This is a genomic window from Microbacterium invictum (assembly GCF_014197265.1).
Classification (GTDB): Bacteria; Actinomycetota; Actinomycetes; order Actinomycetales; family Microbacteriaceae; genus Microbacterium; species Microbacterium invictum.
The window spans coordinates 336,406-392,770 of the sequence record NZ_JACIFH010000001.1; the positions used below are offsets into that span (position 1 = coordinate 336,406).

Sequence of the window (56,365 nt, forward strand, 5' to 3'; positions counted from 1 at the left end):
TTCACGCCGATCGCGGTGTACGAGCCATACGTGGCGACGATGCCGGACTCGCTCTGCTTCGCTCTCGCGCTCTGAGCACGGTTCCTCTGGACGCTGCGGGATCGTTGCCGGGCAATGGTGAAGCTGACATCGGCGCCCGGCGGCCCTCGCTGGTCCGGCGCGGAGTTATGTTGTTCGCATGAGTGGCGCGGTGCAAGTGAGCGTGACTCTGGGAAGCCAGTTCGCTCGGGACCTTCCGGAGTTGGCCGTCGCGTGGCAGGCGCAAGAGTCTCTCGAGCCGCGCCTGATGATTCTGAACGAGCCTTTGGCGGCGGAGCTGGGGTGGAGCCCGGCCTACTTGCGAACCGGCGACGGTGTGCGGCTTCTCATCGGCAACCTGATTCCTGACGGAGCGGCACCGGTGGCGCAGGCATATGCCGGGCATCAGTTCGGCGGCTACTCGCCGCTGCTGGGCGACGGGCGGGCCCTCCTTCTCGGCGAGGTCGTCGACGCGCACGGCCGGCTTCGCGACATCCACCTCAAGGGGTCAGGGCGCACGCCGTTCGCTCGCGCGGGCGACGGACTGGCGGTGCTCGGTCCGATGCTTCGGGAGTATGTCGTGAGCGAGGCGATGGATGCGCTCGGTGTGCCGACGACGCGTTCGCTGGCGGTCACCGCGACCGGCCGTACCGTGCCTCGCGAGACGATGCTGCCGGGCGCAGTGCTCACACGCGTGGCATCCAGTCATCTGCGCGTGGGCAGCTTCCAGTACGCCGCCTCTACCGGCGATGTGGGTCTTCTGCGCCGCCTCACTTCGCACGCCCTCGACCGTCACTACCCTCAGCTGTCCGGCATGGACAACCCTGCGCTGGCGCTCCTCGAAGCGGTGGTCGCCGCTCAGGCGTCGTTGGTTGCCCAATGGATGCTGGTCGGCTTCGTCCACGGGGTGATGAACACCGACAACATGACCATCTCGGGGGAGACGATCGATTACGGGCCGTGTGCGTTCATGGACGCCTTCGACCCCGCCGCCGTCTACAGTTCCATCGACACCGGCGGACGCTATGCATTCGGCAACCAGCCCCCGGTCGCCGAGTGGAACCTGGTGCGCCTTGCGGAAGCTCTCCTCCCCGTGCTGCACGACGAACCCGACGAAGCGGTCACTCTCGCCGGGAAGGCGCTCGGAGCCTTCCGTCCGCAATACAACGCCGCCTGGTCGGCGGGGATGCTCGCCAAGCTGGGCCTCGGCGACACGCTTGCCGAAACGGTGACCGCCCCGCTGATCGCAGACCTGGTCGCCCTGATGGCGCCAAGCCGAGTCGACTACACATCGTTCTTCCGTGCGCTGAGCACGGCGGTCGACGGCGATGGAGAACGTGCGCGTGGTCTGTTCCTCGACCTGGCAGCCTTCGACGCCTGGGCGCAGCGGTGGAGAGCGCTCGACCCTGACCCCCAGGCGATGGATGCCGCGAACCCGGTCTACATCCCCCGCAATCACCTTGTCGAAGAGGCACTGGATGCCGCCACCGCGGGGGACATGGGCCCGTTCGAACGCCTCCTCGACGCCGTCACCGCTCCCTACGACGAACGCCCCGGCCTGGAGCGCTACGCCGCAGCCGCCCCCGATTCCTTCGGCGCGTACCGGACCTACTGCGGAACCTGAGCCCGCGAGGTCGAGGACGGGTTCTGGCACCGGTCGGCGGGCGACACGCACGAGTACGTCGCGACAAGTGAGGGGTGCTCGTTCGCGTGAGCGGCAGGGGGGCTCGGGGTTCGCGACACCCCGAGCCCCCGGATCTCGACGAAATGCCCTGGGACTTCACTCGCCTCGCAACTCGCATCCGCGAGGAGGGTGTGACCGTCTACGGATTCGGAGAGCGCAAAACTCCCGAGTCGTTTCGCAACGCGTGCGACACCTTCACCTACCTCGAGGTGCTTGTCGAGGCAGAGGACGAGCCTGTCACGGCGCCGCTGGCGCGTGCGGCGAGTCCGACGCTTCGTCAGGACACGAAGCTTGTCGCGGGGCTCCGTGCGGCTGTTGCGTCGGCGTCGGGCGAGGACGGCTGGGCGAACCTCGCCGTTGTGGGGTCGCTGATGCGAAAACAGCAACCTGACTTCGACCCTCGTAACTGGGGGTATGCGAAACTTTCCGATCTGGTGCGGACGATCGGGCTGTTCGGCATCGAGCCGCGGCCTTCTGGCGGCCTCCAGATACAGAACAAGGCAAAATAGCGAGACCGCCAGCGCCGCCGTATGCGCGTCGCCAGCGCTCGGCCGGAAGGACTCAGCCCTTGCGCGGCTTGATGAACGATCCGTCGTCAGTGGCACGCTTCTGAGCGCGCTTCTCCTTCAGGGTCATCTGCGGCGCCTTCTTCGCGCTCTTCTTCGCTCCGGTGTCTCTGGCCATGGTGATACTCGCTTCCCTTCGTCAGCTGGCGGGTATCCGAGTGACCATATCCCAACGCCATACGAAAGCAAGTCGACGGCCCCCTGGTCGGTACGATCGCCTGGCTCGTCGGGGGTCACCCGCGCACGTGGAAGTGGGCGGCGGAGGACCCCTCCGCGTAGCGGGCAGCCGACGCGACTTGGCGTCGAGCGCTTCGCCTGCCACGATGAGAATCGTCGCGCAGGAAGAGGTCCGGATGTCGAATAAGCAGGCTGTCTCGGCGGAGGTGTCGGCGGAGGCGCTGGCCGCGGTGAGCACCCCGGCGAAGGTCGAGACGCCACTGGGTGCGTTCGAGTTCTTCGATGGGATGCCGCTGCCCGACACCGTCACCAAGGCGTGGGACTCGCTGGATCTCATCCGTGCGGTCGACGTGTTCCTGAATGCGATGCCGGGTGCATCGATGGTGGCGATGCGCAACGGATTCCGCAGCATCGGCGGTGATGCCAACCACAAGCTCATCTACACCGATCCCAAGGCCGACTCGGCCCAGATCGTGCTGACCGCCAACACGGTCACCGCGTACGGCACCAACTTCATCGATCTCAGCGCCGGTCCGGTCGTGGTCGAGGTGCCGCCGAACTCGCTGTCGTTCGTCGACGACATCTGGCAGCGGTACGTGAGCGACATGGGCAACGCAGGCGAAGACCGCGGTGCCGGCGGCAAATACCTCTTCCTGCCGCCCGGCTACGACGGCGACGTGCCCGACGGGTACTACGTGCGGCAGTCGACGACGTACTCGAACTGGCTCGTCATCCGCGCACTCGGCGGCGTCGACGACCTGCTCACCACGCGCATCTACGCGCTCGCCGATGCCGAGCACCCGCCCGAGATGGAGTTCATCGACATGGCGGGGGCGAGCTTTCTCGGCGTGCATGCGAATGACCGCTCGTTCTACGCCGAGATCGACACGATCGTGCAGGAAGAGCCGATCGGATGCCTCGACCCCGAGCGGGCGGGACAGATCGCCGCGCTGGGGATCGTGAAGGGAACCCCGTTCTCACCCGACGAGCGGATGCAGGGGAATCTGGATGCCGGTGCTCACATCGGCGGCGCGATCGCCCGCAGCCTGACCTACAAGCCGCGCGACCGCAGCGTCTACTACTACCCGGACGGGTCGTGGAAGTCCCCGCTGCTCGGGGGCAGCTACGACTTCCTCCGCGACGGCGTGCGACTGCTCGACTCGCGCGCGCTCATGCAGTACGTCGCCACGGGCATCACGCCCGCAATGGCCATCGCCCGTGTCGGCGTCGGCTCGCAGTACGCGTACACGGCGGAGGACTCGACCGGCGCGTGGCTCGACGGTGGCAACCACTACACGCTGCGGCTGCCGGCGGGCATCCCGGCGAAGACGTTCTGGTCGATCGACATCTACGATCCGCAGACCCGTTCGCTGCTGCAGACCTCGAACCCGTGGCCGTCCATCAACAGCTTCTCGGGCGAGATTCCTGCCGAGCCGGGCGGCGACACCGTCATCCACTTCTCGCCTGAGCGCGGTGAGGGCGAGCAGAACTGGCTGGAGACCGTGCCGGGCAAGGGGTGGTTCGTCATGCTCCGGCTCTACGGGCCTCTCGAGCCCTGGTTCGACCAGACCTGGCGCCCCGGCGAGATCGAGCGGATCGCCTCATGACGACGGGGAGACGGCACATGGCAGAGCCGATCGTGAACGTGGACAACTTCGTGCGGGCTGAGACGGATGCCATGATGTCGGGCCTCCTGAAGCTCACGGGCGAGGTGAATGCGATCTACCATGACCGCACTCTGGGGCCGCTCGACAACCAGACGGTGATACGGCAGAACCGTGACACCCTCTACTCCGTGGCGATCGTCGACATCTCGGACGGCGCTACGTTCGTGGTGCCCGATGCCGGCGACCGCTACGTCTCGGTCATGCTCATCAACCAGGATCATTACATCAACCGGGTGCTCCACGATCCGGGCACCTACGAGCTGACCGTCGATGAACTCGGCTCGGACTACATCGTGCTCGCCGCGCGCACCCTCTTCAACCCGGACGATGCCGACGACATCGCCGAGGCACACAAAGTCCAGGACGGGATGATCCTGACCGCACGCTCCTCGCGGCCGTTCCAGCCGCGGACGTTCGACGGACCGAGCCACAAGACGACCCGCGACGCCCTGCTCACCCTCGCCGCCGGGCTGCCCGGCTATTCGCGCAGCTTCGGCAGCCGCGACGAAGTCGATTCCGTCCATCACCTGCTCGGCACGGCCTCCGGCTGGGGCGGCCTGCCCGACGACGAGGCACAGTACGTCTCGATCTTCCCCAAAGCTGCGCCCGGCCGGTACCGGATCACGTTCCGCGATGTGCCCGCCGACGCGTTCTACTCGGTGAGCGTCTACAACGCCGACGGGTACTTCGAACCCGGGCCGTCCGGGGTGACGAACGTCAACAACGTGTTCGGCGTCCGCAACGACGACGGTTCGATGACCGTCCGGTTCGGCGACTTCGATGACGACGAGCCCAACACCATCGCGACCCCGGAGGGCTGGAATCTGCTCATCCGGCTCTACCGTCCGCGGCTCGAAGAGCTCACGTCCTGGCCTGTCCCCGAAATCGAATCGATCGGAGCCGTCGATGCCTGACACCACGCTGACGGAACTGGCCACCGAGGCGTACCTGTACGGGTTCCCGCTCGTCTTCAACCTCGATCAGGTGCAGCGCTATGTGAACGACGGCGTCGGCGCCAACGCGGCGGCCCCGTTCAACTCCTTCAGTCATGCCCGCACCATGGCCGGGCCGGCCGACACGTTCGTCACCATCAACAACGACACGGTCTACTCGATGGCGCAGCTCGACCTCAGCGTGGGTCCCGTGCTGCTGCGCGTGCCCGACACGGCCGGGCGCTACTACGTGCTGCAGTTCGTCGACGCGTGGACGAACAACTTCGCCTATGTCGGCCACCGCGCCACCGGCACGGCCGCCGGCGACTTCCTGCTCGTCCCGGCCGGGTGGGCAGGCGATGCGCCGGCCGGCGCGACCGTCATCGAGTTCCCCACGCGTGTGGCGTCGATCGTCGGACGCTGGGCCTGCAGCGGCGCCGATGATCTGGCGGCGGTCGCTGCGCTCCAGGATGCGACCACCCTGACGCCGCTCGACCCGCAGGCCCTGCCCGCCGGCATCCCGCAGCCCGACGACTCCGGCTCGGAGGCGCTCGTCTTCTTCGACAAGCTGCGACTGTGGAGCCAGGCGTTCCCCGGCCCCGAGCGCGACCGCGCGCTGCAGGAGAGCCTCACGCCGCTGGGCCTCAACGACCCCGCCCGGTCGGTGGGCTCGGCCGATGCCCCGGTGACCGAAGCTGTGACCGAGGCGCACGCCCGCGGCCAGGCGATCCTGCAGAAGGTTCTCCATTCGGGCGGCACCAGCCCGGTCGTCAACGGCTGGAAACTGACGTTCCACGCGTTCGACTACAACCTCGACTATTTCCAGGTCGGTGCCCTGGACGATCCCGGCTTCCAGATCACCGACCCGAAGATGCGGATCGTCGAGCGGGCCGCTGCCGCCGCCGGCGGCCTCTGGGGCAACCACGCGTACGAGGCGGCGTACATCATGACGTACGTCGACGACCAGGGGGAGCAGCTCACCGGCTCGCGCACCTACACCCTGCACCTGAAGCCCACGCCGCCTGTCGGCGCGTTCTGGTCGCTCACGATGTACGACGTGCCGAACTTCTTCATGGTCGACAACCCCATCGACCGCTACTCGATCGGCGATCGGACGGCCGGCATCGTGCACGAGGACGACGGATCGCTCGTGATCACGATCAGCCACACCGAGCCGGCGGATGCCACGGCACGCGCGAACTGGCTCCCGGCACCGGCCGGCGACTTCCGCCCGGTCCTGCGCATGTACGAACCCGGCCCCGAAGTGCTCGACGGAACGTACGAGACGCCGGCCATCACGCGCGTGGCGCGGCAGCGGATCGAGCACTAAAGCGGGAACAGCACGGGCACGAGCAGCACGCTCACGATCAGCACGACGACGGTGAACGGCACACCCACTTTGACGAAGTCGCCGAAGCTGTACCGGCCGGGCTCGACCACCAGCGTGTTCACCGGTGAGGAGACCGGTGTCATGAAGGCCGCCGAGGCGGCGAGGATCACCATCATCACGAACGGATACGGCGACATCTCGAGCTGCGCCGCCGTGCTGATCGCGATCGGCGCCATGAGCACCGCTGTCGCGGTGTTCGAGACGAACAGCCCGATGACGGCGGTGATCACGAAGATGCCGGCCAGCATCACGGACGGTCCGGCGCCGCCGAGCACGGCGAACAGCCCATCGACGACCAGGTCGATGCCGCCGGTCTGCTGGAGCGCCGTCGCAAACGGCAGCATGCCCACGATCAGCAGGATCGTCGGCCAGTGGATGGCCCGATAGGCGCTGGCCATGTCGACGCACCGGAAGATGCCCAGCAGCAGGCAGGCGATGAGCGCCGCGATCACGTTCGGCACGATGCCGGTGACCATGAGCACCACCATGACCGCGACGCTCGCGAGCGCGAACGGCGCCTGGTTGGCGGCCGGGGCGACCTCGCTGACCTCGGCCGGCAGGTCGAGCACGATGAACCCGTGGTCGCGGGTACTGAGCTTCTCGAACGCGTCCCACGCCCCCGACGCCAGCAGCGTGTCGCCGATCGCGAGCGGCGCGGTCACGTACTCGCCGGTGACGTTGTGCCCGGAGTGCCGCACGCCGAGGACGACGAGGTCATACGTCGCATGGAACCGCATCTCGCGCAGCGTCTTGCCTGCGGCGATCGAATCGGGCCCGATCAGGATTTCCGCCAGCCCCAGCTGCCGGGAGTACGAGTCAAAGAACTCCTCGGTCGGCTCCAGCCGGGTGAGGTCGAACTTCTCGAGCTGGGCGTCGGGGATCGCGGCGTCGATGTACAGCACGTCGCCGCGCTTGACCTGTGTGGCGTCGGCGGATGTGCGGACGGTCGGCCGGAAGAGCCGGTTGCGCGCGATCATCAGCACCCGGGCACGCCAGCTGCCCATGTCGATGTCGGCGGTCGTCTCGCCGGACAGCGGCGAACGCGACCCCACCCGATAGCGGTGGGTGCGCACGTCGACGTCGTAGTCGACCAGCAGCGAGTCGAACGTGCGCCGTGGGGGCCGCTTGGTACCACCGTCGCCGAGCAGTCGCCGGGCGAACAGCATGTAGCCGATGCCGAGTGCGAGGATCACGAGACCGATCGGGGTGAAGCTGAAGAACCCGAGCCCATCGAACCCGCTGCGCGTCAGCTCGGCATCCGCTATCAGGTTCGGGGTCGTCGCGATGAGGGTGAGCATGCCGCTGATGAGCCCCGCGAGGCTGATCGGCATCATCAGCTGTCGTGGCGAGATGCCGGTGCGCGTGGCGATGCTCAGCGCCACCGGGATGAAGATCGCCACCACCCCGGTCGAGCTCATGATCGCGCCCAGCAGCGCGACCGACAGCATGAGCAGCACAATGAGCCGCGCCTGGTTCGTGCCGGCGGTGCGGGCCAGCCAGTCGCCCATGCGATAGGTGACCCCGGTGCGCGAGAGCCCCTCACCCACGACGAACAGCGCGGCGATGAGCACCACGTTCGGGTCGGCGAACCCCGCGAACGTCTCGCTGAGGCTCAGGATGCCGGTGAGCGGCAGCGCCACGATCATCACGACAGCCACCACGTCCATGCGGGGCTTGCCGATCGCGAACATGACGATCGCGGCGACCAGCAGCACGAGTACGATCGCCAGATCCAGTGTCATCCGATCGCCCCTCACCCGTCCGATCCGAGCGTAGCGACCCCGGTTCGGTCGTGCACGCGGGGAGCCCAGCGCGAGCGCGACCCGCATGGTAGCCTGCTCCGCAAGAGCGGGTGGCACGCGGCAACGACGCCGCATCTGGCGACAGACTGGGGCAGCTGTGACCATGCAAGACGACGCGTACATCGATGAAGAGCCGTCCGATCTGGACTTGGTCACGCGATGGGCGCGGACGCCGTCAGCCGTAACGGCGGACGAAGGATCGCTTCCCACGGCGCTCGCGGTCGCCGTACAGGAGCTTCGGGCCCAGACCCCCGGAGCCACGTTCCGGCTGGTTGCCTTCCACACCCTCGTCGACGGTGCTGAGACGGCTCGGCAGGGCTCGGTCGCGTCGAGCACGCTGGACGCGCTCGAGGTGCTGTCGATCGTCACCAGCCGGATCAGCTCCACGGGTGTGCACGTCGTCGCGCACACTGCCGTACTGCACCGGGCAGCCTGACATGGCCGATGTCGCCATCGACTGGGTCCTCGACGGTGCGCCCATGCAGACTGTCGTCCACCTGGACGTTCCCGAAGGGGCCGGGCGCGACACTCCGCTGATCGTGCTTCTGCACGGCACCGACGGCGACGTCAATCACATGTCGGATCCCGGCGTGAGCCCCGGATTCAACTTCGAGCACGTGCGCGAGGGGACCGTTCGCAACCGGGGCTGGCGGGCGTATCCCAACGTGGGGTACTGGTCCATCGGGCTCGACCCCGAGGTGCCGGTCGAGGGCTGGGCGTCGTTCCTCACCTCTCGCGGCTTCCCTGTCCTCAACTACAGCCAGATCGATCCGAGAGGCCGACTCACCAGGGCCGCGCCCGAGCTCATCGCCGTGCTCGATGCGCTCGACGCGGCGCGTACCGGATCACCGCCGCCGAGCGGTCTGGAGGCGGTTCAGGAGCGCCCCGTCGTGCTCATCGGTCACAGTCGCGGCGGAATCCTGGCGCGGCTCGCCCTCGTTCAGCTCGCCGCTCGCGGCGCACCCCTCCTGGAGCGGATCACGAGCTGTGTGACCCTGCATGCGCCGAACCAGGGATCGACGCTGGCCAACGTCGCCCAATCCGTCGCGAGACTCGCGGACGGGTGGCGCCGGCTCATCGATGACCATGTCCCCGGGGACCAGCGGCCGTGGGCCGCCGAGGCGATCGACGACCTGCTGGAGATGATCCAGACGCAGGCCGGAGTTCCCGCCTTCGCCGACTTCACGATCGGGTCTGGGACCCTTGCCGCCATCGCATCGCGCGAGCCGGTGCAAGGGGTCGAGTACTACACGTTCGGCGGCACCAGCCCGATCGTCGTGAGACTGCGCGGGTGGGCCTTCACTCCGACGTCGGTCATCCCGCAGTTCCACGATCCGCCGTTCTTCTGGAGCACGTTCTATCAGACGCTTCTCGCGCTGCCGCCACGGGACATCCCCATCCCCGAGCTGGCATGGGGCGTGGGCGACATCCTCACGGCGGCCTCTCGCACGAGACTGCCGTTCTCGGTGCACACCGACAACCCCATCAATCACGCGCAGGCGCTGTGGGACCAGCGGCTGAAGATCCAGGTGCACGCGATCCTGCTTCGCGCACCGCTGCCCCAGCCCCTCGTCGTCACCTGCGTCACCCCGGACGGAACCGACAGCGGGCGCGCCATCGACGCGTTCGGCGGGCCGAGCCCCGACGGGCGGATGTGGCACCTGTCGCTGCAGGACGCACTGGTCCTCGCCGAGGTGGACGACGGGTTGTGGGTCCGCCATCCCGAGCGCGGCCTGTCGAAGCTCGAGCTGGTGCGGATGAAGAGCGGCACGACCTACCTCCGGGCACGGCGGGGCAGTCCGCGCCTGTCCGACATGCCCCGCTGCGAGCTCGCGCGCTGATCCTCGGCCGAGCAACCGAACGCCGGGATGCCAGGATGGGACCTGATGGACGATTCCGACGTTCAGGAGCTGGGGCTCCTGCGTGCACGCGCCTTCGGGCGGCACCCCGACATCGACGCGGCCGGTCTGGAAAGGCTGCGCGAACTAGAAGCACGCGTGGGGGGAGGGGCCGCCGGTGACGTGCCACCGCGCCCGCCCGCCCGCCTCGCAGCGGATGTGGTCGCCGCCACTCCCGCGGACCTGAGGACACCCATGCGGCCTGCGCCGCCGCTGCCGACGACGCCATCGGGGGCCGATCCGGGCGCCTCCGGCGTCACCGCCGAACCCGCCGGCCGCGCGGCGCGGATGCTGTCGCTGCTGAGCTCGCGCCGCACACTCGTGCTCCTCGCCGCGGTGGCGGTCGTGGTCGCGCTCGTGGCCATGGTCGTCTCCATCACCACCGCGGTGAACCGGCCCGGCCAGGTCGCGACGCTGAACCTGGACCCGGCCGGCGAGTGGCCGATGCAGTTCGGCGAGGCGCAGGCCGACTCCCTGCTGTTCGAGGAGTTCTACGGACTCACGGTCGTGCTCGTTCCGCAGTCGTGGGGCGTCGGCACGGCGTCGCCCTGCTTGTTCATCGCGCGGACCGACCCGCAGGGCATGATGCTCTCGGCCGGCTGCGGCGCCGAGCAGTTCCCGCCCACGGCTGCCATCGAGGTCGTCGACGGGATGCCGCAGGAGCTGCGCGACCGGTACCCGGTCGGCTCCGAGCTGCAGTTCGTGCTGGGCGACGACACGGTGCTCGTCTACGCGACCGCCGGCTGAGGGCCCCGGCATCCATCACCACCCTCCCTGTCAAGGGGTGGGCAACGCCCGGCCACGTGGGTAGCGTGAGCGCCATGGCCAACGTCGCTGAGTACTTCGTGGACACGCTGTCCGCCGCCGGCATCGACCGCATCTGGGGCCTGGCCGGCGATTCGCTCAACGCGTTCACCGACGCGCTGCGGCGCGACGGGCGCATCGAATGGCTGCACATGCGGCACGAAGAGGCGGCGGCGTTCGCGGCCGGTGCCGACGCCGAGCTCACCGGAGACCTGGCGGTGGTCGCCGGCTCGTGCGGCCCCGGCAACCTGCACTTCATCAACGGGCTGTTCGACGCGCACCGCAACCGCGTGCCGGTGCTCGCGATCGCCTCGCACATCCCGTCGTCCGAGATCGGCGGCGGGTATTTCCAGGAGACCCACCCGCAGGAGCTGTTCCGCGAGTGCAGCGTCTACTGCGAGATGGTCGGCGACCCGTCGCAGCTGCCCTGGGTGCTCGAGATCGCGATGCGCTCCGCGGTCGAGAAGCGCGGCGTCGCGGTCGTCGTCGTGCCGGGCGATGTCTTCTTCCAGGACGGCCCCGAGCGCCGGGCGTCCGCGCCGATCCGCCGCGCGCTCAGTCGCGTCGTGCCGATCGAGACCGAGCTGCGCGCCGCGGCCGACCTGCTCAACGAGGCGAAGAGGGTGACGATCCTCGCCGGTGCCGGCGTCGAAGGGGCCCACGACCAGGTGATCGCTCTCGCCGAAGCGCTGCAGGCGCCGATCGTGCACGCCCTGCGCGGCAAGGAGCACATCGAATGGGACAACCCGTACGACGTCGGCATGACCGGTCTGCTCGGCTTCGCCTCCGGGTACCGGGCGATGGACCGGTGCGACGCGCTGCTCATGCTCGGCACCGACTTCCCCTACCGGCAGTTCTACCCGACGAAGGCGAGGATCGTGCAGGTCGACATCCGCGGCGAGCAGCTCGGCCGTCGCACGCCCATCGACATCGGCCTCGTCGGCGGCGTGCGCGAGACCGCGACCGCGCTGCAGCCGCTGATCGACGCCGACCGCAACAGCAAGCACCTGACCGACAGCGTCGACGACTACCGCAAGACGCGGAAGCAGCTCGACGAGCTCGCCGTCGACGACGGCAAGACCCCGCTGCACCCGCAGTATGTCGCACGCCTCATCGACGAACTCGCCGCACCCGGCGCGGTGTTCACCGCCGACGTCGGCAGCCCGGTGATCTGGGCGGCGCGCTACCTCACCATGAACGGCCACCGGCGGCTGCTCGGCTCGTTCATCCACGGGTCGATGGCGAACGCGATGCCGCAGGCGCTCGGCGCGCAGGCGGCCGACCGCTCTCGCCAGGTGATCGCGCTCGCCGGCGACGGGGGACTGTCGATGCTCCTCGGCGACCTGCTGTCGATCCGGCAGAACAACCTGCCGGTGAAGATCATCGTGTTCAACAACTCGTCACTGAACTTCGTCGAACTCGAGATGAAGGCCGTCGGCATCCTCACCTTCGGCACCGAGCTCGACAACCCCAGCTTCGCCGACATCGCCGAGGCGGTGGGCATCACCGGCATCCGGGTCGAGAAGGGCGCCGACCTGCACGATGCGCTCGCGACCGCCTTCGCGATCGACGGACCGGCGTTGGTCGACGTCGTCACCGCGCGCGACGAGCTGTCCATCCCGCCGGCGGTCACGCTCGCGCAGGCGAAGGGCTTCACGCTGTGGGCGCTGCGCACGGTGATGTCGGGGCGCGGCGACGAGCTGCTCGACCTCGCCGACACGAACGTGTGGCGGCGGCTGTTCGGTTAGCCGTCAGTGGGCGGCGTCGTACGCCTCGAGCACGCTCGCGGGCACGCGGCCCCGCTCCGAGACGGTGTAGCCGTTCTCCGCCGCCCACTTCCGGATCGGACCGTAGTCGCGCTGCCCGCTGCGCTTCTGCACGCGCCGGCCACTCGACGCCTGGGCCGCGCGCGCCGACACCGAACGCCCGGCGGCGGTGAAGGGAGCGAGCGCCGCGCGCAGGGCGGAGGCGTTCTCGTCGGTGAGGTCGATCTCGTAGGCGGTGCCGTCGAGCGAGAACAACACCGTCTCGCCCTCACCCACCTCGAGCACGGTGCCATCCAGGTCGTCTACGAGCTGGTGAACGATTCGTCGGGCCATAGACCGAGGATAGTCAGCGCGGATGCCGCGGCGACAGTGCCGCGCGCCGATCAGGGCAGCAGGCCCGCCCGGCGGGCTTTCGCGACGGCGGCGTGCCGTGTGGACGCGTCGAGCTTCGACATCGCCGACTGCAGGTACGACTTCACGGTGCCCTCGCGCAGGGTGAGGGATGCCGCGATCTCGGCGTTGGTCGCACCGAGAGCCGCGCACGCGATGACGTCGAGCTCGCGCGGCGAGAGCGATACTTCCACCGCCGGCGGGTCGGGCTCGTCGCGCGAGATGGCGGCGAGCCGTTGCTGGACGGCGGCGATGCGCTGCCGGAGGCCGTCGTCGGTGAGGGATGCCGCGATGCTGCGCAGCTCGGCGAAGCTCTCGCGCAGATCCTCTTGCGCCGCGGCGGGGAGCGTGGGGATCGGCTCGGCGGGCGTCAGCGTCGCGATCCGGCGCTGCACCTCTTCGCGCACCCGGAGCTCGGTGGAGATGGTGTCGGCCGCACGGAACGCGGGCCGTGCGACGAGGTCGCCGACCGGCGCCGGCGCCCACGACCCGCAGTAGACGACGCCCCGCGGGCGGCCGCTGACGACCACCGGCACGGCCAGCAGTGTGGCGATGCCCTCGCCGAGGATCGCGCGGTCGTAGTCGTGGGTGATGGAGCGGGCGGTGCGGTACTCCAGGGCCAGCCGCGGGCGCTTCTCGAGCAGCGCCGCGCCGCCGAGTCCGCGCCCCTGCTGGACGACCAGACCGTCGAGGCTGTGCGTGCGGGCCCCGGCGATCGAGGTCACATGGATCGCGCCGCCGTGCTCGAGGCCGGCGAACACGACGGGGAACCGGGTGTCGCGGGCGAGATCGCTCACGGCTCGGGAGACGAGCTGGGTGTCACTGTCGATGTCGACGGGTGATCCCACTGACGACCTACTTCCGGGGGTGACGGCCGCGTCGCCGCCTTTCGTAGCGTCGACGATACCCCATGAGGCAAGTGCACTCTCACGCAGAACGCGGCCCCGGGGCGAGTGGGGACCCCCGGGGCCGCGTCGTGTGCGCGGGGCGGCCTACACGCCCGGCACGCTCTGGGCCGGCGCGTTCAGGACGGCGACCCGGTCTTCGAGGTCGAGCAGGAACCGCTTGCGCTCGGGATGCCCGCCGTACTCGCCGATCGACCCGTCGCTGCGCACCACCCGGTGCGCCGGCACCACGATCGACATCGGCGTGCGCGCGCATGCGGTGCCTACGGCCCGGTTCGCGCCGGGCGAGCCGGCCATGATCGCGATCTCGGCGTACGACGCGGTCTCGCCGTAGGGGATCTCGCAGACCGCCTCGAGCGCCGTGCGCACGAAGCCGCTCGCCAGCTGCCAGTCGAGCGCGAGCTCGAAGTCGCGGCGGGTGCCGGCGAAGTACTCGTCGAGCTGGGTGGCGACCGGTGCCGTGGCGTCGACGTCTTCACGGGGGACGGCGCCGAGCCGGACGCCGAGCTGGGCCAGCGCGCCGTCGTGGGCGCCGTCCTTGATGTGAAGGGCGGCGAGGCCCTCATCGGTGACGACGATGAGAGCCTCGCCTATCGGTGTCGGGTGCACCGAGAACGCTGTGGTGGTCATGGGTCCATCCTGACGGCCGGGCACGACGCGACTATGCCCCGCGCGCCGATCTGTGGACGGAGCCGGCACATCGGCATCCTGTGGAGGAAGCTCTGAAGACACCGGCACGTCGCCCAATCGCACGAAACTCGCGCGACTTGCGGCCCACGCTCATCCCGCGCGCTTAGGGTGTGTCGTGTGTGGCGAGCAGAGGGCGGAGCCGTGCGCGGCGACATCGAGGCCGGGCACGCGAATGCGGTGACCCCTTCCGACCTCGACCTGTCGGAACCGGGAGTGGTCGTGTCGCATGTCGCAGAGCCTGAGCGGAACAGACTCCGTGAAGAGGCGGCGCAGCTGGGCGGCCGGTCGACGCTTCTGCACTTCGCCGACGACAGCGACGCGGGCATCGACATCACCAAGGCACACCCCGGCAGCCTGCCCCAGTTCATCACCGGCCGCTCGACGCTGCTGTCCAACCTGTTCCGCGACGAAGTGGGCATGCACAGCGCGCGCCTCGCGGCCGAGCGCATCGCCGCGAAAGACGTCGAGCTGCGCACCTCGCGGGGCCTGGACACCGTGCATCTCGCGGTCGGCATGGCGACCTGGCGCATCGGCGGCATCGTCTGCACCGCGCCGGTGCTGCTGCGGCCACTCGCGATCCGCCGTCATCACAACGACTTCGACCTGAAGCTGCACGGCTCGTTCGGCATCAACCCCGAGCTGGTCGAAGCCGCGCGCACCCACTTCGGCATCGCGCTCGACGGACGCGCCCTGTCGTCCCTCGCCTACGACGACGGGGTCTTCAAGCCGCAGCCGGTCATCGACCACCTCCGTGCCCTGACCGCGCACGTCGCGACCTTCACGGTCCGCCCGCGCCTGATCGTCTCCACCTTCGCCGACGTCGCCGCCGACATGGAGCGCGACGCCGTGAACCTCGATCACCCGCTGCTGAACGCGCTCGCCGGCCACGACGCCGACCGCGAAGAGCTGACCGGCCCCCGCCCCGTGCCGGCCGCGATCGGCGCGGACGACCGGCCCCCGGCATCCGATCGCCTCCTGCTCGACGCCGACGCCGAACAGGAAGCGGTCCTCGCACGCATCGTCGCGGGACAGTCGCTCGCCGTGCACACCCTGCCCGGCACCGGCGGCACCCAAACCGTCATCAACGCCGTCGGCGAGCTCGTCCGCGCCGGCAAGCGCGTGCTCGTGGTCAGCGCCCGCCGCTCCACCCTCGACGGCGTCGGCCACCGGCTCGCCGGCATCGGACTGCCCGGCCTCGCCATCTCGCCGCGCCGCCTGCACCGCGACCTGATCCGCGCGATCGGCCGCAACGAGAAGGCCACCCAGCCCAAGGTCGCCGAGGTCGACGACGCGCTCGTGCGGCTGCGCACCGTGCTGCGCGACTATCGCGCGGCGCTGACCGGACGGCATCCGCAGATCGGTGTCTCACCGCTGGAAGCACTGCGGACGCTGTCGACCCTCACGGGCGCGGCCACCCCGATGGTCGAGACCCGCTTCGACATGCGGACCCTGCAGACCCTCTCGACCCGGCGCACCGAAGCGGCCACGACGCTGGCGACCGCCGCGCGGCTGGGCGAGTTCCGGTTCGGGCCGGACGACTCGCCGTGGTACGGCGTCACCTTCGCCTCGAACGAGCAGGCGACCTCGGCGCACGCCCTCGCGTCGCGCCTGCACCGCACCGAGGTGCCCGGCATCCTCGAGCGCGGCTACGAGCTCATCGGGCAGACACGCATGCGGCCGTTCACGACGATCGCCGAGATGGGCGCGTACGTCCGGCTGCTGCAGGGCATCCGCGCCTCGCTCGACCGGTTCAGCATCACCGTGTTCGAACGCCCGCTGGGTGAGCTCATCGAGGCGCACGGATCACGCGGCGACACCGAGATGTCCGGCGCGAACCGCCGCCGCCTGCGCCGCCTGTCGCGCGAGTACGTGCGGCCCGGCATGCACATCACCGACATGCACGAGGCGCTCGTGCGCGTGCAGCAGCAGCGCACCCAGTGGCAGGGGCTGGTGGATGCCGGAGTCACACCCGAGATCCCGCTCGGCCTCGACGACGTCGTCACCGCGTGGCAGCGCGTCGATGCGCACCTGACCGACCTCGACACGGCGCTCGGCCGGCAGACGCCGCTGGCGTCGCTGCCGATCCCGCAGCTGCTGCGCACCCTCGCGGGCCTGGCCGCCGAGTCGGACGTGTTCGACAACCTCGTCGAGCGCGCCACGCTGCGCGGTGAACTGGCCGCGCTCGGCCTCGAGCCGCTGCTGACCGAGCTGTCGGTCAAGCACGTGCCCGAAGACCGCGTCGCCGCCGAGTTCGAGTTCGCGTGGTGGCAGTCGGCCCTCGAGGCCATGCTGCGCACCGACCGAGCCCTGCTCGGCGCGAACACCTCGGTCGTCGAGCGTCTCGAGCGCGACTACCGCCTGGTGGACGAGTCGCACGCCGGCTCGGCCGGCCCGCTGCTGGCCGCCGAGCTGGCCACCCGCTGGAAGATCGCGATCGTCGACGAAGCCCACGAAGCCGCGGCGCTCAAGGCCGCGCTGCGGACCGGGACCGCCACGGCGGGTGAGCTGGTCGCCGCCGCGCCCACGCTCATGCGCACGCTCGCGCCGGTGTGGCTCGCGTCGCCCTACGAAGTGCCCGCGATCCCCGATGCGCCCGAGTTCGACGTCGTCGTGATCGCCGACGCCGCCGCCCTGTGTCTCGCCGAGGCCGCGCCGGCACTGCGGCGCGCACGGCAGGTCGTGCTGTTCGGCGACCCGGTCACGCAGAAGCCCACGCCCTTCCAGCTCGCGGCCGGCTTCGGCCACGAGACCGCGGAAGAGCCCGAGGTCGACTTCGACGAGCAGAGCCTGTTCGCGCGCATCGCCGAGCTGCTGCCCGTCGAGAAGCTCACGCACAGCTATCGCGCCGGCGGCGAGGATCTCGCCGAGCTGGTCAACGACGCGTTCTACGACGGCGAGATCGTCTCGCTGCCGTGGGCAGGCTCCTACCTCGGCCGCGGCAGCCTCAGCGTCGACTACGTCGAGGGCGGCACCGGCGCGCCCGACCCCGTCACCGGCGCCGTCGAGAGCCCCGATGCCGAGGTCGCCCGCGTCGTGACGCTCGTCGTCGAGCACGCCGTGAACCGTCCCGCCGAGTCGCTCATGGTCGTGACCGCCTCCACCCGGCACGCCGAGCGCGTGCGGGCCGCGGTCGCCGCCGCGTTCGCGGGACGCTCGGACGTCGCCGACTTCGTCGGGCGCGACACCGCCGAGCCGTTCGCCGTGCTCGGCCTCGAGGAGTCGGTCGCCGAGAGCCGCGACCGCGTCATCTTCTCGCTCGGCTTCGGCCTGACCAAGCACGGCCGCGTGCTCACCGACTTCGGCGACCTGTCCGGCGCCGACGGGGAGCGCCTGCTCACCGTCGGCATGACCCGGGCCCGGCGCTCGATGGTCATCGTGTCGTCGATCCGCCCGTCGGCGTTCGACGAGGGCCGGCTCGAGTACGGCGCCGCGACCCTCATGTCGATCCTCGGGGGCATCGCCGCCCGTGCCCGCGAGTCGCGCCTCGAAGACCTCGCCGACCCGCTCACGCTCATGCTCGCCGAGAAGCTGCGCAGCCTCGGCATCTCGGTCGACGTGCATTACCGCGGACTGCTGCCGCTGGTGGCCCAGTACCGCGGCAAGGCAGTCGTGGCCGAGTGCGACCCCGAGACGGTGGGGGAGTCCCTGCGCGAGGCGCTGCGCCTGCGCCCGCAGATCCTGAGGCGCCTGGGCTGGCACTACGTGCGCGTGCACGCGTTCGACCTGTACAGCGACCCGGCCGGCGTCGCGTCGCGCGTCGCCGCGATCCTCGGCGTCGAGCCGCAGACGCCGTCGGCCGACACCACGACCCAGCCGATCGATGTCTCCGAATGAGCGTCAGCGCATCGTGCGGGTCGCCGGCTCCCGCCGTGTGCGCCTGACCCCTGCCCCCGGTACGAGCGCCGAGCCGGTTCCCGGCGATGCGTCGACGATGGATGCCGGAGCAGACGCGAACGGCGCCGCCCCGGCATCCGGAATCTCAGCGGGCCCCAACGACGACCGCCTGCGACGGGACGTCCCCCCGCACTACTGATCGGCGCCCCGGCCGACCGGTCAGACGCGGGGCGTCTGGTCCTTCTCGAGCAGGTCGCGGATCTGCACGAGCAGCTCCTGCTCGGTGGGGAGCGCGGGCTCTTCCTCGGTGACGCCGGCCTTGCGGGCGGCGCGCTCCTTGGCCCTGTTCATCGGCATGACGAACGCGAAGTACACCACGACGGCCACTGCGAGGAAGTTGATGACGGCGCCGATGATCGCACCGATGGCGAACGTCGCCGTTCCGCCGAACAGCGTCGGGACCTCCCACATGAGCGCCGTGTCGAGGCTGTCGGCCGCGAAGAACAGACTGATGAGCGGATTCACCAGCGCGTCGACCACAACGTTGACGATCGCGGTGAACGCGGCGCCGATGACGACGGCGACGGCGAGGTCGATGACGTTGCCGCGCAGGATGAACTCTTTGAATCCCTGGATCATTGCGTGCCTTCCGTGTCCGGCCCGCGGCCGGCGATTACGATCCCGACGGAGCGGGCGAGGCTTTTGCCTCGGACTTCGATGATGTCGAAGACGCCGCGGCGGCGCCACTCGACGAATCGGAAGACGTCGAATCGGACGACTTCGAATCGGACGAGGACCTCGTGGACGAGCTCGACGCGGCGCGCGAGTCGGTGCGGTAGAAGCCCGAGCCGTTGAAGGTCACGCCGATCGAGCCGTACTGCTTGCGCAGCACCCCCTGGCACTGCGGGCACTCGGTGAGCGAGGGCTCGGAGAACGACTGGACGGCGTCGAAGCGGTGACCGCACTGCGTGCAGGCGTAGGCGTAAGTGGGCATGGGTCCTCGAGGTTCAGCAGGGTTCAGCGCGTCAGGGTGACGGTGCGAGTGGGGGTGACGACGCCGGTCACCGGCTGGTCGTGCAGGTCGCGGGGGACGTCGTCGAGCAACTCGGAGTCGAAGATGACAGCGTAGACCGGCGGGCGGTGTTCCATCGAACCGAGAGTCTTGTCGAAGTAGCCCCGGCCCCAGCCCAGACGCGTGCCGTGCCGGTCGACGGCGGCCGCAGGGATCACCATCACGTCGACCTCATCGACGGCCAGCGGGCTCAGCACGTCCGAGATCGGCTCGGGCACGCCGAAGACGCCCTCCACGACCTCCGCGTCGGGATCGGCGACCGTCCAGTCCAGCAGGCCGTCGGTACGGGTGAGGGGGAGGAGGACCCGGATGCCGCGCTCCAGCGCCCCGGCGATGAACTCACGCGTGCCGGGTTCGATGGTGGTCGACAGGTAGCACGACATCGTCTGGACGCCGAGCTGGGTCACAAGCGCATCGAGCTGCTCCCGGATGCCACTGGCGGCGGCCTCATTGGCCTGCTCGGATCGCTGCTGGCGACGCTCGCGCAGGTCGGCACGCAGCGCCCGTTTCGCGTCATCGATGCCGTCGCCCATCCTCCGATCATAAATGGGTGTCATGGATGCCGGGCGGTGTCACCGCGGATCGCTAGAGTGTGGGGCATGTCTGCTACGCGCATAAAAGCCGTCATTCCCGCCGCCGGCCTCGGCACCCGGTTCCTGCCGGCGACCAAGGCCATGCCCAAGGAGATGCTGCCGGTGGTGGACAAGCCGGCCATCCAGTACGTGGTCGAAGAGGCGGCGGCCGCCGGGATCGAGGACGTGCTGATCATCCTCGGCCGCAACAAGAACAACATCTCCAACCACTTCGACTCGGTGCCCGAACTCGAAACCGTCCTCGAGAACAAGGGCGATCACGAAAAGCTCGGCCGGGTGCGCCGGTCCACCGAACTCGCCGACATCCACTTCGTCCGGCAGGGCGAGCCCAAGGGGCTGGGTCACGCCGTGTGGCGCGCACGCGCCCACGTGGGTGACTCCTCATTCGCGGTCCTGCTCGGCGACGACCTGATCGACGAGCGCGACGAACTGCTGACCACGATGCTCGAGGCGCACGAGCGTACCGGGCTCACGGTGGTCGCCCTCATGGAAGTCGACCCCGAGTCCATCCACATGTACGGCGCCGCCGCCATCGAGCCGACCGAGGACGCCGGAATCGTCAAGGTCACCGGCCTGGTCGAGAAGCCGAAGAAAGAAGACGCGCCGTCGAACTACGCCATCATCGGGCGTTACGTACTGCCGCCGAAGGTGTTCGACATCCTCGAGCGCACCCCGCCCGGGAAGGGCGGCGAGATCCAGCTCACCGACGCACTGCAGGAGCTCGCCGTCACCGACGGTGTTCTCGGCGTCGTCTTCCGCGGGCGCCGCTACGACACCGGCGATAGGGTGGACTACATCAAGGCCATCGTGCAGATCGCCGCGGACCGGGACGACCTCGGACCCGACGTGAGGCCGTGGCTGAAGGAATTCGCGGCGCAGCTCTGACGCCGCCTCGCCGAGGAGTACGCGGGTGGATCTGACGGCACCCCGCCAGCACGGACCGATCTCGATCCGCCTTGCTCGCCCGCGCGATGCGCGCCCCCTGCAGGACGAGCTTCTCAGCAACCGGTCTTGGCTGCGGCCGTGGGAGGCGACCAGCCCCGACGGCCCGGTGTCCTTCGACATGCGCGTCGGCATCCGCCGGCTGCTGCAGCAGTACCGCGACGGCGGCGGCGTGCCCCTGGTCATGGAGTACAACGGCGAGATCACCGGCCAGCTGAACGTCTGGGGCATCGCGCGCGGGTCGCTCGCATCGGCGACGATCGGGTACTGGGTCAGCAAGCGGTTCGCCGGCCGCGGCATCACCCCGACGTGTGTCGCGATGGCCACCGACATGTGCTTCACCGACCTCAATCTGCACCGGATGGAGATCTGCATCCGGCCCGAGAACCGGGCGAGCCTGCGCGTGGTCGAGAAGCTCGGATTCCGGTACGAGGGGCTGCGGCGACGGTTCATCCACATCGACGGCGACTGGCGCGATCACTACGCCTTCGCGCTCGTGCGCGAGGAGGTTCCGGAGGGTGTGCTGCAGCGCTGGGTGTCGGGCCGGGCGCCGTCCGAGCGGGCCACGGTGCCGCCGGTGGACCGCCTGCCGTCCTGAGCAACCTTCGAGTTGAACTCGAACTTCAGACACGCGGGCCGGTGCCGGGCCGCGAGGGCCCCGCGCGCTTACCTTTGACCACATGGGTGGGCAGGTTCTCGGCGGTGGTGTGATCGTTCTGGTGGCGGTCGTGCTGTGGCTCGTGTACCTGCTGCCGTCGTGGCACGGCCGGCACCAGTTCAACGCCGCCGAGCGCAACGCCCTCCGCCTCAACCGGGCGCTGCGCGTGCTGGCCGAGACCAGCGAGGCACCCGAAGAGGTCCGGCTCGAACTCAACGCCCGCACCGCCGCTGCGCAGCAGAAGCTCGCCAAGCAGGCGCAGACCGAGCGTGAGCAGGCCGAGCTCGAGATCGCACGCGCCGAGCTCAAGATCGCCCGCGCCGACGCCGCCGCCGCACGCGAGCGTGCGCGCGCGGACACGGTCGTCTCACGCGAGCGGTCGCGCGCCGAAGTGCAGGCGTCGCGCGAACAGGCCCGCGTGGAGGCGCTGGCCGCCCGTGAGCAGGCTCGCGTGGATGCCCTCGCAGCCCGCGACCAGGCTCGCGCTGACGCGGCCGTCTCGCGAGCCGATGCCGCCGCCGCGCGCGAGCGCGCACACGTCGACCTCGCGGCCGCGCTGGCCGCACCCGCCGCACGCCGTGCCCGTGCCCGCCGCCGTGCGCGCCTGGTCACCACGGTCATGGCCGCCGCTTCGCTCGGGCTGATCGGATGGGGTGCCGTGCAGATCATCGCCGGAGCCGGACAGCTGATGCTGTGGGCCGGAGTGGCGGTCTTCGCCGGGTGCGCGGTCACGCTGAACCGCATGTCGGTCGTCCAGCGTCGCGCCGCCGCGCGGGCGGTGCCCATTGCGGTCGTGCAGACCGTGGCATCCGCCCCCGGCACGATCATGGACCCCGACCGTCCGTCGTGGACCCCCCGGGAGCTGCCTCGCCCCCTCACCGCCTCGGCCGGCTCACGGGCCGCCGCCGTGCTCGATGGTGCGGCCGCCCACGACGCCCTGCGCCGTGCCGCTCTGGACGACGCGATCCGCGAGCGTGCCGCGCAGGCGGCGCCGCCGTCGATCGACACCGCGCGGCGTGCACGACCGGCCGCGGGGGACACCTTCGCCGGCCCTGCCGACGACGAGCGGATCGAGGCGCACGTGCGCTCGCTGCTCGAGCGGCGGGCGTCCGGTCAGTAGCCACCGGCGGTCGGGAGTGGCCCCCGGCGCGTGATAATCTATTCAGGTTCTTGGGCCTGTGGCGCAGTTGGTAGCGCGCTTCGTTCGCAATGAAGAGGTCAGGGGTTCGAATCCCCTCAGGTCCACCAAGGTGATCAATCGCGCAGCGGGTGCACGCCCATGCAGCCGAGTCTCGAACGCCCCCTGTCGTCGTCGACATTCCCGGCGTACAGTCGCGGCATGGTCACTGACGATCCGACGCTCACGAATCCCGACCGCTACCGCACGCTGTGGGAGAACGAGTTCGTTCGTGTCCTCGAATACGTCGACCAGCCTGGAGATCGAACCACTCCCCATGACCATCCGAACAGTGTGATGGTCACGCTGAGCGCGTTCTCGCGCACGCTTTCAGCCGGCGACCGGGTGTTCGAGACCGAGCTTCCCTCCGGGCACGCGGTGTGGATACCCGCGCAACGCCATTCCGGCGAGAACACCGGCGATACGCCGACACACACGATCCTGATCGAGCTGAAAGGCGCAGCCGCCGGGGAGATGATCAGCGGCGCACTCGGCCCCGTCACGTAGCCCGGGTCGGGGTCGAAGCCCCAGTGCGCACGGCTCGTGCGATGGTCACGGACGTGGGAGTGTGCCCAGCGGCGAGGATCATCGCGGCTGGGGGTCTCACGGTCGACGCCACGCTGAATCGCTGACAGAGTGAGGGATCGGGCGAACCAGGCCCGAACAGGGGAGTCAGCATGGTCATCGCAGGGCTCGTGCTCGCCGGCATCGCCGCGCTCGTCCACGTCTACATCTTCTGGATGGAGTCCGTCACCTGGACCAGCCGGAGAACTCGCCACACCTTCGGCACGTCCGAGGCCGAAGCCGAGGCGACCAAGGCGATGGCCTTCAACCAGGGCTTCTACAACCTGTTCCTCGCGATCGCGGTCATCCTGGGCCTCGTGTTCTTCGTGGTCGGCATGACTGCCGTCGGCGCCACTCTGGTCTTCGCCGGGGCGGGATCGATGGCCGCGGCGGCACTGGTACTCGTGGCCTCCGACCGGAAGTACGCGTCCGCGGCTCTCAAGCAGGGTGCCATCCCGGCGCTCGGGGTCATCGCGTTGGCCATCGGGCTCTTGATCTGATCCGTACCGCTCGCGGCACCGGCATCCCTTCGCCACAAGTATGAAAGAAAGCTTGCGCAAGAAGTCTTTCATAAACTAGTCTCGTCGACATGGCAGAGCAGGTCTCACGGCAGGTATCCGATCCGGCGCGATTGCGGGCGCTGGCGCACCCGCTGCGCATCCGGCTGTTCGACCTGCTCAACGACCACGATGAGCTCACCGCCAGCGAATGCGCAGAGCTGGTGGGCCAGTCGCCGGCCAGCTGCTCGTTCCACCTTCGGATGCTCGAGAAGTACGGGTTCATCGAGCGGGCGCAGGCACGGGGCCGCGAGAAGCCCTGGCGACTGAGCGCACCCTCGTGGGACATGCGCCCCGAGCCCGGCCAACGGGCGTCGCTGACCACCGTCGCCGAGATCGCCCTCCTGGGGCTCGACTTGGACGTCTCCCGCATCCGCTCCTACTTCGAGCACGTCGGCACCGAACCCGACGAGTGGGTGCAGGCGAGCACCTTCACCCGGTCGACGTTCTGGGCGACCGCCGACGAACTCGCCGGGCTGAGCCGCGACCTGCAGCGCATCACCGACCGGTTCGCCGGCCGCCAGAAGGATCCCTCGCTTCGGCCCGAAGGGGCCCGCTACGCACGCATGACCGCGATCACCCACCCCGACCCGGTGGGGTACGTCGATCACACGACCACGGAGCCCGAGGACCTGACATGACCGTCTCCACCAAGGCCTGGACAGCCCCGGGCTTCCGACGCCTCTCCACCGCGTGGGTGTTCACCAACCTCGGCGACAGCGCGCTGTATCTCATGGTCGCGGTCTGGGTGAAGGAGTTCACCGGGTCGGACGTCGCGGCCGCCTTCGTCTTCGTCGCGCTGGGCCTGCCGGCGCTGCTCGCCCCCTTCATCGGCATGCTCGCCGACCGGATGTCGCGCAAGGCGCTGCTGGTCGCCAACAACATCGTGCTCGTCCCGCTCGTACTGTCGCTGCTGCTGGTGAACGGGCCCGCCCAGCTGTGGCTCGTGTACAGCGTGATCTTCCTCTACAGCGCTGCCGGATACGTCACCGCATCGGCGCAGTCGGGCATCATCCGCGGCATGCTGCGCGATGAGCAGCTCGCCAGCGGCAACGGCATCCTCTCGACGATCGACAACGGCCTCCGGCTGATCTCGCCGCTCATCGGCACCGCGCTGTATGTGGGCATCGGGGCGCACGCGGTCGTGATGCTGACGGCCGCGTGCTTCGCGCTGGCGGCGGTCGTGCTGGCGTGGCTGCCCGCCTCCGCCGCTCCGGCGCCGAGTGCCGAGGACCGCGGCTACCTGCGCGAACTGGTCGCGGGGTTCGAGCACCTGTTCCGCGTCGTCGCGCTGCGCCGGCTCACCCTCGCGATCGCGATCGCGTTCGGCGCCACGGGGCTGCTGAACATCATCATCTTCCCGGCCCTCGACGCGATGAACGTCGACGCCGCCACCATCGGATGGCTCGTGCCGCTGCAAGGAGCCGGGGCGCTCGTGGGGGGCATCCTGTCGGCGATGCTCGTCACCAAGCTGGGCGAGGGTCGCGCCGCGGCGCTGGGCCTCGTGCTGCTCGCCGCGGGATCGGCGCTGCTGACCTTCGGGTCGCTGTCGCTGGCCGCGGTGGGCATGGTCATCGCCGGCCTCGGCATCCCGGTCACCGTCGTCGGCTTCGCGACCATGCGGCAGCGGCTGACACCCGACGCCCTGCAGGGGCGCACCGCCGCCGCGGGCAACGTCAGCATCAACCTGCCCCAGACGATCGTCTCGATCATCGGCGCCGGCTTCCTGGCGATCACCGACTATCGCATCCTCATCTGGCTGACCGTCGCCGCGGTGCTGCTGGGGGCCGTGCTCGCCGCCGGCGCACGGTCGCGGACGGCCGAGCCCCACGCAGTTGAGGTCGACGCAGCCGAGGCGTGACCGGGGGCGCCGTCACGCCGGCGGCTCCCACGATTGCAGTCCGTCCAGCTGACGGCGCAGAACGGATGCCGGGGTGGCGGCGACGGCGGCATCGCGCGCCCGCGACAGCACCCTGCCCCGGACGTGGGCGAGCCGGCCGATCATGCGGGAGCGCCGCGCGATGCGCTGGCTGCGTGGCCGCCGGAGCGCGTCGTAGCGACCCAGGGTGGCCCGGACAGCCACGGGGTCGGGCGTGGCATCCTCAGCCAGGGGAGCGAGCAGCGCCGCGAGCGTGGCCGCGTCTTCCATCGCCTGCCCGCCACCCTGCCCGAGGTTGGGCGTCATGGCGTGCGCGGCGTCGCCGAGCAGCGCGATGCGCCCGTGGACGAACGAACCCAGCGTGCCGGCCAGCTCCTCGATCGGCAGGTAGTGGATGGCCTCGGGCCGGGTGGACTCGATCAGCTCGGGGATCGGGTCGTGCCAGGCGCCGAACAGCGTGCGCAGCGCGGCCAGGTCGTCGTCGACCGGTACGCCCGGCACCGCGGTGACCACCGCGAACCAGTACACCCGGCCGTCGGCGAGCGGTGCGATTCCGAACCGGCGGCCGACGCCCCACGTCTCCCCGGCCTCGCCGTGCAGATCGACGGGGCGGTCGGTGATCGCCCGCCACGTCGAGTAGCCCGCGTACCGAACGCCCGGATCGTCGCCGAATGTCGGCCGCACTGTACTGCGCAGGCCGTCGGCGGCGACGACGACGTCGAACCGATCGGTCTTGTGGGCACCGTCCGGTCCGACCCGGGTGACCTCGCCGTCCGGCGAGACCGCGGTGACCTCATGCCCGCCGCGGACGACTCCCACCGGCACGGCCGCCCGGAGCACTGCGTGCAGATCGGCACGGTCGACGATGCGCAGCTGCGCGAGCGCGTCACCCGGGTAGGTCGACAGCCACGATCCGTCGGGCCGTCGCTGGCCGCCGCGCATCATCGCCGCCTCGGGTGAGGTGACGCCCATCAGCTCCACGCCCAGCGATGCCAGCGCCCGGATGCCGTTGCCGAACAGTGACAGGCCCGATCCGCCGGGTCGCAGGTCGGCCGCACGCTCGAACACCACGACCTCGGCGCCAGCCCGTCGCAGCCCGATCGCCGCGCACAGGCCCCCGATGCCCGAGCCGATGACCGCCGCCCTCATACGCCACCCCCAGAAAGTGCCCCCAACATAGCGCGAACGGCGGGCGATGCCATCGCACCACCCGCCGTTCGGACGCCCCGGTCAGACGCCGGCGGCCTCGCGCTCGCGCAGGTCCTTGCGCAGGATCTTGCCCGCCGAGGACTTCGGGATCGCCTCGATGAACTCCACCCGGCGCACCTTCTTGTGCGGGGCGACGTTCTCGGCCACGAACGCCATGACCTCGTCCGAGGTCAGCCCCGAATCGGGAGCCGGCACGATGAACGCCTTCGGGATCTCCTGCTTGTCCTCGTCCAGGACGCCGATGACCGCGGCATCCAGCACCTTCGGATGGCCGAGCAGCAGCGCCTCGAGCTCGGCGGGAGCGATCTGGTAGCCCTTGTACTTGATGAGCTCCTTGACCCGGTCGACGATCGAGAAGTAGTCGCCGCGGTGGGCCACCGCGATGTCGCCGGTGTGGAGGAACCCGTCGGCGTCGAGCGTCTCGGCGGTCGCCTCGGGCTGGTTCAGATAGCCGAGCATCACGTTCGGGCCCTTGACCCACAGCTCGCCCGGCCGGGTCTGACCGTCGTCGCCGTACTCGGTGATCTCCTCACCGGTGGCGGTGTCGATCAGCTTGCACACCACGTTCGGCAGCGAGCAGCCGACCGAGCTGACCGGGATGTCGTCACGCGTGTACGGCATGGCGTGCGAGACGGGGCTGAGCTCGCTCATGCCGTATCCCTGCATCATGCGGGTGTGCAGCCGGCGTCCGGCGAGCTCGGCGGTCTCGCCGTCGAGCGGCGCTGCACCCGAGAACACGGTGTGCACGGTGGAGATGTCGAACTGGTCGACGACCGGGTGCTTGGCCAGTGCCACGGCGATCGGCGGGGCGATGTAGAGGTAGGTGCAGCCGAACTTCTGGATGATCGTGAGGAACTCGACGAGGTCGAACTTCGGCATCGTCACCAGACTCGCGCGCTGCTTGAGCGCGAGGTTCAGCAGCACCGTCATGCCGTAGATATGGAAGAACGGCAGCACCGCCAGCACCCTGTCGGTGTCGCGCAGATCGATGTTGACACGGCACTGGGCCACGTTCGCGACGAGGTTGCGGTGGCTGAGCATGACGCCCTTCGGGATGCCGGTGGTGCCCGACGAGTAGGGCAGCACGGCCACGTGCGTGGCGGGGTCGAAGGCCACCTCGGGCGGGGTCCGCTGCTCCATGAGCAGCTCGCGCAGGTTCGGGTGGCCCGCCTCGGAATGCTCTGGGGCGCCGTCGAGCACGATCAGGTGGTCGTCGGCGATGCCGACCGCAGCGGCCGCGGCCTTCGCCTGGGGGAGCAGGGGGCTCACGGTGATGAGCCAGGAGGCACCGGCATCCCTCAGCTGCTTCTCGATCTCACCGGGCGTGTAGAGCGAGTTGATGGTGGTGACCGTCGCCCCGGCGCGGAGGATGCCGTGGAACACCGTCGCGAACGCGGGCACGTTCGGGCACAGGAGCCCCAGTACCGTGTCGATGCCGACCTCGCGGGCCGCCAGCGCTCCGGCGAACGCGTCGACCTGAGCCTTCAGCGCCCCGTAGGTGGTCTCGGCACCGGTGGCCGGATCGATCAGCGCCACGCGGGCGGCGTCTTGGGCGGTCAGTGAGCCGAACAGGTCATCGTAGATGCTGACTTCTGGAATCTCGATGTCCGGAAAGGGGCTGTGGAACACGAGGCGCTTCTCCCTTGAATCGCTGAACACGCGGCATCGTCGCCGGATGCCACCATCATGACATACCGGTTGGTCGGAACCCGGTGCCGCATCGAGAGGGACCGGGTGCCGCGTCAGGCGGGGATGCGGCGGCCGACGTCGAGTCGCTCGGCGGCGAGGGCCTCGGCGGCGGCGAGCGGGGTGATCACGCGGGTGGATGCCGTGTCGAAGACGTTCCGGACGGTGTCGCCGATCGCGGCGACACGCGCCATGATCTCGTCGCGGGCGCCCAGCTGCTTCGCCACCAGGTCGAGGTAGACGACGCCGCCGGCATTGACGACGAAGTCGGGGGCGTACAGGATGCCGCGGGCTGCGAGCCGATCGGCTCCGGAGCGGTCGGCGAGCGGGTTGTTGGCCGGTCCGCACACGGCGGCCGCGTCGAGCGTGTCGATGACCTCGTCGGTGAGTACGCCGCCGATGCCGGCCGGGACGAACACGTCGGCGGGAACCAGGTGCTCGGTCCCGGGCTCGACCCAGCGCGCACCGAGGTCGGTGGCGAGGCTTCGCTTGGCCGGGTTCACGTCGGTCACGGTGAGGACGGCGCCCTCGGCGGAGAGGCGGACCGCGAGCCGGCTGCCGACCTGGCCGAGACCGGAGATCGTGATGCGACGGCCGGCGACGTCGGCCGACCCGGTCACGCGTTCGAGGGTGGCGCACAGCGACGCGTAGACGCCGAGGCTCGTGGGGCCGGCGGGCTCGCCCGAGCCTCCGACGGTGTCGGGCAGCCCGACCACGTGCGCGGTGCGCTCGCTGACGGTGAGCATGTCGTCGGTGGTCGAGCCGACGTCCTCGGCCGTGCGGTACAGCCCGCCCAGCGACTCGACGGCGTCGCCGAGGTCGAGGAAGGCGGCGCGTCGCCGTTCGGCGTCGAGGGTCTGGCCCGGTTCGAGCCGGATGACCGCTTTGCCGCCGCCGGCGTCGAGGCCGGCCGCGGCGTTCTTGAGGGTCATGGCGGCCGACAGCCGCAGGGCGTCGCCGAGCGCGTCGCTCCAGTGCGGGTAGGTCCACAGGCGCGCGCCGCCGAGGGCGGAGCCGAGCACCGAGGAATGGAGCGCGACGGTGATGAACAGGCCGCTGCGCCGCCCGCTGATCACCTCCACGCGCTCGTGGGTGAATTCGGGTAGGGGCAGGTGCGTCATCGCGTTCTTCCTTCGGCCGGCCTTGTGGGCGCTGCGCTGTGGACGCCGCGGCGTTGCGGCATCCTGCTCCCATTGTGCCTCAGCGGTTCGGCGAAGTCACTCGCTCCGGCCGCGGCCGGCTCACCCCTCCGCGCCGTTCACGATCGCCCGCCAATCGAGGGGGACGCGACCGCGCGGCCCGGGTGCGGGCTGCGACTGCGGGTGGCTCGTCGGGGGCGCCAGCTCGGGTCCTTCGATGCTCTCGCCGGCCACGAAGTCCCAGAACCAGTCCTCACCCGGTTCGAAGCTCTGCATCACGCGGTGTCCGGTCTGCTCGAAGTGCGCGGTGGCGTGCTTTCCGGGCGAGCTGTCGCAGCAGCCGATGTGCCCGCACGCGGCGCAGCGGCGCAGGTACATCCACCAGCCGTCGGCCGCGTCGCACTCGACGCACCCCGTCCCGGACGGCGGTGCGCTCGTGTCGGCATCCGTCATCGTCTGTCCTCCTGTCTGTCTCACCCGGCCAGCGCACGATGCACTGACGCGACGGCGCTCGATCCCTCGCCGACCGCCGCGGCGACGCGCTTCATCGACCCGCGTCGCACATCGCCGGCCGCGAAGACGCGCGGCATCGACGTCTCGAACGGCAGCGGTTCACGGCCCAGACTCTGCCACCGCTGCAGCGACTGCACCGCCACGTCGGTGCCGGTGCGGAGAAACCCCTCCTGGTCGCGGTCGAGGGCCGGTACCCAAGACGTGGCCGGGTCGGCGCCGATGAAGCAGAACAGGCCGCGAGCCTCGATGTCGCCGGCGCTGTCGATGCGGACCCGCTCGAGCGCACCGTCGCCGTCGAGGCCGGTGATGTTCGAGCTGCGGTGGACCCTCACCCGCGGTTCTTCCATGAGCCGGTCGACCAGATACGACGACATCCGCGCGCCGAGGTCGGAGCCTCGGACCACGAGGTCGACGGGGCAGCCGTTCGCCGCGAGGTACAGGGCGGCCTGCCCGGCCGAGTTCGCCCCGCCGACGACCACGACCGGCGCACCGGTCACCTGCCGCAGCTCGAGGGGAGTGGCGGCGTAATGGATGCCAGCGCGCTCGAAGTCGCTCCAGCGATCGACGGCGAGACGCCGGTAGGCCGCGCCGGAGGTGATCACAACGGCACGGGCGCGGATGATGCGGCCGTCGCCGAGCGTCACATCCAGCTCGCGGGCGTCCCTGTCCGGCGGGGGAATCCCCTCTGACGCGGGCCTCGCCTCGGGCACCGGCGCGAGCGCGACGGCTTCGCACGGTGCGTAGACGCGCACGCCGAACTTCAGCGCCTGCAGGGTCGCCTGGCCGATCAGATCGCCGCCGCTGACGCCGAACGGGAAGCCGAGGAAGTTCTCGATGCGCGACGTGGCCGCTGCCTGCCCGCCCGGGGCCACGGCATCCAGCAGCACCGTGCTCAATCCCTCGGAAGCCCCATAGATCGCGGCGGCGAGCCCCGCAGGGCCGCCGCCGACCACCACGAGGTCGACGACCTCGTCGGACCGCGCCTGATAGCTCAGCCCCAGCCGCTCGGCGATCAACTCGGGCGTGGCCTGCGGCAGCGGTTCACCCTGGATGAATGCGAGCGGAAGATCCGCGGTGGGGATGTCGTGCGCGGCCAGATATCCCGCATTGTCGGGCGTGAGGGCCACCGCCGTGTGCACCAGGTCGAGTCGTTCGGCGAAGCGGCGCAGCGCCAGGAAGTCGCTCGACGCGGGATCGCCGACGAACTTCAGGGTCATCGCGGCCGGGCCGTTGCGCAGCGACTCGCGCCGTGCCCACAGGGCATGGAGGATGAGGTCGCACAGCTCGTCGTCCTCGTTCATGAGTCGACGCAGCTCGGCGCGTGAGACCCGTCGCACCCGGCTGGACGACGAGGCCCGCGCCGACAGGAACGCGCCCTGACCGTTGAGCAGTCCCAGCTCGCCCACGAACGTGCGCGGCCCCATGCGGGTGAGCACCACCTCGTCGACCCAGCGCAGCGCATCGCGGACGACCTCGATCTGGCCCGACTCGACGAGGATCAGGTCGTAGTCGGCGTCGCCCGACCGGAAGAGGTAGGTGTCGGCGGCCACCGTCTCGGGCGTGCCCAACGCCGACAGGCGCTCCCACTGCGCGTCGGCCAGCATCGGCCACAGGAGCTGGTCGGTGGTGGATTCGGTCACGGGGCATCCTCCTCTGGGCCGTCAGCTCCGGGGCTCGGCCCGCGGCTGAAGCTGTGGCTCGGGCTGCGGTGCGGTCCGCAGGGCGCGGATCAGGGACTGCGCGTCGAACGGGCCGACGTGGCGGCGCCCGTTGACGAAGAAGGTGGGCACCGAGGTGATGCCCATCGCTTCGGCATCCAGCATGTCGTCGCGCACCCGTCCGGTCACCTCGCCCGATTCGAGGTCGCGCTCGAACTTCTCGACATCGAGCCCCAGCTGGTCGGCGATGCGTACGATGTCGGACGGCAGCTGGTGCTCCTGGTCCGCGAACAGGGCCCGCTCGAACTCGAAGAACCGTCCCTGCAGGGCGGCCGCCTCGGACGCCTCCGCCCCGGCGAGGGCGTTCGGATGCTGCGCGGTCAGCGGTGCGTGACGCCAGACGTACCGCAGGTCGTCGCCGAGCTCGCGCTGCACCTCGGGGATGGACCCCGACGCCTTCAGGCAGAACGGGCACTGGAAGTCGCCGTACTCGACGATCGTGTAGCGCGCGTCGTCCGGACCGTACGTGTGGTCGCGTGTCGAGTCGACGGGGCGTACGAGTGTCCGGCCGGTCTCGATCTCGGGGTGCACGGCGTCGGAGACGCGGAACACCACCGTCGCCACGGCGAATGCGATGACGGATGCCGCGAGCACGCCGGCCCGGGCCTCGTTCTGCGCCGTGGCGTCGTCGATCGCCAGGTCGATGATGAAGAGCGAGATGGTGAACCCGATGCCGCTGAGTGCGGCGCCGCCGGCGATGCGATCCAGCGTCAGCCCCGGACCGAACTCGCCCAGCCGCAGCGACTTCATGAGGGCGGTCGACCCGAAGATGCCGACGAACTTGCCGGTCACCAGGCCCACCACGATGCCCCACGTCAGCGACGATTGCAGCGCGCCGGCGAGGATCTCGCCGTCGACGACGACGCCCGCGTTGGCCAGGGCGAACAGCGGCAGGATGACGTAAGCGACGTACGGTGCGTACGCCGACTGCAGGCGCTCGTTGATCGAGATCGACTCGCGCAGGCTGTTGGCAGCCGCACGCGCATACTCCGTGTTGGGGGACTGGCGGAAGGTGCGCGCCAGCTCGAGCGCGTGCTCGACGTCGCGACGGTTGGGCCGATACACCGGCACGAGCAGCGCGATCGCCACTCCGGCCAGCGTCGGATGCACTCCCGAGGCGAGGAACGCGAGCCACACGATGACCGCGAGCGTCGCGTAGACCGGCCCGCGGCCGCTGCGAAGGTAGCGAGTGAAATACACCCCGGCAAGCCCCGCGGCGGCGACCAGCAGCGGCAGCGGTGAGAAGGTGTCGGTGTAGACGAGCGCGATGATGCTCAGCGCCCCGATGTCGTCGACCACCGCCAGCGCCAGCAGGAAGATGCGCAGTCGCCCGGGCACCCGGGGACCGACCAGGGCCAGCGCGCCGACGAGGAACGCGGTGTCGGTCGAGATGACGACACCCCACGCCCCGGCGTGGCCGGAGGGAGCCGCGATGGTCACGAACAACAGCGCGGGAACGACCAGCCCGGCGATCGACGCGATCACCGGCACCATGGCACGTGACCAGCTCGTCAGCTCGCCGATTGCGAACTCCCGGCGCACCTCGAGGCCGACAGTGAAGAAGAAGATCGCCATGAGGGCGTCGTTGACCAGGGCATGGAGGGTGAATTCCAGATGAAGGTCGCCGATGCCGATGCTCAGGTGCGTCTCCCAGAACGACGTGTACGAACCGTCGGCGACGTTTGCCCAGACGATCGCCGCGACCGTGGCCAGCAGCAGGATGAGCGCGCCGATGCGGTTCTGACCCATGGCGCCGATGCGGGCGGCGATGGACGGTCGGCGGCGGTCGGGCATGCGGCGGGGGATCCTGTCGGTCGGGGGAGGGGCTCGGGGCTCAGTCTTCACCTCGGGGGAGGTGACGTCCAGCCCCCGCCGACGCCGCCCGGGCGTGCACCGCGAGGTCCCCGCGGGCTCATAGGCTGGGACGTATGACTGCGCACCTCCCGACCCGAAGCCGTCTCGTCCATGACGCGCTGCGCGCCGTCGGCATCTCGGGCGACATCGTCGTGTTGCCGGATGCCGCATCGACGGCGCCGCAGGCCGCCGCCGCCCTCGGGGTCGAGGTCGGTGCGATCGCGAACAGCCTCGTGTTCTGGTCGGACGGCGAGCCGCTGCTGGTGATGACCAGCGGGGCGCACCGCGTCGACACCGCCGCGCTCGCCGAGCGCCTCGGGCGGGAATCGATCACGCGGGCCACGCCCGACCAGGTGCGCGACGCCACCGGCCAGGCGATCGGCGGCGTCGCGCCCACGGGACACCCGGCGCCGCTTACCACGATCGTCGACGAGGCCCTCGCCGCGTTCCCCGAGATCTGGGCTGCCGGCGGCACCCCGCACACCGTGTTCCCGCTTACCTACGACGAACTGGTCGCGCTCACCGGCGGGACGGTCGCGAAAGTGGACTGACTCGGCAACGTGCTCGCGCGCCGGACGCGTGCGCGGGCGCGTGCCGTTCGCAGGACGGAATCGCGATCCCGGGCGTGTCGGGGCGTCGACACGCCGTCAGGGCGAAAACGTCCTGCGACACGAACGCGGGGCTGTCGTCTCCCGGAACCGCGGTCAGCTGACCGGGTCAGCCCGGCAGCAGGTCAGGCCGGCAGCGGGAAGCGCAGCACCGCCGCGACGGGAGACCCGTCGAGCAGATCGCTGTTGCGCACCGCGCGCACCGTGCCGCCTGTCCGCAGCACCCGCGCGGCGATCTCGTCGGCCAGCGCGTACGTGTCGGGGCCAGGCTCGTCGGCGTGCGTGACGGCGCCGAACTCATCGATGGTGCCTTCGTCCGTGGCATCCATGTCGAAGTACAGCTCGGCGATGCCGGCAGATGCCGACGCGAGTGCGACCTCCTTGAGGCGGCTGGTGGCCAGGCCCTCGGCGCGCAGTGTGCCGAATTGCTCACGCCACGCATCGAGCTGCGTCGCGTTGTGTGCGTCGATGAGTGCGCGCACGGCGGCGGTCTGCCGCTCGTCGTCGAGGGAGTCAGGGTGGGCTTCGAGACCGTTCTCGAGCAGGAGCGGATGGGTGTTGACCGCGCGGTAGGCGGGGTCGAGATCTGGCGTCGCCGCGAGGATGAGCGGCACGTCGTCGGGCACGGCCTTCACGACCTCGTCCTGCACCGTCCGCGCATACTTCTCGCGTTCGGGCCGGTCGCCGGTGGCTCCGTCGGCGCGGTGCCGGTCGAAGCGGCCGCCGGTGGTCGTGTGCTCGAGCATGAGCGCGTGGTCGCCGGGCAGAGCAAGCTCGTGCTCGACCGGGCGGTGATCGGGTCCGTACTCGAGCAGCCGCGCGCCGCCCTCGGTCAGCTCGACCACGAACGCGCGATGCGGGAAGGCGATCGCGCGCAGCAGGGCGCCGGTGTCGAACCTGTCGCCGACGGCGACGTTGCCGGTCAGCGTGCTCGGCAGGCGGAAGGCGTCGAGCCGGCCCGGCGCGGCGAGCACCACGAGCGACCGCGACTGGTGCTGCCAGAACTCGTCGTCCTCGATGAGGGCGCGCAGGTCGCCGATGACGGATGCCGCAGCCCCATGCGGCAGGTCCTTGTCACTGAGCTGGCGTTCGGCCTCGTCGACCGCGTTGCGCAGGCTGATGCGGATGCGCTCGTGCTCGCTCGGAAGCGGCGACGACTCGATCGCTATCGTGACGCTCGCCGGGTCGCGGTGGTCCACGAGCGCGAGCAGCTGTTCGGTGTCAGGGATGTCTGCAGGGAGCATGGGCCGACCATAGGCAGATCTCGCCGCCGACTTCGAGGGGGTTGCATGTCGCGCGCCGGTCGGTTAGGTGGCGGCGTGCTCCGCTGGTCGGATGACGGGCAGGCCGTTTCTACTGGCGCGATCCGATCTCGGCGATCGGCGCGCTGTGCATGGCCGCGCGCGTGGCGACAGCGAGCGATATCAGGCCGATGATGCTCAGAATGCCGACGATCGCCACGCTCTCCACCAGCGAGATGTTCGGCAGCAGCTGCCCCGAGATGCCGAAGCTGATCCCGATCAACGGGGGTCCGGCGACCCACCAGCACCGCCGCCCCCGACGCGTGGCGACGCCACCTCGCGCTCATGCTCGACGCCTACCGGGCCGCGCGGGCGCATCCGCTGGCCGAGCCGCCGATGACGGACGCGCAGCTGTACGACGCGATGGTCAATTCGGCGGGCTAGGTACCGACTGCTTCTATTGCGGACGGTCCATGTCCGGTCGGACCTGGCGCCGGGGTATCTCGGTCTCGCGGTTCGGTTCGCAGGATGGATGCCGGATCCCGGGCGTGTTGGGGCGTCGACACGCCGCGCAACGCCCGGTTGTCCTGCGAGCAAGACAACCGGGCGGCGGTGAGACCTGGGCTGCGGCGGGGTGGCGCCGCGACACCCGGATGGGGCGGGGCGCTGGCGTCGGATGCCGACATCCACACCGCCTCCTCCACAGAACCGGGGCGCGCCGAATTGTCCACAATCGGCGCGGATCCCGGCATCCGGCGACGCGGTGAGTGTCATCGTCGGGGCATGGATCTCCCCGCTGTCGGCGACCGCCCCACGCCGCGTGCGGTGCCGCGGGCGTACGCTGCGCGACGACGGAGTGATCGCCAGGCTGTCCCACGACTGTGGGCGACCTACTCGCGGCACGACCTGCGAGCCACCGGATGGACGGCGAGACGAATCACCGCGGACGTACGCGCTGGGCGGCTCGCGCGTGCGCGTGAGGATGTCTATCTCGCGCCGGAGGCGGATGCCGACTGCTATTCCGCCTGCGCCGTCGGAGGCCGACTCACCTGCGTGTCAGAGCTCGCCCGCTGGGGCGTGTTCGTCCTGGATGGCGCCGACGGCCTGCACGTCGAGGTGCTCTCGACCCGGTCGCGGCTGCGGTCGACGTCGCGCCATGCCCGCGTGCACTGGTCGCGCCGTGTGCCGGACGGCTGGTCAAGTGTGGATATCGTAGACGCCCTCGTGGCAGCCGTGCAGTGCCAGTCCGTGCGGGGCGCCATCGCCACCCTGGACTCGGCGCTGCACCTGCGACTGATCGGCGACTCTGAACTCAACGAGGTGTTCGCCGCGCTGCCTCGTCGCCTGCGGATACTTCGCCGTCACCTCGACCGCCGCGCCGAATCCGGTGCAGAGAGCCTGATGCGTCTGATGTTGCTGCGGCTCGGATGCCGCGTCGAGGTCCAGCGGCAGATCACGGGTGTCGGGCGCGTCGACTTCCTCGTCGACGGCTGGTTGATCATCGAATGCGACAGTGAGGCCCACCACGCCGGCTGGGCGCAGCAGAAGAAGGATCGCCGCCGCGACCAGGACGCCGCCAGACGGGGATACGTGACGTATCGCGCGATCGCGGAGGACATCTTCTGGCATCCTGAGCGGCCACTCGAGGCGGTGCGGGGGCTGCTTCTAGCCTGGCCGCGCAGGTGATCGGGCGTTGCTGAGGCGTGGCCGCAATGGTGGGGCGTGGCGCGGGCCAGTGGGGCGGGGCTCGGGTGGGGAGGGCGTGGCCGCAATGGCGGGGCGTGGCGCTCATCAGACAGGAGATTCTGCGGATCCCGGGCGTGTCTGGTGCTGGAGGGGATGCCGGCGGGCGCTCATCCTGCGACACGAACACCGCTGCGCGCGCCGCGTCCTGCCGCGATCTCACACCGTGCCCGGCCCCAGTGCCGCCGGCCCCGCGCCGGCCGGCTGGCGCCAGTGCCGCCCGCCCGGCCCCGCGAGGCCGGCCGGCCCCGCGCCGGCCGGCCGGCACCGCGCCGCCCGCGACGGTCAGCGGCGTCCTATGCGTCGTTCGAGCTCGGTCGCGGCGGTGGTCAGCAGGCCGGCCAACTCGGTCTGGTCGCGGTCGCCTTCGTCGGGCCAGGTGACGGCGATGCCGGCGGCGGGCCAGCCGGCGTGGTCGCGGATGGCGACGCCCACCGACCGCAGGCCGATGGTGACCTCGCCGTCCTCGCGGGCGAACCCGTCGGCGCGCACCGCGCGCAGCACTTCGCGCAGCTGAGTCGGAGTGCGGGGCCCCCGGCCGGTGCGATCGGCGAACGCGGCGGCGTCGGGGTACAGCGCACGCACCTGCTCGCGGGGGAGAGCGGCGAGCATCGCGCGCCCCGTCGCCGTCAGGTGCGCCGGCAGCCGTACGCCCACGTCGGTGACCAGTGCCGGGCGGCGCGGCGCACGTTCCTCGACGATGTACACGACATCGCGGCCGCTCATGACGCCCAGATGCGCGCTCTCGCCCGCCCGGTCGGCCAGCGCGGCGATGAGCGGTCGGCCCAGCCGAGCCAGCGGCTCCTGGCGCAGGTAGCCGCCGGCGAGCTCGAACGCGGCCGTGCTCAGTCCCCAGCGCCGGTCCGCCGCCAGATGCACCACGAAACCGTGCTGCTCGAGCGTCGCCAGCAGGTGGTAGACCGTCGAGCGGGGGATCGCCAGCGCCGTCGCGAGCGTGCGTGCGGCCACCGGCCCCGGCTGCCGGGCCATCAGCGACAGGATCCGCAGCGTCTGATCCGCCGCGGGCACCTGCGGACGATCGGAGGTGGCATCCGCACCCGCGGCGACCGAACCCGCGCTGTCTGGTATCACAGACACAGGATGCCATGAACACCTGGCACCGGGCACCGGGACGGGGTGGAATCGGATCATGGCCACCGCTCCCACCGTCACCCTCGGCATCGACGTCCTCACGATCGACGATGTCGTCGCCGTCGCGCGGCACGGCGCAGCGGTCGCGGTGTCGCCGGAGGCCCTGAGCCGGGTTGCCGCCACGCGCGCGCTCGTCGAGCAGCTGGCCGACGACCCCGAACCTCACTACGGCATCTCGACCGGATTCGGGGCTCTCGCCACCACGTTCATCGCGCCCGAGCGGCGCCGGCAGCTGCAGGCGAGCCTCATCCGCTCGCACGCCGCCGGCACCGGCGCCGAGGTCGAGACCGAGGTCGTCCGCGCGCTGCAGCTGCTGCGGCTGCAGACCTTGGCATCCGGCCACACCGGGGTGCGCCCCGTCGTCGTGGAGACCTACGCGGTCATGCTCAACGCCGGCATCTCCCCGATCGTCCGCGAGTACGGTTCGCTCGGCTGCTCGGGCGACCTCGCGCCGCTGGCGCACGTCGCACTGGCGGCGATGGGCGAAGGCAGCGTCCGCACACGTGACGGCGAAGAAGTGGATGCCGGTGACGCGCTCGCCGCGGCCGGCATCGCCCCGCTGGTGCTCGAAGAGAAGGAGGGCCTCGCCCTCATCAACGGCACCGACGGCATGCTCGGCATGCTGGCGCTCGCGATCCACGACCTCGATGCCCTGCTGCTGACCGCCGATGCGACCGCCGCGATCTCGGTCGAGTCGCAGCTGGGAACCGACGCCGTCTTCGCCGCCGACCTGATGGCGCTGCGCCCACAGGTCGGCCAGGCCGACTCGGCGGCGAACCTTCGTGCCCTGCTCGCAGGCTCGCCGATCGTCGCGAGCCACCGCGACCCGGCGGTGTGCACCCGGGTGCAGGACGCCTATTCGCTGCGCTGCTCGCCGCAGGTGCACGGCGCGGCGCGCGACACCGTCGACCATGCGCGGATGATCGCCGCACGCGAACTGGCATCCACGGTCGACAACCCCGTCATCACCCTCGACGGGCGGGTCGAGTCGAACGGCAACTTCCACGGCGCCCCGGTGGCATATGTCCTCGACTTCCTCGCGATCGCCGTCGCCGATGTCGCCTCGATCGCCGAGCGCCGCACCGACCGCGCCCTCGACCGCACGCGCAGCCAGGGCCTGCCGCCGTTCCTGGCCGACGAGGTCGGCGTCGACTCGGGGCTCATGATCGCGCAGTATGCCGCGGCCGGCATCGTCTCCGAGCTCAAGCGCCTCGCGGTCCCCGCGTCGGTGGACTCGATCCCGTCGTCGGCGATGCAGGAGGATCACGTGTCGATGGGATGGTCGGCCGCCCGCAAGCTCCGCCGCGGGATCGACGGCCTGGCGCGGGTGCTCGCGATCGAGCTGGTGACCGGATGCCGCGCGCTCGACCTGCGGGCGCCGCTGAGCCCGGCGCCGGGGACGGCGGCCGTGCGCGACCTCGTCCGTACGGTGGCCGAAGGGCCGGGGCCGGACCGGTTCGTCTCGCCCGAGATCGAGGCCGTCACCGGGCTCGTGCTGTCGGGCAGTGTCGCCCGCACTGTGAAGGAGTGGATCTCATGACCGGACCCCGCACCGTCCGCGCCGCGCGTGGCGCCGAGATGACTGCGAAGAGCTGGGGCGCCGAGGCCGCCAAGCGCATGCTCATGAACAACCTCGACCCCGAGGTCGCCGAGCACCCCGAGGACCTCGTCGTGTATGGCGGCACCGGCCGCGCGGCGCGCTCGTGGGAGGCGTTCGACGCGATCGTGCGGACCCTCGACGAGCTCGAGCCCGACGAGACCCTGCTCGTGCAATCCGGCAAGCCGGTGGGGGTCTTCCGCACGCACGAGTGGGCGCCGCGCGTGCTCATCGCGAACTCGAACCTCGTGGGCGACTGGGCGACGTGGCCCGAGTTCCGACGGCTCGAGGCACTCGGCCTCACGATGTACGGACAGATGACGGCCGGATCGTGGATCTACATCGGCACGCAGGGCATCCTGCAGGGCACGTACGAGACCTTCGCCGCGGTGGCCCGCTCACTGGGACGCGACGACCTCGCCGGTACCCTGACACTGACCGGAGGAGCCGGTGGCATGGGCGGTGCGCAGCCCCTCGCGGTCACGCTCAACGGCGGCACGGTGCTCATCGTCGACGTCGACGAATCGCGACTTGCCCGCCGTGTCGCGCACGGCTACCTTGACCAGTACACGACCGATCTCGATGCGGCCGTGGCACGCGTCCTCGCCGCCAAAGACGCCGGCGAGGCACTTTCCGTAGGGGTCGTCGGCAACGCCGCCGATGTCTTCCCCGAGCTGCTGGCCCGCGGAGTGGCGATCGACATCGTCACCGACCAGACCAGTGCCCACGACCCGCTTGCTTACCTGCCGGCATCCATCGCCTTCGACCAGTGGCGCGCCGAGGCCCAGCGCGACCCGGAGGAGTTCACCGAGGCCGCCCGCGCGTCGATGGCGCGGCACGTCGAGGCGATGGTCGGGTTCCAGGATGCCGGGGCCGCGGTGTTCGACTACGGCAACTCGATCCGGGCAGAGGCGAAGCTGGGCGGATTCGAGAACGCGTTCGCGTTCCCGGGCTTCGTGCCGGCGTACATCCGGCCGCAGTTCGCCGAGGGCCGCGGACCGTTCCGGTGGGTGGCGCTGTCGGGCGATCCGGAAGACATCCGCAAGACCGACCAGGCCGTGATGGCGTTGTTCCCGGAGAACGCCGGGCTGGTGCGCTGGCTCACCAAGGCCGCCGGCGCCGTGCACTTCGAGGGACTGCCGGCCCGCATCTGCTGGCTCGGGTACAAGGAACGCCACCTCGCCGGGCTGAAGTTCAACGAGATGGTCGCCTCGGGCGAGCTGGCCGGCCCGATCGTGATCGGCCGCGACCACCTCGACGCCGGCTCGGTCGCCTCGCCCTACCGTGAGACCGAGGCGATGGCCGACGGCTCCGACGCGATCGCCGACTGGCCTCTGCTCAACGCGCTGCTGAACACGGCGTCCGGTGCCTCGTGGGTCTCGATCCACCACGGCGGCGGCGTCGGCATCGGCCGCTCGATCCACGCCGGGCAGGTGATCGTCGCCGACGGCACGGCACTCGCCGCCGAGAAGCTCGAGCGGGTGCTCACGAACGACCCCGGCACGGGCGTCATGCGACATGTGGATGCCGGGTACGAACGCGCCGTCGACGTCGCCCGCGAGCGCGGACTGAACGTGCCGATGCTGGACCGCTGACGATGACCGCAACGCTGCTGACGAACATCGGGGAGCTGACCACCAACGCCGGCGCCCCCGGTGATCCCTGCGGCACGATCCGCGATGCCGCCGTCCTGATCGAGGACGGCGTGGTGGCGTGGGCCGGCCCGGTGGTGGAGGCTTCGCGCGCTGGCGGGGACATCGAGGTGGTCGACGTCGGCGGACGCGCGGTGATCCCGGGGTTCGTCGACAGTCACACCCACCTCGTGTTCGGCGGCGATCGTGCCGACGAGTTCGAGGCGCGCATGGCGGGAACGCCATATGCTGCGGGTGGCATACGGCGCACGGTGGATGCCACCCGTGCCGCGGGCGACGACGAGTTGCGCGCCCGACTGGCGGCATTCGTCGCCGAGCTGCACGCGCAGGGCACCACGACGTTCGAGGTGAAGACGGGGTACGGACTGACGGTCGACGACGAGGCCCGGCTGGTGCGCATCGCGGCCGAGGTCACCGACGAGGTCACGTTCCTCGGGGCGCATGTGGTGCCCGCCGAGTACGCCGACGACCGGGCCGGCTACGTCGACCTCGTGTGCGGCCCGATGCTGGATGCCGTCGCCGCGCACGCCCGCTGGATCGACGTGTTCTGCGAGCGGGGGGCGTTCACACCCGCCGAGAGTGAGCGCATCCTCACCGCCGGAATCGACCGGGGACTGCAGCCCCGCGTTCACGGCAACCAGCTCGGGCACGGCGAGGGCGTACGCCTCGCGGTCGAGTTCGGCGCGGCATCCGTCGACCACTGCACCTACCTGTCCGAGGACGACGTGGCAGCCCTGGCCGCATCGTCGACGGTCGCAACGCTGCTGCCGGGTGTCGAGTTCTCCACGCGGCAGCCTTACCCCGATGCCCGACGTCTGCTCGACGCGGGCGTCACCGTGGCCCTCGCCAGTGACTGCAACCCGGGGTCGAGTTTCACCAGTTCGATGCCCCTGATGATCGCCCTCGCGGTGCGCGAGATGGGCATGACTCCCGCGGAAGCGGTGTGGGCGGCGACCGCCGGCGGAGCACGCGCGCTGCACCGCGACGACGTCGGCCACCTCGGCCCCGGTGCCCGCGCCGACCTCGTCGTGCTCGACGCGCCCACCCGCGTGCACCTGGCCTACCGGCCCGGCGTGCCGCTGGTCGACGCGGTCTACCGCGACGGCGCGCTCATGGGCAGCTGACCGCCGGCGCGGCGGCGGACGACGGATCGGCCCCTGGGCCACCCCGCACTCCGTGTGCACGACTCCGCCTGAGATCGGCTACCTCGGGGTGTCGAACGTCCAGTCGTCGGGGTCGACCGCGGTCGCGACGTCCCAGTCGTCGGTGGTCTCCCACATGAAGGTGGCGACCGCACACGTCGGCATGTGGCCGATGCCGCCGCCGGACAGGCGCTCGGCGAGGACCGTCATGCCGGGGTCGTGCGCGACGACCACGACCCGCACGAGCCCTGTCGCCGCCGCGGCGGCCAGCAGATGCGACCCGGGCGCACCGTAGAGGTCGGCATCGAGGCTCAGCTCGCTCCCCAGCGCATCGGCGAACGCCGCGGCCGTGCTGCGTGCGCGCAGGGCCGTCGACGACAGCACCAATTCGGGACGGAACCCGGTCTCAGCCAGCCGCGCCGCCATCACCGGGGCGTCGCGCTGCCCGCGCGCATTGAGCGGCCGGTCGTGATCGTCCAGTCCCGGATCGCCCCAGTCGCTCTTCGCGTGTCGCACAAGCACGAGTGTCGTCATGTCGTCGCCCTCCCTGCCAGCAGCTCCAGCACGCACAGTGCCGCGAGGCGCACCGTCCGCCCGTCGGGGGTATCGGCCGTGGCATCCACCTCCACGATGTCGGCACTGCGCACGCGCGGGTCGGATGCCACGCCGCGCACGAGCGCGCGCAGCTCCCACCCCTGCAGTCCGCCGGGCACCGACGCCGGGCACCCGGGCGCGACCGAGCGGTCGCACACGTCCACGTCGATGTCGAGATGGACCTCGCTGCCCCCGGCACCGGCGACCTCGAGCGCCTCGGCGACCACGTCGGCGATACCCCGGCGCCGCAGGTCGTCCTGCGTGATGACGGTGATGCCGAGGTCGGCGGCCCGGTGGGCGTAGGCGGCCGAGTTCGCGAAGTCGGCGATGCCGACCTGCACGATGCGCTGCGGGTCGAGGCCGTCGTCGACGAGGCGCCGCACCGGGGAGCCGTTCGAGACGCCGTCACGCAGGTCGAAGTGTGCGTCGAGGGTGATCAGCCCGGACGCGTCCGCACCCTGCGCCACCGCATAGGTGATCGAGTTGTCGCCGCCGAGGGCCACGATCAGTCCCGCCTGCGCAGCCATTTCGCGCACCCGCTCGCGCACGCGCCCCTCGCCGTCGGGGCCGTCCGGATCGGCGATGTCTCCGGCATCCGCGATCCGCAGCGCCTGCTCGAGGTCGACCGGCGGCGGACCCATCAGCGTCGGGCTGTAACGCTGCAGCGCGTCGCGCACGGCGGCCGGAGTGGCGTGGGCACCGGTCGGCGACAGCGAGGTGCGGAACGCCGGCACCCCGAGCAGCACCACGTCGATCCAGTCCTCACCGGCGACCTCGGGCCAGCTCCCAGCGCGGGGCCAGAGCGGGTCGGCGCTGAGCGCGGAGACGGTCATCAGCCCAGCACCAGATGCGCGATCGTGTAGATCGCCAGACCCGCGAGGGCGCCGACGATCGTGCCGTTGAGGCGGATGTACTGCAGGTCGCGACCGACCATCAGCTCGATCTTCTCGGTCGTCTCGGCCGGATCCCACTTCTCGACCGTGTCGGTGATGATCGACGCGATGTCGTGCCGGTAGCGGTCGACCAGGAACACCGCGGCGTCGGTGATGCGGTCGTCCACGCGCCGCTGCAGGGCCGGGTCGGTCGCCAGGCGCGCGCCGATCTCGGCGAGGGCCGCGGTGACCCGCCGGCGCAGCGGGCTCTCCGGGTTCTCGAGTGCGCGCAGCAGCCCGGCCTTGGCCGTGTTCCATGCCTCGGCGGCGAGCTCGCGCACGCGCGGGCTGTCGAACACCGCACCCTTCGCGTCTTCGAGGCGGTCGATCGTGTCCGGGTCGTGCTGCAGGTTGTCGGCGAGCCGGGCGAGGTAGCCGTCGACGGCGGCGCGGGCGGGGTGGGTGGCGTCGCGCTGCACGGCTTCGGCGAACTTCACGGCCTCGTGGTAGACGGTGTCGTCGACCAGGCGCATCGCGATCGACGGCACCCACGACGGCAGGCGTCGCGAGACCAGGCCGCTGAACGCATCCTGATTGGCATGCAGCCACGTCGCGATGCTGTCCACGGCGAGGTCCACCGCACCGTGGTGCGCACCGGCATCCACCACCCGGGTCAGCCACGCACCCAGCGTCGGCGCCCACTTCGGATCGATCAGGTGCTCACGGGCGAGGTCGCTGATGAGGTCCTGCACCTCGTCGTCGCTGAGCGCCTGCAGGATGCCGGTGGCCATCGTGGCGGCCTCGGCGGCGACGATGTCGGCGTGCTCGGGTTCGCGCAGCCATTCGCCGGCCCGGCGTGCGATCTCGACGGACTCGAGCTTGCCGCGCACGACCGAGCCCTCGAGGAAGTTCGTCTCGACGAACTCGCCCAGGCTCCGCCCGATCTCATCCTTGCGCCGGGGGATGATCGCGGTGTGGGGGATGGGTATGCCCAGCGGATGCCGGAACAGTGCCGTCACGGCGAACCAGTCGGCCAGGGCGCCGACCATGCCCCCCTCGGCGGCCGCGCGGACGTACGCGAGCCAGGGGTACTGGTCCTGCAGGACGAACGCGATGACGAACACGATCGCCATGAAGATGAGCGCGCCGAGGGCGACGCCTTTCATGACTCCGAGGGCGCGGCGACGCTCCTGGTCGGCGGGGCTCAGAAGTGCGGTCGGAGTTCGAGCCATGGGGTCATCCTCGCACGGGTCGCGAAATCACCCGGGAATCATCCAGCGCGGATGACGTGGCCGGGGCGACGAGCCCGCACTATAGCTCACAGCCCGACGGCCCCGTCGAGGCGGTCCGCGATGGGTGGGAGGCTCCGGTGGACAATTCGGTGTTCGAGGTTGTCGTGCAGGGCACCCTGGGTGCCGACCTGATCGCGGCGCTGGACGGCTACACGGTCTCGGCCGACGGGCGGGGGCGTTCGCGCATCGTAGGGCCCGTCCGCGATCAGGTACGGCTCATCGGCCTGCTCTCGATGTTCGACGACCTCCACATCGAGGTCATCTCGGTGAACCCCGTCGACGCATCGCCGCAGTGATTCTCATCCGTGCCGGGTGACGCACCGTGGCCGCGCCGATCCTAACTTCACGTATGGCGGGTGTCGGACCCGCCCCAGTCAGTGAAAGGTGACGAGATGGATCTCTGGGGATGGATGGCATGGTTCTTCTGGATCTTCGTGTTCTGCGCGTATCTGATGGTGCTGTTCTCGATCATCGGGGACCTGTTCCGCGATGACAGCGTGAACGGCTGGCTCAAGGCGGTCTGGATCATCTTCCTGGTCTTCGTGCCCTTCCTGACGGCGCTGGTCTATCTGATCGCCCGCGGACAGGGCATGCAGAAGCGATCGATCGCGCAGGCGCAGGCGCTGCGCGAGCAGCAGGACAGCTATATCCGCGCGACCGCGGCCTCGGCCTCGGCCTCGCCGGCGGAGGACATCACCAAGGCTGCGGCGCTGCTCAGCCAGGGTGTGATCTCGCAGGCCGAGTTCGACACGCTCAAGGCGAAGGCCCTCGCGGGCTGAGAGGACCCGGGTGCAGATGATGACGAACTTCGACTACGGTCCCATCGAGTTCTACACGATCGGCTTCGACGGCGATCGCCCCGGCCCCGCTGTCCTCCAGGCGATCGACGACCTCGTCGACTCGGGTACCGTGAACCTGCTCGATCTGGTCTTCGCGACCCGCGCGCCGGACGGCGAGCTCACCGTGGTGGAGCTGTCCGACACGACCGACGACGCCGGAGTGCCCGCACTCGACCTGATGGGGCTCGCGGGGCTCGACGACATCGAGCTCCTCGCAGAGAACGTGCCGCCCGGCAGGTCGGCGGCGATCCTCGTCGTCGAGCTGCTGTGGGCCAAGGCCTTCGCCTCGGCCCTGTTCGATGCCGGCGGGTCGGTGATCAACCGGGCAGGTGTTCCTGCCCCCATCGTCAACGCGTTCCTCGCCGAACACGTTGAGTAGAGGAGGAAGACATGCTTCGACGAATGGGTCGCCCCGGACTGCTCGGGATGGCGGCGCGCACCGCGGTGGTAGCGGGCACCGCGACGGCCGTATCGGGCGGCGTCGCCCGGCACCAGCAGGCGAAAGCCGAAGAACAGGCCCAGCAGCAGGCGTGGGACGCGCAGCAGCAGCAAGAGGCGATGGATGCCGCCGCGGCCAGGGCCGTCGCCGACACGCAGCCGCAAGGGGCACCCCCGAGCGGCGCCGGAGCGGGAATGCTCGAGCAGCTCACCCAGCTGGGCACCCTCCACTCGCAGGGCATTCTGTCGGATGAGGAGTTCGCCGCAGCCAAGGCAAAGCTGCTGTCGTGACCGACGCCGACCGGAAGGTCACCCCGAAGAAGTCGATGACCGTCGTCCAGGCGTCGTTCATCGGCGTCGGGGCGATGGTGGGGGCGGGGATCTTCGCCCTCCTCGGCGCAGCCGGGGCGGTCGCCGGGTCGGCGGTGTGGCTGTCCTTCCTCATCGCCGGCCTCATCGCCGGGCTGCAGGGATACTCGTTCGCGAAGCTCGGGGCCACGTATCCCTCCGCCGGGGGAATGCTCGCCTACCTCGCCAAGGGGTTCGGCGAAGGGCACGTGACCGGCATCGTGTCGTGGCTGTTCTACATGACCGGCGCCATCATCGCCGCGATGGTCGCGACCTCGTTCGGCGGGTACGCCAGCTCGGTGGTGGCCGGCAATGATCCGGGCTGGGCCGTCGTCCTGGCGATCGTGCTGGTCCTGGTGATGACGCTGCTGAACATCGTCGGATCCAACGCGGTGGCGCGGGTGCAGTCGCTCATCGTCAAGGTGGTGCTGGCGATCCTCACGGTGTTCGCGGTGGTGACCATCGCGAACTGGAACCCCGCGCTGCTCGACCCCGCAGGCTACCCGGGTGTGCGCGAGATCATCTCGAGCGTGGCGCTCACCTTCTTCGCCTTCCTCGGCTTCGGCGTGATCACCTTCACCGGGAAGGACCTCCGCGACCCGCGCCGGCAGCTGCCGCGCGCGATCTATCTCGCGCTGGCGATCGCCACCGCCATTTACGTGGCGGTGTCACTCGGCGTCTTCGGCACGCTCACGGCCGACCAGGTGGTGGAATACGGCGCGACGGCGCTGGCCGAGGCGGCAAAGCCCACCCTGGGCGAGACCGGATACGTGCTGATGGTGATCACGGCGCTGTTCTCGACAGCGGGGGCGGTCAACGCAAGCCTGTACCCCGCCACCGGCATGACCCGGCATCTGGCCGAAGTCGGGCAGTTCCCCGGCGTGTTCGCCCATCGCATCGGCGGCCGGGCGGGCGTCGGCCTGGTCGTGATGGCCGTGCTCACGATCGTCATGATCACCGTCCTCGACCTCAACAGCATCGCGTCGCTCGGCAGTGCGGTGGCGCTGCTGATCTTCTCGGCGGTGACCGTCTCGCACTTCCGCACCTACCGGGAGACCGGGGCCAGCCTCATCGTGCTCATCATCGCCCTCGTCGCCACGCTGGGGACGTTCGTCGTGTTCGCGCTGACCACGCTGGTGGCCGAGCCCAAGACCGCGATCGCCCTCGTGGTCACCCTTGCGGCGGCGATCCTGTGCGATCTCGTCTGGAAGCGGGTCCGCAGCAGAGGCAAGACGGACGCCGAGACCCCATGAGCACCGACGACGCCCCCACGCCCTTCAACGGACGCCTCGCGCTCCTTCTCGCGATGGCCATGTTCGTGCTCGTCGTGGACACCTCGATCATGAACGTGTCGATCTCGGCGGTCGTGCGCGACCTCGATACGACGGCGAGCGGCGTGCAAGGAGCCATCGCCCTCGAAGCACTGGTGTCGGCGGCCTTCATCCTCATCGGTGGTAAGACCGGCGACCTGATCGGCCGCAAGCTGGCGTATGTGCTCGGACTGCTCGGCTACGCCGTCGGGGCGATCGCCATGACGCTCGCGCAGGACCTGACCGCCATCCTCATCTTCTGGGCGCTGATCGGGGGGCTCGGGGCATCGCTCCTGCTCCCGTCGATGCAGTCCCTCATCCACGGGAACTTCTCCGGCGCCCACCAGGTGCGGGTGTACGCCCTCGTCGGGGCGTCGGCAGCGATCGCCGCGGCCGTCGGCCCGCTGCTGGGCGGGGTGATCACGACCTTCCTGTCGTGGCGCATCGGGTTCCTCATGGAGGCGGTGATCATCGGCATCGTCCTGCTGGGCATCGGGCTGGTCAAGGACGTCCGGTTCACCGGCGATCGCTCGATCGACATCGTCGGATCCGCGCTGTCGGTGATCGGGATGGGCGGCGTCGTCCTCGGCATCCTGATCTGGCAGGAAGGGGGCGGCTATGTCGGACTCACCATCGGGATCGGCATCCTCGCGCTGGCCGGGCTGTGGTTCTGGCTCAAAGCCCGCAAGCGCCGCCAGAAGGCCACCCTCCTCGATCCCGCGCTCCTGGAGTCCAAGCCGTTCCGCACCGGGGTGAGCGGGCAGCTGCTGCAGCAGATCGCGCTGGGCGGCACGATGATCGTGCTTCCGCTGTATCTGCAGATGGTGCTCGAGTACAACGCGCTGTGGGCGGGGGTGTCGATCGCCCCGCTGTCGCTGAGCATGTTCGCGGTCGCCCTCGTCGCCGGTCGCCGGGCCAAGAACCGGCCCGCGAACCTGATCATGACCGGCTTCATCCTGGTCGTGGCCGGACTGCTCATCCTGCTGCCGATCATCCCGATCGCCGACTCGGGCTGGTACCTCACGGTGCCGCTGATCATCAGCGGGTCGGGGCTCGGGCTCTTGGTCTCGCAGCTGAACAACTACACGCTGTCGCCGGTGTCCGACGAGCGGGTCAGTGAGGGCGCCGGGGTCAACTCGGCGGCCGGTTCGTTCGGGCTCTCGTTCGGGCTCGCGTTCGCCGGCGCGATCATGCTCGCCGCCCTGGCCGTGTCGTTCACCTCGCTCACGAACTCGAGCACCATGCTCTCCCTCGAACAGCAGCAGCAGGTCGCGACGGTCCTGGAGGAGGACGCCCAGCTCGTCTCGAACAGCGGGCTGACGCAGCTGCTCGCCGATCAGCCGCCCGAGGTTGCGGACGAGATCGTGCGCATCAACACCGAGGCGCGCCCGGTGGCGCTGCAAGTGGCGCTGCTGATCCCTCTCGCGGCGGGCGTGCTCGGAATCCTGAACGGGCTGCGCATGAGGCGGCTGCCCGATCCGAAGGCGTCGTCGGCTCCCGACGGCATGCTGCTGGGCTGAGCGGTCGACCCGCCGCTACGGGGCGGCAGGGTCGTCGGCCACACCACGGTGGCTGCGGAACAGCTCCCAGTCCGCGCGGGAGACGTCGGCGTACGCATAGCTCCACTTCATGATCGCCTCACCGACGGCGCGGCCGCCACCCACGTAGCCCACCACCGCGGATGCGGCCGGGGACTGACCGTGCGCACGGGCGATCGTGGCGGCGCACACTTGGGCGTACCAGCCGAACGCGTCGTCCTCTAGCGTGTCCATGTCGAACCCGCCCTTCTTGTCGTGGAACTGCCGCACGTAGAACGCGCGCTCCTCACCGCCGCCGCTCGGCGTTCCCCGCAGATGCCCGAGGAACGGGTCGGACACCGCCTGGAGGATGCGCTGCATGGCCACCACGCGGCCACCGTCGCCGTACTGGTCGATGTACCGGCTGACCGCTTCGGGCTGCGGCACACCGCCGTACCGGATCAGCGCGCTCCTGCCGGCCTCCTTGGCCTGGAGCAGCATCGTGTGGCCGTCGCCGTCCTGCAGCGCCAGCACGTAGCACCGTGTTCCCACGCTTCCCACCCCGACGACGCGGCGCACCACATCCGAGATCGCATACTTCTGCAGCAGGACGCGGATGTCGACCTGCGCGGAGTGGACGTAGTCGAGGTAGACCTCGCGCACCCGGCGGCCGGTGTCCTCGTCGACGTGGACCACCTTCGGCGGGTCGTCGATGAACACCCGTCGTCCGTGGTCGTCGGTCACCGTCAGCCGTTCTGCGGCCCAGTCGCCGGTGTGCTTCTCGGCCGCGCGGATGGCCGCTCGCAGCGGCTTGCGGGCCTCGGGATAGGCGTCCCTCGCCGCTTCGGCGTCGAAACGGTCGAAGTAGCGCGCGAGTGAGCTTCGCCCCGCCCCGGTCCGCAGCGCGTGCGCATACGTCCGCACCGCGGCGAGTGCGGACTCTTCCACGACGCGATCGTCGCGGGACGTGGACTGGCCGGCGATCACGATACTCGTGACCAGCCGCTTCACATCCCACTCCCACGGGGCCCACGCCGCCTCGTCGAAGTCGTTGAGATCGAATACGAGCGTGCGCTGCGGGGACGCGTACAGACCGAAATTCGACACATGCGCGTCGCCGCACGAGCCCACCCGCAGATCGGTCCCCGGCGAGTTCGCCAGGTCGGCTGCCATCAGCGCGGCGGTGCCCCGAAAGAACGCGAAGGCGCTCGCCGCCATGCGCCGGTTGCGGAGCGGGATGAGCTCGGCCACACGGGTGGTGTCCTGCTCGTCCAGGATGGCCATCGGCTCGCGCCGCTCAGCCGACAGCTCCGCGAGCAGGCCACGGGGAGTGCGCGTGCGGGCAGCGCGGCCCTCGGCTGCGAGCTCGGTGAATGACGGTGGCGCAACCCAGTTGCCCGCCGCGCCGCCAGGCGTGGTCTTCATGAGGGACAGTGTGACGGTGCCGCACCGGCGCGGAACCATGCGCGGGGGGTGAAATGGCGCTCCGTGAGGGTGAGATGCGCGACGGGCGGACGTCACGGACGCGGTGCGCCGCTACGCTGACCAGCGTGAACGGGTACACCCGTGGATGAGGCCACCTGGCATCGGCGGACCGAGTGGCCGCTGGTCATCGCTTCGCTCGCGTTCCTCATCGCCTACTCGTGGCGCGTGATCGCCGATCTGAGTGGGCTCGCCCGCGACGTCACGACATGGATTCTGGCGGTCACCTGGCTGCTGTTCATCTGCGACTACGTGGTGCGGCTCGCGCTCGCCCGCTTCCGTGGCGCATGGTTCCGCCGGCATCTGGGTGCGCTGACGTTCGCCGTGCTCCCCACTCTCCGGCTCGTGCTCCTGCTGCGGGTGCTGACGCGCATACCGGGCATGCGGCTCTCGGCGGGTGCGGCGCTGCGCACCAGGATCGTGGTGTACGGCACCGGGGTGGCCATCGTTCTGATCTATCTCGCCTCGCTCACCGTACTGGATGCCGAACGTCATGCACCGGGCGCCACGATCGTCACATTCGGCGATGCGATCTGGTGGTCGTGCGTGACGGTCACCACCACCGGATACGGAGATCTCGTCCCGGCAACAGACGAAGGCCGGCTCGTCGGCACCGGGCTCATGTTCGTCGGTGTCGCCCTGTCCGGAGTCATCACCGCGACACTCGCGTCGTGGATCGTCGAGCGGGCATCCCGCGGCGGCGATGACGCCGAGCCGGCGACACGGGGGCAGGTGCGGGAGCTCATCGCGAAGGTGGACGCGCTCGGGGAACCGGTCACGGGATCAGAGAGGACCGAGGATCCCACCACCACCCCGGACTGAGGCGTACGGCTCACCGGCATCCCGTTACGTCGCAAGACACGCGTGACGCTGCGTCTCGCATGCCGGGTGCCGGTGTGGGAAGATTCCGCTGAGGGCTATCCACCGAGACGGAGGATCGCATGCCCGATCGACACAGAGTTCCGGCATACGCGGAGGATCGACCGCGGCTGCGAGAGCAGCTCGACTCCGGGCTGTCCTCACCGCTCTCGCTCGTGGTCGCCCCCGCCGGCGCGGGCAAGACCGTCCTTCTCGCGCAGTGGGTGCAATCGCGTCCCGACCTGACTGTGGCATGGCTGGACATCACCGCGGCCGACAACGAGGCGCGCGTGTTCGCGCATCGGCTGATCGACGCGATCGACGCACAGGCGCCCGGCTTCCACCCTGCGACCGCGCCCGTGGAGAGCACCGAGAACCGCCTCGGCGAATCGCTGCTCGAAGATCTCGCGGCCGGTATGAAGGATGCCGGCCCCGTCGTGATCATCCTCGATGACCTCGACCGGCTCAGCGGCAGTGCCCTGCTGACGGATCTGTGGCGGCTGGTGGATCTGGTGCCGTCCTCGGCTCATTTCGTCTTCTCGTCGAGGACGGACCTCAACCTCGGGTGGAGCCGACATCGACTGCAGCACAATCTCGTCGAGATCCGCCAGCGGGAACTCGCGTTCGACCGCGGCACCACCGCAAGCGTCATCGCGTCCATCACCGGCCACCCCGTGTCCGATGAGACGGCCGATGCCGTCGTGGCGCGAACCGAAGGCTGGGCCGTCGGCGTCCAGCTGACCGCACTCAGCCTGCGGTTCGCGGCGGATCCTGTTCGGGTCGTCGACACGCTCGCCGACACCGATCGCCTCATCGTGGACTACCTCAGCGAAGAGGTGCTCGATGCTCAGCAGCCGGGGCGGACCGACGCGCTGACCAAGATCGCCGTGCTCGATGACTTCTGCGCACCGCTTCTGAACGCGATCTTCGGAGCGGGCGGGTCCGATCTCATCGCCGACTTGGTACGGGACTCGATGTTCGTGGTCCCCGTGCCCGAACGGCCGGGCTGGTATCGGTTCCACCGGCTCTTCCGGGACCTCCTGCGATTGAGAGTGCGCGCGCAAGACGCCGCTGCGGAAGCGGGCGTCCTCGAGGTCGCCGGAACGTGGTGCGAGGCAGAGGGTCTGCACACGGAGGCGATCGAGTACCACCTCCGCGCCCACGCGTGGGATCGAGCACTCGACGCCGTGTTCGCCCTCCGCAACGACGTCTATGAGACCCTCCGCCTGCCGGCGGTCGCCGGGTGGCTGTCACAGGTGCCTCCCGAGGTGCGTGACCGGCGTCCGCAGGCAGACCTGCTCCTGGCCATCGCCTGGGGGATCAGCGGCCACGGCACGCAGGCCGTCGACGCGCTGCGGTCGCTCCTGACCGCACGACGGCTCACGACAGGGGAGCGGCAGGTCGGGTGGGCATATCTGGCCGCGTGCGTGCAACTCGAACCGCACCCCGAATTCTTCGCAGATGCCGGACGACGGGCGCTCCGCCTGCTCCACGACGAGCCGGCCACGGCACCACCCGAACTGCTGGGCCTGACGACCCGTCCTCTGCTGCTGGCGGTCGCAGAAGTATCCCTCGGGCGCGCGCTCCTGTTCCTCGGCGACCTCGCCGGCGCCCGGCGCGCACTCCAATCGGCGCTGAGGGGCGAAGGGATGGCCTACCGGCCGTACCGAATCCATGCGAAAGGCACACTCGCGCTCATCGAAGCGCTGTCGGGACGCCTGACCGCGGCCGGCGAACTCGCCGACGATGCGCTGGAGCTGGCCGCCGAGTTCGGGCTCCTCTCGCATCCCGCACCGGCGGATGCATACCTGGCCCGGGCCCTCGCGGCGATCCGGCGCGGCGAGTCCGAGGCCGGCGCGTTCGCTCTCACCGAAGGCACCGTGCGCGCAGCCGGGAACAGTCGCACGCAGCTCGTCTGGCTCGCCCACCTCGCGTCGCTGACCATCGACCCGTCGGACTCGGTGGATGCCGTGGCCGAACCGCCCGGGACGCCGCCGCCGATCGTGCGCCAGGCGTCCATCGCGCTCAGCCTGCGCCGCGCGCGGCTCCGGGGGACGCCGACGCTTCCCGCGGTACCGTCGTCCGAGTGGTCGGTGGTGGCCTTCGAGGAGGTGGCGGCGCTGCTTGCGCTCGGTCAGCCCGTGGCTGCTCGAGAACGGCTGTCTCGCGTCCCTCTCGATGACGACTCGGCCCCGATCGCCGTGATCGAGGTGGAGCTGCTCCGGGGCTGGATGTTCGCGCTCGAAGGGCGCGGCGGACAGTCGCGCGTTCATCTGCAGACCGCTCTGGCCCGTGCTGCGCCGGAGAGACTGGTGTATCCGTTCCTCGAGGCGGGGCCCGATGTCGCCCAGCTCATCGAACAGCTCCCGGGGCCGGGAGACGACTTCCGCCGACTGGTCATCGCGCGCGGTCGTGCCGGCCGGCGTCCTCCTCTCGAAGCACTCGCCGACAAGCTCACACCGCGTGAACTCGAACTGCTGGCCTACCTTCCCAGCCGCCTCACCTTCGCCGATATCGCCGCGCACAGCTTCGTGTCGATCAACACGATCAAGACGCACATCGGCCACATCTACCGGAAGCTGGGTGTCACCGATCGCGACTCCGCGATCGAGCGTGCCGTGGACCTCGGCCTGATCGACCCGGCCGAGATCGCCCGGGTCGGGTGACCACCCGCCGCCCGGGCCGGCGGCATCGTGATCGCGGGGTGGTGCCGACGGGCGTGGGGCCATCATCATCCGGTCCGGGTGATCCGTGACCCGGACCGCCGGCCCTAGATTCTCGACCAGCCGCATCCGGCGGCGACCCATGAGGAGGAACGTGGCATGAGCACTGTGAAGACAAGCGGATGGGTGGGCTGGGCGGTCTTCGCCGGCGTCATCCTCATCATCAGCGGCGCGTTCAGCCTCGTTCAGGGGCTGATCGGCCTGATCGGCCCGAACGAGTACTTCGTCATCGCAGGCGGGTCGCTGTGGCTGCTCGATCTCACGGGATGGGCATGGTGGAACCTGATCATCGGGGCATTCCTGGTGCTCGTCGCCCTCGCCCTGTTCGCCGGGCAGACCTGGGCGCGCGTGGTGGCCGTCATCCTGGCGATACTCAGTGCCGTCGGGCAGATGATCCAGATCACCGCGCAGCCCTGGTGGGCGCTCATCGTGATCGCGGTGGACATCCTGGTCGTCTATGCGCTCACCGTGCACGGACACGAGCTGCACAACGACGCGCCGCCGGCCGTCCGATAGGGACGCCTCCGTCTGCGGGCCCGGCTGACGGCGTTCTGAGGCAGGGACCCGGCCGATGCGCGGGTGAGAGGGCACGATGACCGATTCCGAGTTCGGGGGCGAGCCGCGGGTCGCGGGCATCCTGATGACGGAGGAGGCGGTCTACGGACTGATCCTCGTCTCCGGGATGATCGTCGTCAGCGGGTCCGCGACCGGCACGTCCGCGCACGCGCTGGTCACCGTCGTGCTCACCGTGATCGTGTTCTATGCCGCGCACGTGTACGCCGGCGCCCTCGCCCGGCTCACCGCGAGCCCGCGCAGGTGGCGACTGGCCACGAGCCTGCGCGCGGCGGCACGACGGTCGTCGGGCATGCTGTT

General features: G+C 70.3%; 55 protein-coding genes and 1 tRNA gene (2 of these 56 running past the window's edge). 35 read left to right on the forward strand and 21 right to left on the reverse strand.

The genetic code is table 11. The features are described from left to right. From BKA10_RS01690 to BKA10_RS01700, 3 genes are all read left to right on the forward strand, one after another. A protein-coding gene (locus tag BKA10_RS01690) for a GNAT family N-acetyltransferase (protein ID WP_183498314.1) crosses the window boundary here: on the forward strand, positions 1–75 show its 3' end. The gene continues 450 nt to the left of window position 1, outside the view; the window shows 75 of its 525 coding nt (coding positions 451–525); the start codon falls outside the window, past its left edge; it ends in the stop codon at positions 73–75. 103 nt (positions 76–178) lie between these two features. Continuing rightward, positions 179–1,642: a protein adenylyltransferase SelO gene (locus BKA10_RS01695; protein ID WP_183498315.1), complete on the forward strand. Its 1,464-nt coding sequence runs from the start codon at positions 179–181 to the stop codon at positions 1,640–1,642. Between the two features lie 143 nt (positions 1,643–1,785). Then, positions 1,786–2,211, forward strand: a complete 426-nt coding sequence (locus tag BKA10_RS01700; protein ID WP_183498316.1) for an OST-HTH/LOTUS domain-containing protein — start codon at positions 1,786–1,788, stop codon at positions 2,209–2,211. A gap of 52 nt (positions 2,212–2,263) precedes the next feature. On the opposite strand, the gene BKA10_RS16550 is transcribed toward BKA10_RS01700, so the two are convergent. Next, positions 2,264–2,386 carry a hypothetical protein gene (locus BKA10_RS16550; protein ID WP_277816561.1) on the reverse strand — a complete coding sequence of 41 codons (123 nt, stop codon included), beginning with the start codon at positions 2,384–2,386 and terminating at the stop codon, positions 2,264–2,266. Positions 2,387–2,621: 235 nt separating this feature from the next. On the opposite strand from BKA10_RS16550, the gene BKA10_RS01705 reads away from it, so the two are divergent. From BKA10_RS01705 to BKA10_RS01715, 3 genes are read left to right on the forward strand one after another with little or no spacing between them, the layout of a single operon-like run. Further along, entirely contained in the window at positions 2,622–4,052 is a 1,431-nt protein-coding gene (locus tag BKA10_RS01705; RefSeq protein WP_183498317.1) for a DUF1254 domain-containing protein, read from the forward strand. Between the two features lie 17 nt (positions 4,053–4,069). Further along, positions 4,070–5,026 (forward strand): DUF1254 domain-containing protein, encoded by a 957-nt coding sequence (locus BKA10_RS01710; RefSeq protein WP_183498318.1) that lies wholly within the window; start codon positions 4,070–4,072, stop codon positions 5,024–5,026. Further along, complete coding sequence (locus tag BKA10_RS01715; protein ID WP_183498319.1) at positions 5,019–6,374, forward strand: DUF1254 domain-containing protein; 1,356 nt, start codon at positions 5,019–5,021, stop codon at positions 6,372–6,374. Before BKA10_RS01710 ends, BKA10_RS01715 begins: the two co-directional genes overlap by 8 nt. Here BKA10_RS01715 and BKA10_RS01720 read toward each other — a convergent pair. Continuing rightward, the gene (locus tag BKA10_RS01720; RefSeq protein WP_183498320.1) at positions 6,371–8,176 is read right to left on the reverse strand and encodes an SLC13 family permease; all 1,806 of its coding nucleotides are present in this window, start codon (positions 8,174–8,176) and stop codon (positions 6,371–6,373) included. The two genes, BKA10_RS01715 and BKA10_RS01720, sit on opposite strands and share 4 nt — an antisense overlap. Before the next feature lie 157 nt (positions 8,177–8,333). On the opposite strand from BKA10_RS01720, the gene BKA10_RS01725 reads away from it, so the two are divergent. The 4 genes from BKA10_RS01725 (at position 8,334) to poxB (ending at position 12,686) form a co-directional block, all read left to right on the forward strand. Next, positions 8,334–8,672, forward strand: coding sequence for a hypothetical protein (locus BKA10_RS01725; protein ID WP_183498321.1), 339 nt, complete (start codon positions 8,334–8,336; stop codon positions 8,670–8,672). A 1-nt stretch (position 8,673) separates the two neighbouring features. Continuing rightward, positions 8,674–10,077, forward strand: coding sequence for a lipase family protein (locus tag BKA10_RS01730; protein WP_183498322.1), 1,404 nt, complete (start codon positions 8,674–8,676; stop codon positions 10,075–10,077). Between the two features lie 45 nt (positions 10,078–10,122). Continuing rightward, the gene (locus BKA10_RS01735) at positions 10,123–10,881 is read left to right on the forward strand and encodes a hypothetical protein (RefSeq protein WP_183498323.1); all 759 of its coding nucleotides are present in this window, start codon (positions 10,123–10,125) and stop codon (positions 10,879–10,881) included. Positions 10,882–10,955: 74 nt separating this feature from the next. Continuing rightward, positions 10,956–12,686, forward strand: coding sequence for a ubiquinone-dependent pyruvate dehydrogenase (poxB, locus tag BKA10_RS01740; protein WP_183498324.1), 1,731 nt, complete (start codon positions 10,956–10,958; stop codon positions 12,684–12,686). Between the two features lie 3 nt (positions 12,687–12,689). Here the strand turns inward: poxB and BKA10_RS01745 are convergent, their stop codons facing one another. The 3 genes from BKA10_RS01745 to BKA10_RS01755 form a co-directional block, all read right to left on the reverse strand. Continuing rightward, complete coding sequence (locus tag BKA10_RS01745) at positions 12,690–13,037, reverse strand: histone-like nucleoid-structuring protein Lsr2 (protein ID WP_183498325.1); 348 nt, start codon at positions 13,035–13,037, stop codon at positions 12,690–12,692. Positions 13,038–13,087: 50 nt separating this feature from the next. Then, entirely contained in the window at positions 13,088–13,942 is an 855-nt protein-coding gene (locus tag BKA10_RS01750; protein WP_183498326.1) for a LuxR C-terminal-related transcriptional regulator, read from the reverse strand. Between the two features lie 144 nt (positions 13,943–14,086). After that, complete coding sequence (locus tag BKA10_RS01755; RefSeq protein WP_183498327.1) at positions 14,087–14,629, reverse strand: methylated-DNA--[protein]-cysteine S-methyltransferase; 543 nt, start codon at positions 14,627–14,629, stop codon at positions 14,087–14,089. A 177-nt stretch (positions 14,630–14,806) separates the two neighbouring features. Between BKA10_RS01755 and BKA10_RS01760 the strand changes: the two genes are divergently transcribed. After that, positions 14,807–18,523, forward strand: a complete 3,717-nt coding sequence (locus tag BKA10_RS01760) for an AAA family ATPase (RefSeq protein ID WP_248199104.1) — start codon at positions 14,807–14,809, stop codon at positions 18,521–18,523. After that, positions 18,510–18,722: a hypothetical protein gene (locus BKA10_RS01765; RefSeq protein WP_183498328.1), complete on the forward strand. Its 213-nt coding sequence runs from the start codon at positions 18,510–18,512 to the stop codon at positions 18,720–18,722. Before BKA10_RS01760 ends, BKA10_RS01765 begins: the two co-directional genes overlap by 14 nt. 20 nt (positions 18,723–18,742) lie before the next feature. Here the strand turns inward: BKA10_RS01765 and mscL are convergent, their stop codons facing one another. From mscL to BKA10_RS01780, 3 genes are read right to left on the reverse strand one after another with little or no spacing between them, the layout of a single operon-like run. Next, on the reverse strand, positions 18,743–19,162 hold the full coding sequence (gene mscL, locus BKA10_RS01770; RefSeq protein ID WP_183498329.1) for a large conductance mechanosensitive channel protein MscL: 420 nt from the start codon (positions 19,160–19,162) through the stop codon (positions 18,743–18,745). 34 nt (positions 19,163–19,196) lie between these two features. After that, positions 19,197–19,517: an FmdB family zinc ribbon protein gene (locus tag BKA10_RS01775; RefSeq protein ID WP_183498330.1), complete on the reverse strand. Its 321-nt coding sequence runs from the start codon at positions 19,515–19,517 to the stop codon at positions 19,197–19,199. A 23-nt stretch (positions 19,518–19,540) separates the two neighbouring features. After that, on the reverse strand, positions 19,541–20,128 hold the full coding sequence (locus BKA10_RS01780; protein ID WP_183498331.1) for a 5-formyltetrahydrofolate cyclo-ligase: 588 nt from the start codon (positions 20,126–20,128) through the stop codon (positions 19,541–19,543). Positions 20,129–20,194: 66 nt separating this feature from the next. Between BKA10_RS01780 and galU the strand changes: the two genes are divergently transcribed. The 8 genes from galU (at position 20,195) to BKA10_RS01820 (ending at position 25,947) form a co-directional block, all read left to right on the forward strand. Continuing rightward, the gene (galU, locus tag BKA10_RS01785; RefSeq protein WP_183498332.1) at positions 20,195–21,073 is read left to right on the forward strand and encodes a UTP--glucose-1-phosphate uridylyltransferase GalU; all 879 of its coding nucleotides are present in this window, start codon (positions 20,195–20,197) and stop codon (positions 21,071–21,073) included. A gap of 25 nt (positions 21,074–21,098) precedes the next feature. Then, positions 21,099–21,728, forward strand: a complete 630-nt coding sequence (locus BKA10_RS01790) for a GNAT family N-acetyltransferase (RefSeq protein ID WP_183498333.1) — start codon at positions 21,099–21,101, stop codon at positions 21,726–21,728. Between the two features lie 82 nt (positions 21,729–21,810). Beyond that, positions 21,811–22,908, forward strand: coding sequence for a SepX/GlpR family protein (locus BKA10_RS01795; RefSeq protein WP_183498334.1), 1,098 nt, complete (start codon positions 21,811–21,813; stop codon positions 22,906–22,908). Between the two features lie 52 nt (positions 22,909–22,960). After that, positions 22,961–23,036 (forward strand) — tRNA-Ala (locus tag BKA10_RS01800). Positions 23,037–23,127: 91 nt separating this feature from the next. After that, positions 23,128–23,472 carry a cupin domain-containing protein gene (locus BKA10_RS01805; RefSeq protein ID WP_183498335.1) on the forward strand — a complete coding sequence of 115 codons (345 nt, stop codon included), beginning with the start codon at positions 23,128–23,130 and terminating at the stop codon, positions 23,470–23,472. A gap of 170 nt (positions 23,473–23,642) precedes the next feature. Then, positions 23,643–24,029 (forward strand): DUF1304 domain-containing protein, encoded by a 387-nt coding sequence (locus BKA10_RS01810; protein ID WP_183498336.1) that lies wholly within the window; start codon positions 23,643–23,645, stop codon positions 24,027–24,029. Between the two features lie 89 nt (positions 24,030–24,118). After that, positions 24,119–24,727, forward strand: a complete 609-nt coding sequence (locus BKA10_RS01815; protein ID WP_183498337.1) for an ArsR/SmtB family transcription factor — start codon at positions 24,119–24,121, stop codon at positions 24,725–24,727. Further along, positions 24,724–25,947: an MFS transporter gene (locus tag BKA10_RS01820; RefSeq protein ID WP_183498338.1), complete on the forward strand. Its 1,224-nt coding sequence runs from the start codon at positions 24,724–24,726 to the stop codon at positions 25,945–25,947. Before BKA10_RS01815 ends, BKA10_RS01820 begins: the two co-directional genes overlap by 4 nt. Before the next feature lie 12 nt (positions 25,948–25,959). Here BKA10_RS01820 and BKA10_RS01825 read toward each other — a convergent pair whose 3' ends face one another. The 6 genes from BKA10_RS01825 to nhaA form a co-directional block, all read right to left on the reverse strand. Continuing rightward, on the reverse strand, positions 25,960–27,114 hold the full coding sequence (locus BKA10_RS01825) for an FAD-dependent monooxygenase (RefSeq protein ID WP_183498339.1): 1,155 nt from the start codon (positions 27,112–27,114) through the stop codon (positions 25,960–25,962). Between the two features lie 81 nt (positions 27,115–27,195). Next, positions 27,196–28,803: an AMP-binding protein gene (locus BKA10_RS01830; protein ID WP_183498340.1), complete on the reverse strand. Its 1,608-nt coding sequence runs from the start codon at positions 28,801–28,803 to the stop codon at positions 27,196–27,198. Between the two features lie 113 nt (positions 28,804–28,916). Then, positions 28,917–29,981 (reverse strand): Glu/Leu/Phe/Val dehydrogenase family protein, encoded by a 1,065-nt coding sequence (locus BKA10_RS01835; protein ID WP_183498341.1) that lies wholly within the window; start codon positions 29,979–29,981, stop codon positions 28,917–28,919. A gap of 120 nt (positions 29,982–30,101) precedes the next feature. Then, positions 30,102–30,452 (reverse strand): UBP-type zinc finger domain-containing protein, encoded by a 351-nt coding sequence (locus BKA10_RS01840; RefSeq protein WP_183498342.1) that lies wholly within the window; start codon positions 30,450–30,452, stop codon positions 30,102–30,104. Positions 30,453–30,472: 20 nt separating this feature from the next. Continuing rightward, positions 30,473–32,152, reverse strand: coding sequence for an FAD-dependent oxidoreductase (locus tag BKA10_RS01845; protein WP_248199102.1), 1,680 nt, complete (start codon positions 32,150–32,152; stop codon positions 30,473–30,475). A gap of 21 nt (positions 32,153–32,173) precedes the next feature. Then, the gene (gene nhaA, locus BKA10_RS01850; RefSeq protein WP_183498343.1) at positions 32,174–34,024 is read right to left on the reverse strand and encodes a Na+/H+ antiporter NhaA; all 1,851 of its coding nucleotides are present in this window, start codon (positions 34,022–34,024) and stop codon (positions 32,174–32,176) included. Between the two features lie 134 nt (positions 34,025–34,158). Between nhaA and BKA10_RS01855 the strand changes: the two genes are divergently transcribed. Beyond that, positions 34,159–34,635 carry a YbaK/EbsC family protein gene (locus tag BKA10_RS01855; RefSeq protein WP_183498344.1) on the forward strand — a complete coding sequence of 159 codons (477 nt, stop codon included), beginning with the start codon at positions 34,159–34,161 and terminating at the stop codon, positions 34,633–34,635. A gap of 182 nt (positions 34,636–34,817) precedes the next feature. Here the strand turns inward: BKA10_RS01855 and BKA10_RS01860 are convergent, their stop codons facing one another. Both BKA10_RS01860 and BKA10_RS01865 read right to left on the reverse strand, forming a co-directional pair. Then, complete coding sequence (locus BKA10_RS01860; RefSeq protein WP_183498345.1) at positions 34,818–35,936, reverse strand: baeRF11 domain-containing protein; 1,119 nt, start codon at positions 35,934–35,936, stop codon at positions 34,818–34,820. 109 nt (positions 35,937–36,045) lie between these two features. Then, entirely contained in the window at positions 36,046–36,216 is a 171-nt protein-coding gene (locus tag BKA10_RS01865) for a hypothetical protein (RefSeq protein ID WP_183498346.1), read from the reverse strand. Positions 36,217–36,986: 770 nt separating this feature from the next. On the opposite strand from BKA10_RS01865, the gene BKA10_RS01875 reads away from it, so the two are divergent. Beyond that, positions 36,987–37,619 (forward strand): putative endonuclease domain-containing protein, encoded by a 633-nt coding sequence (locus BKA10_RS01875; RefSeq protein WP_183498347.1) that lies wholly within the window; start codon positions 36,987–36,989, stop codon positions 37,617–37,619. A 342-nt stretch (positions 37,620–37,961) separates the two neighbouring features. Here the strand turns inward: BKA10_RS01875 and BKA10_RS01880 are convergent, their stop codons facing one another. Beyond that, positions 37,962–38,774 (reverse strand): IclR family transcriptional regulator, encoded by an 813-nt coding sequence (locus tag BKA10_RS01880; protein WP_248199098.1) that lies wholly within the window; start codon positions 38,772–38,774, stop codon positions 37,962–37,964. Between the two features lie 52 nt (positions 38,775–38,826). Between BKA10_RS01880 and hutH the strand changes: the two genes are divergently transcribed. Genes hutH through hutI form a run of 3 tightly spaced genes read left to right on the forward strand, consistent with a single transcriptional unit; the run spans position 38,827 to position 43,201 of the window. Continuing rightward, entirely contained in the window at positions 38,827–40,368 is a 1,542-nt protein-coding gene (gene hutH, locus BKA10_RS01885; RefSeq protein ID WP_183498349.1) for a histidine ammonia-lyase, read from the forward strand. After that, positions 40,365–42,020: a urocanate hydratase gene (gene hutU, locus BKA10_RS01890; protein WP_183498350.1), complete on the forward strand. Its 1,656-nt coding sequence runs from the start codon at positions 40,365–40,367 to the stop codon at positions 42,018–42,020. The genes hutH and hutU overlap by 4 nt, the downstream gene beginning before the upstream one ends. 2 nt (positions 42,021–42,022) lie before the next feature. Then, on the forward strand, positions 42,023–43,201 hold the full coding sequence (hutI, locus tag BKA10_RS01895) for an imidazolonepropionase (protein WP_183498351.1): 1,179 nt from the start codon (positions 42,023–42,025) through the stop codon (positions 43,199–43,201). A 78-nt stretch (positions 43,202–43,279) separates the two neighbouring features. On the opposite strand, the gene BKA10_RS01900 is transcribed toward hutI, so the two are convergent. Genes BKA10_RS01900 through BKA10_RS01910 form a run of 3 tightly spaced genes read right to left on the reverse strand, consistent with a single transcriptional unit; the run spans position 43,280 to position 45,917 of the window. Beyond that, positions 43,280–43,753 (reverse strand): SixA phosphatase family protein, encoded by a 474-nt coding sequence (locus BKA10_RS01900; protein ID WP_183498352.1) that lies wholly within the window; start codon positions 43,751–43,753, stop codon positions 43,280–43,282. Then, complete coding sequence (locus tag BKA10_RS01905; protein ID WP_183498353.1) at positions 43,750–44,646, reverse strand: agmatinase family protein; 897 nt, start codon at positions 44,644–44,646, stop codon at positions 43,750–43,752. The genes BKA10_RS01900 and BKA10_RS01905 overlap by 4 nt, the downstream gene beginning before the upstream one ends. Next, positions 44,646–45,917 (reverse strand): DUF445 domain-containing protein, encoded by a 1,272-nt coding sequence (locus BKA10_RS01910; protein WP_183498354.1) that lies wholly within the window; start codon positions 45,915–45,917, stop codon positions 44,646–44,648. Before BKA10_RS01910 ends, BKA10_RS01905 begins: the two co-directional genes overlap by 1 nt. Before the next feature lie 137 nt (positions 45,918–46,054). Between BKA10_RS01910 and BKA10_RS01915 the strand changes: the two genes are divergently transcribed. From BKA10_RS01915 to BKA10_RS01940, 6 genes are all read left to right on the forward strand, one after another. After that, a complete protein-coding gene (locus tag BKA10_RS01915) occupies positions 46,055–46,273 on the forward strand; it encodes a DUF8691 family protein (protein WP_183498355.1) in 219 nt (72 codons plus the stop codon). Positions 46,274–46,369: 96 nt separating this feature from the next. Next, a complete protein-coding gene (locus BKA10_RS01920; protein ID WP_183498356.1) occupies positions 46,370–46,756 on the forward strand; it encodes an SHOCT domain-containing protein in 387 nt (128 codons plus the stop codon). A gap of 16 nt (positions 46,757–46,772) precedes the next feature. Beyond that, complete coding sequence (locus tag BKA10_RS01925) at positions 46,773–47,195, forward strand: DUF6325 family protein (RefSeq protein WP_241740115.1); 423 nt, start codon at positions 46,773–46,775, stop codon at positions 47,193–47,195. 11 nt (positions 47,196–47,206) lie between these two features. Next, on the forward strand, positions 47,207–47,545 hold the full coding sequence (locus BKA10_RS01930) for an SHOCT domain-containing protein (protein WP_241740030.1): 339 nt from the start codon (positions 47,207–47,209) through the stop codon (positions 47,543–47,545). Further along, positions 47,542–48,855, forward strand: coding sequence for an amino acid permease (locus tag BKA10_RS01935; protein WP_248199096.1), 1,314 nt, complete (start codon positions 47,542–47,544; stop codon positions 48,853–48,855). The genes BKA10_RS01930 and BKA10_RS01935 overlap by 4 nt, the downstream gene beginning before the upstream one ends. Beyond that, a complete protein-coding gene (locus BKA10_RS01940) occupies positions 48,852–50,432 on the forward strand; it encodes an MFS transporter (RefSeq protein WP_183498357.1) in 1,581 nt (526 codons plus the stop codon). Before BKA10_RS01935 ends, BKA10_RS01940 begins: the two co-directional genes overlap by 4 nt. Positions 50,433–50,447: 15 nt before the next feature. On the opposite strand, the gene BKA10_RS01945 is transcribed toward BKA10_RS01940, so the two are convergent. Further along, positions 50,448–51,854, reverse strand: a complete 1,407-nt coding sequence (locus BKA10_RS01945) for a DUF2252 domain-containing protein (RefSeq protein WP_183498358.1) — start codon at positions 51,852–51,854, stop codon at positions 50,448–50,450. Positions 51,855–51,995: 141 nt separating this feature from the next. On the opposite strand from BKA10_RS01945, the gene BKA10_RS01950 reads away from it, so the two are divergent. The 4 genes from BKA10_RS01950 to BKA10_RS01965 all read left to right on the forward strand — a co-directional run. Further along, a complete protein-coding gene (locus BKA10_RS01950; RefSeq protein ID WP_183498359.1) occupies positions 51,996–52,733 on the forward strand; it encodes a potassium channel family protein in 738 nt (245 codons plus the stop codon). Between the two features lie 119 nt (positions 52,734–52,852). Further along, positions 52,853–55,435: a winged helix-turn-helix domain-containing protein gene (locus BKA10_RS01955; protein ID WP_183498360.1), complete on the forward strand. Its 2,583-nt coding sequence runs from the start codon at positions 52,853–52,855 to the stop codon at positions 55,433–55,435. A gap of 156 nt (positions 55,436–55,591) precedes the next feature. Then, positions 55,592–56,008 (forward strand): DUF7144 family membrane protein, encoded by a 417-nt coding sequence (locus tag BKA10_RS01960; RefSeq protein WP_183498361.1) that lies wholly within the window; start codon positions 55,592–55,594, stop codon positions 56,006–56,008. A 76-nt stretch (positions 56,009–56,084) separates the two neighbouring features. Beyond that, a protein-coding gene (locus BKA10_RS01965) for a hypothetical protein (RefSeq protein ID WP_183498362.1) crosses the window boundary here: on the forward strand, positions 56,085–56,365 show its 5' portion. Its footprint extends 229 nt past the window's final position; 281 of the gene's 510 nt are visible here — the first part of the coding sequence; it begins with the start codon at positions 56,085–56,087; its stop codon lies off the right edge, out of view.

Excerpts from the sequence above, each read along its gene's own strand:
- BKA10_RS01695 (WP_183498315.1), top strand. The coding sequence starts at position 179 with ATGAGTGGCGCGGTGCAAGTGAGCGTGACTCTGGGAAGCCAGTTCGCT.
- BKA10_RS01700 (WP_183498316.1), top strand. The coding sequence starts at position 1,786 with ATGCCCTGGGACTTCACTCGCCTCGCAACTCGCATCCGCGAGGAGGGT.
- BKA10_RS16550 (WP_277816561.1), bottom strand. The coding sequence starts at position 2,386 with ATGGCCAGAGACACCGGAGCGAAGAAGAGCGCGAAGAAGGCGCCGCAG.
- BKA10_RS01705 (WP_183498317.1), top strand. The coding sequence starts at position 2,622 with ATGTCGAATAAGCAGGCTGTCTCGGCGGAGGTGTCGGCGGAGGCGCTG.
- BKA10_RS01710 (WP_183498318.1), top strand. The coding sequence starts at position 4,070 with ATGGCAGAGCCGATCGTGAACGTGGACAACTTCGTGCGGGCTGAGACG.
- BKA10_RS01715 (WP_183498319.1), top strand. The coding sequence starts at position 5,019 with ATGCCTGACACCACGCTGACGGAACTGGCCACCGAGGCGTACCTGTAC.
- BKA10_RS01720 (WP_183498320.1), bottom strand. The coding sequence starts at position 8,176 with ATGACACTGGATCTGGCGATCGTACTCGTGCTGCTGGTCGCCGCGATC.
- BKA10_RS01730 (WP_183498322.1), top strand. The coding sequence starts at position 8,674 with ATGGCCGATGTCGCCATCGACTGGGTCCTCGACGGTGCGCCCATGCAG.
- BKA10_RS01735 (WP_183498323.1), top strand. The coding sequence starts at position 10,123 with ATGGACGATTCCGACGTTCAGGAGCTGGGGCTCCTGCGTGCACGCGCC.
- poxB (WP_183498324.1), top strand. The coding sequence starts at position 10,956 with ATGGCCAACGTCGCTGAGTACTTCGTGGACACGCTGTCCGCCGCCGGC.
- BKA10_RS01745 (WP_183498325.1), bottom strand. The coding sequence starts at position 13,037 with ATGGCCCGACGAATCGTTCACCAGCTCGTAGACGACCTGGATGGCACC.
- BKA10_RS01755 (WP_183498327.1), bottom strand. The coding sequence starts at position 14,629 with ATGACCACCACAGCGTTCTCGGTGCACCCGACACCGATAGGCGAGGCT.
- BKA10_RS01765 (WP_183498328.1), top strand. The coding sequence starts at position 18,510 with ATGTCTCCGAATGAGCGTCAGCGCATCGTGCGGGTCGCCGGCTCCCGC.
- mscL (WP_183498329.1), bottom strand. The coding sequence starts at position 19,162 with ATGATCCAGGGATTCAAAGAGTTCATCCTGCGCGGCAACGTCATCGAC.
- BKA10_RS01775 (WP_183498330.1), bottom strand. The coding sequence starts at position 19,517 with ATGCCCACTTACGCCTACGCCTGCACGCAGTGCGGTCACCGCTTCGAC.
- BKA10_RS01780 (WP_183498331.1), bottom strand. The coding sequence starts at position 20,128 with ATGGGCGACGGCATCGATGACGCGAAACGGGCGCTGCGTGCCGACCTG.
- galU (WP_183498332.1), top strand. The coding sequence starts at position 20,195 with ATGTCTGCTACGCGCATAAAAGCCGTCATTCCCGCCGCCGGCCTCGGC.
- BKA10_RS01795 (WP_183498334.1), top strand. The coding sequence starts at position 21,811 with ATGGGTGGGCAGGTTCTCGGCGGTGGTGTGATCGTTCTGGTGGCGGTC.
- BKA10_RS01805 (WP_183498335.1), top strand. The coding sequence starts at position 23,128 with ATGGTCACTGACGATCCGACGCTCACGAATCCCGACCGCTACCGCACG.
- BKA10_RS01810 (WP_183498336.1), top strand. The coding sequence starts at position 23,643 with ATGGTCATCGCAGGGCTCGTGCTCGCCGGCATCGCCGCGCTCGTCCAC.
- BKA10_RS01815 (WP_183498337.1), top strand. The coding sequence starts at position 24,119 with ATGGCAGAGCAGGTCTCACGGCAGGTATCCGATCCGGCGCGATTGCGG.
- BKA10_RS01820 (WP_183498338.1), top strand. The coding sequence starts at position 24,724 with ATGACCGTCTCCACCAAGGCCTGGACAGCCCCGGGCTTCCGACGCCTC.
- BKA10_RS01825 (WP_183498339.1), bottom strand. The coding sequence starts at position 27,114 with ATGAGGGCGGCGGTCATCGGCTCGGGCATCGGGGGCCTGTGCGCGGCG.
- BKA10_RS01835 (WP_183498341.1), bottom strand. The coding sequence starts at position 29,981 with ATGACGCACCTGCCCCTACCCGAATTCACCCACGAGCGCGTGGAGGTG.
- BKA10_RS01840 (WP_183498342.1), bottom strand. The coding sequence starts at position 30,452 with ATGACGGATGCCGACACGAGCGCACCGCCGTCCGGGACGGGGTGCGTC.
- nhaA (WP_183498343.1), bottom strand. The coding sequence starts at position 34,024 with ATGCCCGACCGCCGCCGACCGTCCATCGCCGCCCGCATCGGCGCCATG.
- BKA10_RS01855 (WP_183498344.1), top strand. The coding sequence starts at position 34,159 with ATGACTGCGCACCTCCCGACCCGAAGCCGTCTCGTCCATGACGCGCTG.
- BKA10_RS01860 (WP_183498345.1), bottom strand. The coding sequence starts at position 35,936 with ATGCTCCCTGCAGACATCCCTGACACCGAACAGCTGCTCGCGCTCGTG.
- hutH (WP_183498349.1), top strand. The coding sequence starts at position 38,827 with ATGGCCACCGCTCCCACCGTCACCCTCGGCATCGACGTCCTCACGATC.
- hutU (WP_183498350.1), top strand. The coding sequence starts at position 40,365 with ATGACCGGACCCCGCACCGTCCGCGCCGCGCGTGGCGCCGAGATGACT.
- hutI (WP_183498351.1), top strand. The coding sequence starts at position 42,023 with ATGACCGCAACGCTGCTGACGAACATCGGGGAGCTGACCACCAACGCC.
- BKA10_RS01900 (WP_183498352.1), bottom strand. The coding sequence starts at position 43,753 with ATGACGACACTCGTGCTTGTGCGACACGCGAAGAGCGACTGGGGCGAT.
- BKA10_RS01905 (WP_183498353.1), bottom strand. The coding sequence starts at position 44,646 with ATGACCGTCTCCGCGCTCAGCGCCGACCCGCTCTGGCCCCGCGCTGGG.
- BKA10_RS01910 (WP_183498354.1), bottom strand. The coding sequence starts at position 45,917 with ATGGCTCGAACTCCGACCGCACTTCTGAGCCCCGCCGACCAGGAGCGT.
- BKA10_RS01920 (WP_183498356.1), top strand. The coding sequence starts at position 46,370 with ATGGATCTCTGGGGATGGATGGCATGGTTCTTCTGGATCTTCGTGTTC.
- BKA10_RS01925 (WP_241740115.1), top strand. The coding sequence starts at position 46,773 with ATGATGACGAACTTCGACTACGGTCCCATCGAGTTCTACACGATCGGC.
- BKA10_RS01930 (WP_241740030.1), top strand. The coding sequence starts at position 47,207 with ATGCTTCGACGAATGGGTCGCCCCGGACTGCTCGGGATGGCGGCGCGC.
- BKA10_RS01940 (WP_183498357.1), top strand. The coding sequence starts at position 48,852 with ATGAGCACCGACGACGCCCCCACGCCCTTCAACGGACGCCTCGCGCTC.
- BKA10_RS01945 (WP_183498358.1), bottom strand. The coding sequence starts at position 51,854 with ATGAAGACCACGCCTGGCGGCGCGGCGGGCAACTGGGTTGCGCCACCG.
- BKA10_RS01955 (WP_183498360.1), top strand. The coding sequence starts at position 52,853 with ATGCCCGATCGACACAGAGTTCCGGCATACGCGGAGGATCGACCGCGG.
- BKA10_RS01960 (WP_183498361.1), top strand. The coding sequence starts at position 55,592 with ATGAGCACTGTGAAGACAAGCGGATGGGTGGGCTGGGCGGTCTTCGCC.